Origin of the sequence: Bradyrhizobium sp. AUGA SZCCT0177, from assembly GCF_018130125.1 — a bacterium.
Lineage (GTDB): Bacteria > Pseudomonadota > Alphaproteobacteria > Rhizobiales > Xanthobacteraceae > Bradyrhizobium.
Genome location: NZ_JAFCMA010000048.1, coordinates 1 through 44,762, shown reverse-complemented (window position 1 = coordinate 44,762; position 44,762 = coordinate 1). Strand labels below are relative to the sequence as shown.

At 64.0% G+C, this 44,762-nt stretch carries 35 protein-coding genes, 1 other RNA gene and 1 pseudogene; 30 read left to right on the top strand and 7 right to left on the bottom strand.

The genetic code is table 11. The features are described from left to right. Positions 1–192: 192 nt before the first annotated feature. A complete protein-coding gene (locus tag JQ597_RS34795) occupies positions 193–828 on the bottom strand; it encodes a TetR/AcrR family transcriptional regulator (protein WP_212269922.1) in 636 nt (211 codons plus the stop codon). A gap of 188 nt (positions 829–1,016) precedes the next feature. On the opposite strand from JQ597_RS34795, the gene JQ597_RS34790 reads away from it, so the two are divergent. The 4 genes from JQ597_RS34790 (at position 1,017) to JQ597_RS34775 (ending at position 7,644) form a co-directional block, all read left to right on the top strand. Then, positions 1,017–2,348, top strand: coding sequence for an HlyD family secretion protein (locus JQ597_RS34790; protein ID WP_212269921.1), 1,332 nt, complete (start codon positions 1,017–1,019; stop codon positions 2,346–2,348). A gap of 44 nt (positions 2,349–2,392) precedes the next feature. Then, positions 2,393–3,985, top strand: a complete 1,593-nt coding sequence (locus JQ597_RS34785) for a DHA2 family efflux MFS transporter permease subunit (RefSeq protein WP_212269920.1) — start codon at positions 2,393–2,395, stop codon at positions 3,983–3,985. A gap of 339 nt (positions 3,986–4,324) precedes the next feature. Further along, positions 4,325–6,127: an ABC transporter ATP-binding protein gene (locus tag JQ597_RS34780; protein WP_212269919.1), complete on the top strand. Its 1,803-nt coding sequence runs from the start codon at positions 4,325–4,327 to the stop codon at positions 6,125–6,127. A 155-nt stretch (positions 6,128–6,282) separates the two neighbouring features. After that, the gene (locus JQ597_RS34775) at positions 6,283–7,644 is read left to right on the top strand and encodes an MATE family efflux transporter (protein WP_212269918.1); all 1,362 of its coding nucleotides are present in this window, start codon (positions 6,283–6,285) and stop codon (positions 7,642–7,644) included. Here the strand turns inward: JQ597_RS34775 and JQ597_RS34770 are convergent. Then, complete coding sequence (locus JQ597_RS34770) at positions 7,619–8,563, bottom strand: DMT family transporter (protein ID WP_212269917.1); 945 nt, start codon at positions 8,561–8,563, stop codon at positions 7,619–7,621. The genes JQ597_RS34775 and JQ597_RS34770 overlap by 26 nt on opposite strands. 72 nt (positions 8,564–8,635) lie before the next feature. Then, on the bottom strand, positions 8,636–9,379 hold the full coding sequence (locus JQ597_RS34765; RefSeq protein ID WP_212269916.1) for a sulfite exporter TauE/SafE family protein: 744 nt from the start codon (positions 9,377–9,379) through the stop codon (positions 8,636–8,638). A gap of 188 nt (positions 9,380–9,567) precedes the next feature. On the opposite strand from JQ597_RS34765, the gene JQ597_RS34760 reads away from it, so the two are divergent. The 3 genes from JQ597_RS34760 (at position 9,568) to JQ597_RS34750 (ending at position 12,127) form a co-directional block, all read left to right on the top strand. Continuing rightward, positions 9,568–10,299 (top strand): alpha/beta fold hydrolase, encoded by a 732-nt coding sequence (locus JQ597_RS34760; RefSeq protein WP_212269915.1) that lies wholly within the window; start codon positions 9,568–9,570, stop codon positions 10,297–10,299. 20 nt (positions 10,300–10,319) lie between these two features. Then, on the top strand, positions 10,320–11,285 hold the full coding sequence (locus JQ597_RS34755; protein ID WP_212269914.1) for a helix-turn-helix transcriptional regulator: 966 nt from the start codon (positions 10,320–10,322) through the stop codon (positions 11,283–11,285). Positions 11,286–11,398: 113 nt separating this feature from the next. After that, positions 11,399–12,127: an alpha/beta fold hydrolase gene (locus tag JQ597_RS34750; RefSeq protein ID WP_212269913.1), complete on the top strand. Its 729-nt coding sequence runs from the start codon at positions 11,399–11,401 to the stop codon at positions 12,125–12,127. A gap of 78 nt (positions 12,128–12,205) precedes the next feature. Here JQ597_RS34750 and rnpB read toward each other — a convergent pair. Beyond that, an RNA gene (gene rnpB / locus JQ597_RS34745) (RNase P RNA component class A) lies at positions 12,206–12,623 on the bottom strand. Between the two features lie 137 nt (positions 12,624–12,760). On the opposite strand from rnpB, the gene JQ597_RS34740 reads away from it, so the two are divergent. Next, entirely contained in the window at positions 12,761–13,111 is a 351-nt protein-coding gene (locus JQ597_RS34740) for a YciI family protein (protein ID WP_212269912.1), read from the top strand. Positions 13,112–13,228: 117 nt separating this feature from the next. Beyond that, positions 13,229–14,470, top strand: a complete 1,242-nt coding sequence (locus JQ597_RS34735; RefSeq protein ID WP_212269911.1) for an RNA polymerase sigma factor — start codon at positions 13,229–13,231, stop codon at positions 14,468–14,470. Positions 14,471–14,602: 132 nt separating this feature from the next. On the opposite strand, the gene JQ597_RS34730 is transcribed toward JQ597_RS34735, so the two are convergent. Further along, positions 14,603–15,472 (bottom strand): N-acetylmuramoyl-L-alanine amidase, encoded by an 870-nt coding sequence (locus tag JQ597_RS34730; RefSeq protein WP_212269910.1) that lies wholly within the window; start codon positions 15,470–15,472, stop codon positions 14,603–14,605. Positions 15,473–16,020: 548 nt separating this feature from the next. Here JQ597_RS34730 and rsmH point away from each other — a divergent pair. The 8 genes from rsmH (at position 16,021) to JQ597_RS34690 (ending at position 25,174) form a co-directional block, all read left to right on the top strand. Next, a complete protein-coding gene (rsmH, locus tag JQ597_RS34725) occupies positions 16,021–17,016 on the top strand; it encodes a 16S rRNA (cytosine(1402)-N(4))-methyltransferase RsmH (RefSeq protein WP_212269909.1) in 996 nt (331 codons plus the stop codon). A 2-nt stretch (positions 17,017–17,018) separates the two neighbouring features. Continuing rightward, positions 17,019–17,411, top strand: coding sequence for a cell division protein FtsL (gene ftsL / locus JQ597_RS34720; protein ID WP_212269908.1), 393 nt, complete (start codon positions 17,019–17,021; stop codon positions 17,409–17,411). Next, on the top strand, positions 17,408–19,165 hold the full coding sequence (locus tag JQ597_RS34715; RefSeq protein WP_212269907.1) for a peptidoglycan D,D-transpeptidase FtsI family protein: 1,758 nt from the start codon (positions 17,408–17,410) through the stop codon (positions 19,163–19,165). The genes ftsL and JQ597_RS34715 overlap by 4 nt, the downstream gene beginning before the upstream one ends. A 45-nt stretch (positions 19,166–19,210) precedes the next feature. Beyond that, complete coding sequence (locus JQ597_RS34710; protein ID WP_212269906.1) at positions 19,211–20,665, top strand: UDP-N-acetylmuramoyl-L-alanyl-D-glutamate--2,6-diaminopimelate ligase; 1,455 nt, start codon at positions 19,211–19,213, stop codon at positions 20,663–20,665. Further along, entirely contained in the window at positions 20,662–22,044 is a 1,383-nt protein-coding gene (locus JQ597_RS34705; RefSeq protein WP_212269905.1) for a UDP-N-acetylmuramoyl-tripeptide--D-alanyl-D-alanine ligase, read from the top strand. Before JQ597_RS34710 ends, JQ597_RS34705 begins: the two co-directional genes overlap by 4 nt. Positions 22,045–22,207: 163 nt before the next feature. Then, positions 22,208–23,314 (top strand): phospho-N-acetylmuramoyl-pentapeptide-transferase, encoded by a 1,107-nt coding sequence (gene mraY / locus JQ597_RS34700; RefSeq protein ID WP_192738075.1) that lies wholly within the window; start codon positions 22,208–22,210, stop codon positions 23,312–23,314. A gap of 128 nt (positions 23,315–23,442) precedes the next feature. Continuing rightward, a complete protein-coding gene (gene murD, locus JQ597_RS34695; RefSeq protein WP_212269904.1) occupies positions 23,443–24,843 on the top strand; it encodes a UDP-N-acetylmuramoyl-L-alanine--D-glutamate ligase in 1,401 nt (466 codons plus the stop codon). Between the two features lie 46 nt (positions 24,844–24,889). Next, positions 24,890–25,174: a hypothetical protein gene (locus JQ597_RS34690; protein ID WP_212269903.1), complete on the top strand. Its 285-nt coding sequence runs from the start codon at positions 24,890–24,892 to the stop codon at positions 25,172–25,174. A gap of 33 nt (positions 25,175–25,207) precedes the next feature. Here the strand turns inward: JQ597_RS34690 and JQ597_RS34685 are convergent, their stop codons facing one another. After that, complete coding sequence (locus JQ597_RS34685; RefSeq protein WP_212269902.1) at positions 25,208–26,554, bottom strand: GDSL-type esterase/lipase family protein; 1,347 nt, start codon at positions 26,552–26,554, stop codon at positions 25,208–25,210. A 139-nt stretch (positions 26,555–26,693) separates the two neighbouring features. Between JQ597_RS34685 and ftsW the strand changes: the two genes are divergently transcribed. From ftsW to murC, 3 genes are all read left to right on the top strand, one after another. Next, complete coding sequence (gene ftsW, locus JQ597_RS34680) at positions 26,694–27,845, top strand: putative lipid II flippase FtsW (protein ID WP_212269901.1); 1,152 nt, start codon at positions 26,694–26,696, stop codon at positions 27,843–27,845. 173 nt (positions 27,846–28,018) lie between these two features. After that, on the top strand, positions 28,019–29,128 hold the full coding sequence (gene murG, locus JQ597_RS34675; RefSeq protein ID WP_212269900.1) for an undecaprenyldiphospho-muramoylpentapeptide beta-N-acetylglucosaminyltransferase: 1,110 nt from the start codon (positions 28,019–28,021) through the stop codon (positions 29,126–29,128). Between the two features lie 165 nt (positions 29,129–29,293). After that, entirely contained in the window at positions 29,294–30,697 is a 1,404-nt protein-coding gene (gene murC / locus JQ597_RS34670; protein WP_212269899.1) for a UDP-N-acetylmuramate--L-alanine ligase, read from the top strand. A gap of 56 nt (positions 30,698–30,753) precedes the next feature. Here the strand turns inward: murC and JQ597_RS34665 are convergent, their stop codons facing one another. Beyond that, on the bottom strand, positions 30,754–31,044 hold the full coding sequence (locus tag JQ597_RS34665; protein ID WP_212269898.1) for a GIY-YIG nuclease family protein: 291 nt from the start codon (positions 31,042–31,044) through the stop codon (positions 30,754–30,756). 101 nt (positions 31,045–31,145) lie between these two features. On the opposite strand from JQ597_RS34665, the gene murB reads away from it, so the two are divergent. From murB to ligA, 10 genes and pseudogenes are all read left to right on the top strand, one after another. Continuing rightward, positions 31,146–32,066, top strand: coding sequence for a UDP-N-acetylmuramate dehydrogenase (murB, locus tag JQ597_RS34660; protein WP_212269897.1), 921 nt, complete (start codon positions 31,146–31,148; stop codon positions 32,064–32,066). Positions 32,067–32,187: 121 nt separating this feature from the next. Then, the gene (locus JQ597_RS34655) at positions 32,188–33,180 is read left to right on the top strand and encodes a D-alanine--D-alanine ligase family protein (RefSeq protein ID WP_212269896.1); all 993 of its coding nucleotides are present in this window, start codon (positions 32,188–32,190) and stop codon (positions 33,178–33,180) included. A gap of 77 nt (positions 33,181–33,257) precedes the next feature. After that, positions 33,258–33,592 (top strand): annotated as a pseudogene (locus tag JQ597_RS37940) (D-alanine--D-alanine ligase); the annotation flags it as partial. Next, positions 33,532–34,521, top strand: a complete 990-nt coding sequence (locus tag JQ597_RS34650; protein WP_212269895.1) for a cell division protein FtsQ/DivIB — start codon at positions 33,532–33,534, stop codon at positions 34,519–34,521. The pseudogene JQ597_RS37940 and the gene JQ597_RS34650, both read left to right, overlap by 61 nt. Then, on the top strand, positions 34,518–35,840 hold the full coding sequence (gene ftsA / locus JQ597_RS34645) for a cell division protein FtsA (RefSeq protein ID WP_212269894.1): 1,323 nt from the start codon (positions 34,518–34,520) through the stop codon (positions 35,838–35,840). Before JQ597_RS34650 ends, ftsA begins: the two co-directional genes overlap by 4 nt. Before the next feature lie 114 nt (positions 35,841–35,954). Then, positions 35,955–37,757 (top strand): cell division protein FtsZ, encoded by a 1,803-nt coding sequence (ftsZ, locus tag JQ597_RS34640; RefSeq protein WP_212269893.1) that lies wholly within the window; start codon positions 35,955–35,957, stop codon positions 37,755–37,757. A 353-nt stretch (positions 37,758–38,110) separates the two neighbouring features. Then, positions 38,111–39,064, top strand: a complete 954-nt coding sequence (lpxC, locus tag JQ597_RS34635) for a UDP-3-O-acyl-N-acetylglucosamine deacetylase (RefSeq protein WP_212269892.1) — start codon at positions 38,111–38,113, stop codon at positions 39,062–39,064. Positions 39,065–39,425: 361 nt separating this feature from the next. After that, the gene (locus JQ597_RS34630) at positions 39,426–40,325 is read left to right on the top strand and encodes an outer membrane protein assembly factor BamD (RefSeq protein ID WP_212269891.1); all 900 of its coding nucleotides are present in this window, start codon (positions 39,426–39,428) and stop codon (positions 40,323–40,325) included. A 13-nt stretch (positions 40,326–40,338) separates the two neighbouring features. Next, positions 40,339–42,027 carry a DNA repair protein RecN gene (gene recN, locus JQ597_RS34625; protein ID WP_212269890.1) on the top strand — a complete coding sequence of 563 codons (1,689 nt, stop codon included), beginning with the start codon at positions 40,339–40,341 and terminating at the stop codon, positions 42,025–42,027. Positions 42,028–42,237: 210 nt separating this feature from the next. Next, positions 42,238–44,394 carry an NAD-dependent DNA ligase LigA gene (ligA, locus tag JQ597_RS34620; protein ID WP_212269889.1) on the top strand — a complete coding sequence of 719 codons (2,157 nt, stop codon included), beginning with the start codon at positions 42,238–42,240 and terminating at the stop codon, positions 44,392–44,394. The last annotated feature ends 368 nt before the right edge of the window (positions 44,395–44,762 follow it).

Below are 44,762 nucleotides of genomic sequence, written 5' to 3'. Positions count from 1 at the left end.
CCCATAAACCCCGCAACGCCCGCCTCGATCGCCCCATCTTAATCGAGGCACCGAGACTTACGACCCATAACCACCGAATCCTGATGTTGCACCAAGCTGGAGCTCCAATCACTTTCGCCACTGAAACATGTGGCTATGGGTCCCGGCCTTCGCCGGGACGACGGATTGGAGCGAATGCCGGTTACCTGCGATCTACTTCGCCCGATACGCTGTCAGAAATACCCGCGTCGCGCTGTCGACGACGGTTGCGATCTGCTCTGGCGACGGCGACGGCTTGGCCTGGAAGATGAAAGCCTGAAACAGCGTCGCCTGGCACATCTGCATGAACTGCCAGGCCGCCAGTTCGTAATCGTCGATCAAGAGCTCGCCGAGCCGTCCCCGCGCCTCAAGATAGGCGGCGAAGCGATTGACGGTGCGGGCCAGCACATTGTCATAAAATCTGCGGCCGACTTCCGGCATCCGCTCCGCAATCGACATCACGGTGCGGATCGCCGAGCCGCCGCCGGGACGACAAAGCACCTGGATGTAGGCCCGGCCGAATTCCGGCAGCGTGATGTCTACGTCGCGGTCGGGATCGAAATTGAATGCGGTTTTGCCCTGTTCGATCGATTCTTCCTCGACGATGGCTTCGAACAGGCGGTGCTTGTCGGCGAAATAGACGTAGAGCGTTCCCTTGGAGACGCCGGCGGAGCGCGCGATCTCGCCCATGCTGGCGCCGTCGAAACCGAGATCCAGGAACACTTTCCGCGCGCCATCGAGGATCTGGCGGCGCTTCGAGGAATCCTCGTCGGCGATGACATCTAGCGTATGCGACGTGTCTGCAACCATTGGTTTATCTTCTCGGGAAAGATTTCAACCGGACATATGCACGGGAAGGTGCTTTCGATCTATGGTCCCTTCACGCAAATGTATCTTGACCGAACCGTTCGGTCAATGTTAATTCTGGAAATGACGATGCCTTCACGGCCGGGGTTCGGCTGCGTCTGCACCGTGCATGAGTAATGGGGAGGCCGGGTATGGCCGCAGCGAGAGACCAGGCCGCACGCGTCGTTCGGCAACAGCCGGAGGCGTCGGCTCGTCAGGAGCCGGAGGCGGCAACGGCCGAAGACGAAGCCGCGCGCGACCCCGCCCAGTTGGCGGACCAGCTTCGAGCTCACGTTGCGGAAGAAACCAGGCGCCAGCCGGCAGTTGCTCCAGGCGCGCCGGCAACCGACAGGCCGGCCGCACCGCCCGCCAATGCCGCACAACCCGCGCCGAAATCCGGCAAGCGCAAATTCGTGATGATGGGCGTGTTCGCGTTGCTGGCACTCGCGGCCGTCAGCTACGGCGTCTACTACACATTCATCGGGCGCTTTTACATCTCGACCGACGACGCCTATGTGCGTGCCAACAATACCACGCTGGGTGCGCGGGTCGCGGGCCATATCGCGGCGATCATTCCCGTCGATAATACAATCGTTCGCGCCGGCGACGTGATCTACAAGATCGATGACGGCGATTACCGGATCGCCGTGGAGGCCGCGCGCACCAAGATCGCGACCCAGCAGGCCACCATCGACCGCATCGGCCGTCAGGTGGCGGCGATGGAAAGCGCGGTCGAGCAGGCCAAGGCGCAACTCGTCTCGGCGGAAGCGGCGCTGAAGCGCGCAGGTCTCGACTTCGACCGCCAGCAGGCGCTGAGCACCAAGGGCTTTGCCTCGCGCGCCACGTTCGAGGTTTCCGAAGCCGGCCGCGATCAGGGTGTGGCGCAGGTAAAATCGGCGCAGGCGGCCTTTGATGCCGCGCGCGACAATGTCGAGGTGACCAGGGCGCAGCAGAACGAGGCCCGCGCCCAGCTGGCGGAGTTGCAGACCACGCTGGCAAAGGCCGAGCGCGATCTCGCCTTCACCGCGGTGCGTGCGCCGGTCGACGGCACCTTCTCCAACCGCATCGTCAACACCGGCGATTACATCCAGGCCGGCCAGCGGCTCGGCAACGTGGTGCCGCTCAACGACGTCTTCATCGACGCCAACTATAAAGAAACCCAGCTCAAGCGCATCCGTCCGGGCCAGCCCGTGATGATTTCCGTGGATGCCTACGGCCATCGCAAGTTCGCCGCCGTGGTCGACAGCATTTCGCCGGCAGCGGGCTCGGTGTTCACGCTGCTGCCGCCGGATAATGCCACCGGCAATTTCACCAAGATCGTGCAGCGGCTGCCGGTGCGTATCCGCGTGCCGAAGGATGTCGCGAAGCAAAACCTGCTGCGCGCGGGCATGTCGGTCTACACCACCGTCAACACCCGTGACGGCGCGGCCGATGCGGACAACGAGGCCGACCTCGACGCGTCGCCGATGCTTCATCCGAAGTAATTTTTTCAGCGCAGGGGGAGCCCGGCGCGCGTCCTGAGCAGATCATGGCAGACGCCACCACCGCATCGCCGTCGATGATACCAGCCGCAAGCGTGCCGGACGAGCGCATCCCGCCGCGGCGGCTGTTTGCGTTCCTCATCATGGTGTTCGGGATGTTCATGTCGATCCTGGACATCCAGATCGTCTCGGCATCGCTGTCGGAGATCCAGGCCGGGCTTTCGGCAAGCTCGAGCGAAGTGTCGTGGGTGCAGACCTCGTATCTGATCGCCGAGGTGATCGCGATTCCGCTTTCCGGGTTCCTGTCGCGCGCGTTCGGCACCCGCCTGCTGTTTGCAATCTCCGCCTCCGGCTTCACCATCGCGAGTTTCTTCTGCGGTTTCGCCTCGACGATCGAGCAGATGATCGTATGGCGCGCGCTGCAGGGATTTCTCGGCGCCGGCATGATCCCGACCGTGTTCGCCTCCGCCTATACGGTGTTTCCGCGCTCGAAATTCTACATCGTCGGTCCGATCATTGGCCTCGTCGCGACGCTGGCGCCGACGATTGGTCCCACTGTCGGTGGCTACATCACCGACCTGATGTCGTGGCACTGGCTGTTCTTCATCAACATCATTCCGGGCATCGGCATCACCATCGGCGTGCTGATCCTGGTCGATTTCGACGAGCCGAACTTCAAGCTGCTCGAACATTTCGACTGGTGGGGCCTGCTGTTCATGGCGGGCTTCCTCGGCTCGCTCGAATATGTGCTCGAGGAAGGCCCGCAATATCAGTGGCTGCAGGATACGTCGGTCGCGATCTGCGCCGCCGTCTGTCTGGTGTCGGCGATCGCGTTTTTCTGGCGCGTGCTGACAGCGCATGAGCCGATCGTCGACATCAGGACGTTCGGCGACCGCAATTTTGCCATCGGCTGCCTGATTTCGTTCTGCGTCGGCATCGGGCTGTACGGCCTGACCTACGTTTATCCGCGTTATCTCGCCGAAGTGCGCGGTTACAGCGCGCTGATGATCGGCGAGACCATGTTCGTCTCCGGGATCGCCATGTTCCTCACCGCGCCGATCGTCGGACGGCTGATGACCAAGGTCGACATGCGTTACCTCATCGCCTTCGGGCTTTGCAGCTTCGCGCTCGGCTCCTATTTGATGACCTGGATCACCCGCGAATATGATTTCTATGAACTGCTGGTCCCGCAAATCCTGCGCGGCGTCGGCATGATGTTCGCGATGGTGCCGACCAACACCATCGCGCTCGGCACGCTGGCGCCGGAGCGGGTCAAGAACGCCTCCGGCCTGTTCAACCTGACGCGCAATCTCGGCGGCGCGGTGGGGCTCGCGCTGATCAACCAGGTGCTGAACGAGCGCACCGATCTGCACATCTCGCGGCTGCACGAACGCGTCAATTGGGGCAACGCCACCGCGGTGGAGACGCTCAACATGTTTACCCAGCGCATGCAGGGCATGGGCGACGCCGCGCGGATGGCGATGAAGCAATTATCGCAGATCGTCCACCGCCAGGCGGTGGTGATGGGGTTCGGCGACGCCTTCTTCATGCTGGCCGTGTTCTATGTCGGCCTCAGCCTTCTGGTCGTGCTGCTGAACAAGCCGCCGGCGTGGCAGGCGGGCGGCGGCCCAGGGCACTGAACTTAGCGTTGATTGATTTCGCGCGCTCACGCGGTTGTCATATTGCAAATCACCCGTGATGCATTTATAAGCGTGCGCATTGTCGCTCGAACCGGGGAGGATTTGCATGATTTCGTCTTATTCGCAGACCGCCCGCTCGCGTTCGATGCCTATGCTGGGCGCCGTACCGGGCCTTTGAGGCCCAATTTCGCCAGCGCTGACCGGGCCTGACGTCCCGATCATCCCAAGCTTCCCAACGAGTTACCGATTTTTTCAACGACGCTTGCGTTCGGTCCTGTGCCGTCCCTTGCGTCCTTCAAATGGAGCCGGCGTGCGCAGAACGCGGTGCCGGATGAGGCCATGACCGTTCAAACCAGCAAGCGTCCCGCGGCGATACGCGTGGTGATCCCGTTCGTGTTCCGGCACTGGCTCGAACAGCCCGCCCGCGCCAGCGTTGTTGCCGGCGGTTTGCTGGGCGCGACCGCAGCCGACCTGTTCATGCCGCTGTTCTCCGGCCATCTGGTCGATGCGCTGACCCAAGGCGCGTCTGATCCGGCTGCGCGCCGCGCGGCGATGATCGCCTTTGGCGGCATCGTGGCGCTGGGCGCGCTGTCGATGGTGCTGCGGCTGATCGGCCTGCAGGCGATCGTGCCGTTCACGCTGAAGATCATGTCCGACGTGTCGCGCGACGCCTTCATGCGGGTGCAGCGCTTCTCGACCGATTGGCACGCCAACTCATTTGCCGGCTCGACCGTGCGCAAGATCACGCGCGGCATGTGGGCGCTCGACCTGCTCAACGACACCATCCTGATGGCGCTGGCGCCGTCGCTGACGGTGCTGTTGGGCTCGATGATCCTGCTCGGGCTGCACTGGCCCTCGCTCGGCGCGGTCATCGCGGTCGGCACGGTGATCTATGTCGCGATGACGATCGCGTTTTCGATGAATTACATCGCCCCTGCCGCGCGCGTCTCCAACGCCTGGGACACCAAGGTCGGCGGCACGCTGGCGGATGCCCTGACCTGCAACGCGGTGGTGAAATCCTTTGGCGCGGAAGCGCGCGAGGACGGGCGGCTGGCCGGCGTGATCGGCCGCTGGCGCACGCGGGTGCGGCGGACCTGGATACGCTACAACTACACCTCGACGGCGCAGCTCGCGGTGCTGCTGTGCTTTCGCACGTCCGTGATCGGCGGCGCGATCCTGCTGTGGATCGCGGGCCGCGCCACGCCGGGCGACGTCACCTATGTCTTGACCAGCTACTACATCATCCATGCCTACCTGCGTGATGTCGGCATGCACATCAACAATCTGCAGCGTTCGGTGAACGACATGGAGGAGCTGGTCGCGATCCACGCCGAGCCGATCGGCATAGCGGATGCGCCCGACGCCAGGCCGATCGACATCCAGGGCGGCCGCATCGTGTTCGACGCCGTGACGTTCCATTACGGCGGACATCGCGATCCCTTGTATGACGGCCTGTCGGTGGACATCCGCGCCGGCGAGCGTGTCGGTCTGGTCGGCCGTTCCGGCTCGGGCAAGACGACATTCGTCAAGCTGGTGCAGCGGCTCCACGACATCGGCGGCGGCAGGATCCTGATCGACGGTCAGGACATCGCCAAGGCGACGCAGCATTCGCTGCGCAGCCAGATCGCGATCGTGCAGCAGGAGCCGATCCTGTTTCATCGATCATTGGCCGAGAACATCGCCTATGGCAGGCCCGGCGCCAGCATGGCGGCGGTCGAGCAGGCGGCGCGGCTGGCGAACGCGCATGAGTTCATCCTGCGGCTGCCGAAGGGTTACGGCACGCTGGTCGGTGAACGCGGCGTCAAGCTGTCGGGCGGCGAACGGCAGCGCGTCGCGCTGGCGCGGGCGTTCCTGGCGGATGCGCCGGTGCTGATCCTGGACGAGGCGACTTCCAGCCTCGACTCGGAGTCCGAAGGCCTGATCCAGCAGGCGATGGAGCGGCTGATGAAAGGCCGCACCTCGATTGTGATCGCGCACCGGCTGTCGACGGTGCGCAGCCTCGACCGGATCCTGGTGTTCGATCGCGGCGAGATCGTCGAGCAGGGCACCCACGCGATGCTGACGGCGCGCGCGGGGGGCATCTATCGCGGGCTGTTCGAGCGGCAGGCGACGGAGTTCGGCCGCATTACGGCGGCGGAGTAAAATGGCATTGCGGCGCGCGGTCCTTGGAGACCGCGCGTCAGAGCGTTTCAAGCGAAGGCGATACCGGTTCGCGTAAAGAAAAACGCGTCAATACAAAAAATGGAGCCCCGTTCCGATTCAATCGGAACGGAAAAGGCTCCAGGGGCGGATTTGAAATGAAAGACCTTACGCAGGGCTCCATCGTGAGCCACATCCTGAGCATGGCGCCGCCGATCGTCGCCGGCATGATCACGATCATGATTTGCCAGCTCGTCGATCTGTATTTCGTGGCGGGGCTTGGTGATGCCGCCGTCGCGGGCGTGGCGGCGGCGGGCAATCTGGCATTCCTCATCAACGGGCTGATGCAGGTGCTCGGCGTCGGCACCGGCGCGCTCATTTCGCAGGCCGTCGGCCGCAAGGACCGGGCCGACGCCAATCTGGTGTACAATCAGTCGCTCGGCCTGGCGGTCGTGTGCGGATTGCTGACCTGGGTTGCAGTATCTGTGTTCGCCGGCGGTTACATGCGGACGGTGGCCGCCGACGAGGCCACCGTCGCTGCGGGCACGACATATCTGCTCTGGTTCGTTCCGGCGTTGGTGCTGCAGTTCGTCACGCAGGTGATGGGGGCCGCGCTGCGCGGCACGGGCATCGTGCGGCCGATCATGATCGTGCAAATATCAGTGGTGATGATCAATATCGCGCTGGCGCCGGTCCTCATCTCGGGCTGGGGAACCGGCCGCCCGTTTGGCGTCGCGGGCGCCGGACTTGCGAGCTCGATTGCGATGCTGTTCGCCGTGTTGATGCTGTGGATGTATTTCCGCAGGCTGGAGCGCTATGTCGGCGTCGATCGCGCGCAGCTGCGGCCGCAGGCCCGGCACTGGCAGCGCATCCTCAATGTCGGCCTGCCGGCCGGCGGCGAGTTCGCGATCATCTTCATCTGGATGGGCGTCATCTATTACGCCTTGCGCGATTTCGGGGCGGCGGCGCAGGCCGGCTTCGGCATCGGCACGCGCGTGCTCGGCCTGATCCAGATGCCGGCGCTGGCCATAGCGCTCGCCGCCGGACCGATCGCCGGGCAGAATTTTGGCGCCGGCAACGCCGCACGCGTGAAGGAAACCTTCGCCAAGGCGGCGGTGATCGCCACGATCGTGATGATCGTTTTCACGATCCTGGCGCAATGCTGGCCCGGGCTGCTGCTCGGCGGCTTCGCGAGCGACGCGCAGACGATAGCGGTCGCCGTCGTGTTCCTGCAATTGGTCTCGCTCAATCTCGTCGCACAGGGATTGAACTTCGTGTGCTCCAGCATGTTCCAGGGACTGGGCAACACCAAACCGGTGCTGCTGAGTTCCGGCGTACGTCTGGTCACCTACGCCTTGCCGGTACTCTGGCTGTCTGCAAGGCCGGGGTTTCGCATTGAGTACGCGTGGTACATATCGAACCTGACAACGACGCTGCAAGCCGCATTGAGTTTGTGGTTGCTGCATCTGGAGTTCAGGAAACGCCTGACGCCGCTCAAGTCGGCGTTGCCGGCGGAGTGATCCCCGGAACTGACGCCAGCTCCGAACGATCGGGCGCTTTGCGCCCGCGCGTGCGCGTCGAGATCGCGACGGTTGCGACCACGCCGGCGGTGAACAGCACGATCTGCGGCGTGATGGTCTCGTCGTTGAAAATCGCCGCGAGTGCAAACACGACGAAGGGCTGCAGCAATTGCACCTGCGACACCCGCGCGATGCCGCCCATCGCCATGCCGGCGTTCCAGGCAAAGAAGCCGATCCATTGCGAGAACAGCGCGACATAGAGCAGCCCCAGCCACGGTTTTAGGGGGATGTGGGTGAGATCAGCCGGCATCGTCAGCGCGGCGGCCGGGATCGAGAGCGGCAGTGCGATCACCAGCACCCAGCTGATGACTTCCCAGCCCGGCATCTGCGCGGTGAGCCGGCCGGAGAAGGCGTAGCCGATGCCGGACACGACGACCGCCGCAAGCAGGAACAGGTCGCCGCCCGACAGTTCACCGCCGCCTTGCCGCAGCGCAAAGGCAATCACCAATGCGGCGCCCGCGAACGAGGCGATCCAGAACAGTGGCCGCGGCCGCTCATGGGTGATCATGACCGCGACCAGGGCGGTCGCGATCGGCATGATCCCGAACACCACGCCGCCATGCGAGGCATCGACGGTCTGCACCCCCACCGACATCAGGAACGGGAAGAGGATGGCGACGCAGATCATCGTGATGACGAGTTGCGGCCACAGCGCGCGCGGCGGTAGCGGGCGGCGCAGCACGACCAGCAGGATCAGCGAGCACAGGCCGGCGATCAGGGTGCGCAGCGAGGTCAGAGCAATCGGATCAATTGCCGACACCGCGATCCGCGTCGCCGGCAGCGTGCCGCCGAAGATCAGCACGCCGATAAAACCCAGCAACAGACCGAGACTTGTGCGTGAAAAAGTTGGAGGGGTCATGATGCGACTGGATAACTGTTTTACGGATCAGCGTACAGCAATCTACTCGGAGCACATGGCCGCCATGCGCTGCTAACTCGGAGCAATGCCGCTCCACACCAGTGCGAGTCCGGACACAAACAGCAGGCCGAGTACGATGTCGTAGAAATTGCGATCGCTGAGCGCCTGATAAACGCGCGCGCCGATCCGTGCGCCGATCAGCGTGCCCGGCAGCGCCAGCAGCGCGAGCCAGAACACTTCCGTCTTGACGAAGCCATTGGCGATCTGCAGCAGCAAGGCGGCGCCGAGCACGGTGCCGTTGAATATCTGGAATACGCCGCGGCGCTGATCCTTGGTCCAGCCGCGCACGCTGGCCCACAGGGTCGGCAGCGGGCCGGACAGCCCGGCGAGGCCGCCCAGGATGCCCCCGGCAAATCCAACGGCCGCGTCCGCCGGCTTGCCGCCGAAGGCTAACGCCATCGGCTTGCGAACGAAGAACAGCGCGGCCGGAAACACCAGCAGCATCACGCCCACGCTCAATTTGAATATTTGCGGCTCCGCCTGCGCGACCAGCAGCGCACCGATCGGCATGCCGGCGAGCCCGCCGATGACGAACGGCGCGGCCAGTTTGAAGTCGAGAACCTTCCACATCGTCGGCAGCGTCGAGATCTGCGAGCTGACCGAGCAGATCAGCACCAAGGGGACGGCCAGCGACGGCGGCAGCACATAGAGCCAGATCCCCAGCGCCATCAGCGCCGTTCCGAAACCGGCAAGGCCGGAGACGAAGCCGCCGGCAAGCGCGCCAAAAAGCAACAGCGCGTAGGTGGACGTTTCCAACTATTCATTCCTTCGTCATTCTCCGATGCGCAATAGCGCATCTGAGGGCGCGAAGCGAACCCGGAATCTCGAGATTCCGGGTTTGGTGCTAACGCACCATCCCGGAATGACGTCGTTGAATTGAGCGCGACATTTACACGACGCCGCCAGCGGGTACTATCGCAATTCAAGCCTTCAACAATAACTTCATGGAAACGCCCCCGATGAGCTCAACCTCCGCAAAGACCTTCCTTGTCTGTCACGGCGCGTGGTCGGCGGGCTGGGCGTGGAAGAAGATGCACCCGCTGATGCGCGCCGCCGGGCATCGGCTGGTGACGCCGAGCTATACCGGGCTTGGCGAACGCGCGCATCTGGCAAACCCCTCGATCGATCTCGAAACCCATATCGAGGACATGCTCAACGTCATCAAATATGAGGATCTGCGCGACATCGTTCTGGTCGGCCACAGCTATGGCGGCATGGTCGCGACCGGCGTGGCCGATCGCGCCAGGGATCGCGTTACGCAGCTGATCTACGTCGACGCCTTCGTGCCGGAGGATGGACAGTCGCTGTTCGACATCAACGAACCGGGCCGGCAGCCGATGCTGGATGGCGCGAAGAAGGGGGATGGCTGGCGCATTCCACCGATGACGTCGCCGCCGGACACCGCGGCTGAAGACGTCGAATGGCTGGCTGCGCGCCGCGTTCCAATGCCGGTCAAATGCTTCGAGACCAGGCTCAAGCTGCAAGGCGGCACACTGACGCTGCCACGCAGTTACATCTACGCCACCCGCTTCCCGCCGGCCGACACGTTCGGTCCGTTTGCGAGGCGAACCAGGAACGAGGCGGGCTGGCGCTATTTCGAGATCGATGCCAGCCACGCGCCGAACGTCACCGCGCCGGAAGCGTTGATGGCGCTGTTGGAGAAGATCGTGGCGTGAAATAACGGGAGGTCAGAGCCATGGCAGCCAGGGCGACGGCAGTCATCGAGAAGTGGTCGACCAGTGTGGTCGAACCGGAGCGGCGGCTGGACTACTGGATCGGCGCCGTCTGCGAATGCTTTCTCGAGATGGACGTCACGACGCCGGTCAGGTCGGGCTTCGACTGCTCGGTTCAGCGCGGGCAACTCGACACCATCGGCGTCAATCGCGTCGAGGGCTCGGCGCAGCACGTCTACCGCAGGAAAGCCAGCCTCGCACGCAGTGCGTCGAACTACTACTACCTTCTATGCAAGACCGACAACGACTGGACGGTCATGCAAAATGGCCATCGGTCGATCTTGCAGCCGTACGATCTCGTGCTGCTGGACTCCCGGCGCTGCTATGAATTCAACTTTCCGGTGACTTCCAATACGCTGTCGCTGGAACTGCCGATCCCCTGGGTTGAATCGTGGCTCGTCGATCCCGAACGGCGGGCCGGGCAGCGGATCGACGGGCGCACCGGCTGGGGCGCGGCGCTCAGCGCCTTTGCATGCCAGCTGTCGCCGCATCTGGCGGTCAGTCTGCCGCTGCCCGCGCAGGTTCTCACCGACCAGCTCGGCGGGCTGCTGGCGCTGGCGGCGGGCAGCGAGATTCCAGCCACGCCGTCGGAGCGGCGCGAGGCGGGCAACCTGCTGGATCAGATCGGCCGCGCCATCCGGTTGCTCTACGCCGAACCGGGGTTGACGGCCGCTTCCGTCGCGGAGCATCTGCGTGTTTCGGAGCGGACGGTGCATCGCTGCCTCAACAAGTCAGGCCTGACGTTTAGCGGCATGCTGAACGACTGCAGGATGGCGGTCGCGCGCAGGATGCTGAGTGAAGCGCGGTTCGATCACATCGGTGTCGGCGGGATAGGATTGCGCGTCGGCCTGTCCGATCCGTCCCATTTCATTCGCCAATGCCGCAGATATTTCGGCATGACACCGGCCGCATTCAGGCGACAGCGCTGACCCGTTCTGGCAAAGTCCCTGGCGTAAATCGGCGATGATGGTGGCTTAGTCCGGCCATCCGGCATAATCTGTCGGGCCTATCAAATCCACTTCCATAAACGGGGGAGACGGAAATGGCAGGCCTTTACGTTCTTGTGCACGGCGCGTGGCACACCGGTGCCGAAATGGATGCCGTCGCCGGACACTTGCGCAAGTACGGCCATGCCGTGCATTGCCCGACGGTTGCCGGCAACAACGCGGGCGACGATCGCGACAAGATCGGGCTGGAACAGGCGATCGCGTCGGTTGCCGCCTACATCGAAAAGAACGATCTGCGGGATATCTGGCTGGTGGGCCACAGCTATGGGGGAATGCTGATTTCAGGCGTTGCCGATCGGCTGACGGATCGCATCAAGCGTCTCATCTATGTCAATGCCTTCGTCCCGCTGGACGGGCAGTGTCTCAACGACATGGTGCCGCCGCATTATGTCGGGCTGTTCGATGCGGTGGCCGCCGCCAACAAGAACGCCGTCATGCTGCCGTTTGAAATCTGGCGCGATGCCTTCATCAACGACGCCGACCTCGATCTGGCAAAGTCTGCGTTCGCCAAACTCAACCCGCATCCCTACAAGACATTCACCGATAAGATCGCGCTGAAGCGTCCGCTGGCGGAGCTGCCGGTCGGCAAATCCTACGTCAACTGCCGCCAGGATATCGCCTTGCCGCACAGCCTGCCGTGGCATCCACGGTTGTCGGAGCGCCTCGGCCTGTTTCGCCTCGTCGAGTGCGACGGCAGCCATGAGATGTTCTTCAGCAATCCGGCGCGGCTCGCGCAGGCGATCGAGGAGGCGGCGCGCGACTGAACTTCCCGAGCACGCGCGCGCATCGGTGCGAAAAATGGCGAGGGGTCCGGCGCGTTACGCCGAACCCCTCATTTTAGAAACATCAGCCAGCCTGTAAGCCGGGTTTTGTAGGGCACCACTCACTTTCGCGAGTGATACGTGACGGCCATTCCTCTGGGACCATGTTTGCACATGGCCTCGAGCAACCTACCCGGACGGCGAGCCTGACATCGCCCTGCGGCGTTTTCGCTTTCGCGAACTGCCCGCGTTGCCGTCCCTATTCGGTTTTGCTCCCGGTGTGGTTTGCCATGCCGGTTCCGTTGCCGGACCCGCGGTGCGCTCTTACCGCACCTTTTCACCCTTGCCCTCTCCCAAGGAGAAGGCGGTTCGTTCTCTGTGGCACTTTCCCTGGGGTCGCCCCCGCCGGACGTTATCCGGCACCGTATGTCGATGGAGCCCGGACTTTCCTCTCCCGCAGCCTTTCGACCGTAGCGGGAGCGGCCGTCCGGCCGACTGACCCCTTACGCATGGCGGCTGGGCGGCGTGGCGTCAAGCCACGAAACGGAGCAAAATAAACTATCCTGAAGATGTCGTTTCGCGTCCGGCCCATTCGACTGGGTGTCGGCGATCCAGCCGATCAAGAGGAGTAGAGCGATGCAGTATCTGTTGATGATCTATCGGAGCGAAGCCGAGCTTGGCAAAATGGACGCCGCTGGGCGCCAGCAAATGATGACGGACTACGGCGCGTTCACCCAGTCCATCGTTCAGAGCGGCCATTTCAAGGCCGGCGACGGCCTGCAGCCGTCAACGACCGCAACCACCGTGCGCGTTCGCGACGGCAAGACCCTGACGACCGACGGTCCGTTCGCGGAAACGCGCGAGCAGCTCGGCGGCTATTATCTGGTCGAGGCCAAGGATCTCGACACCGCGCTGGCCATCGCCGCGCGCATTCCCGGCGCCAAGACAGGTTCGATCGAGGTGCGGCCGGTCATGGTTTATGATTGAGCGGCGAAGCCGTCATTCCGGGGCGCGAAGCGAACTACGATGTGCAATTGCACATCGGAGAATCTCGAGATTCCGGGTTCGTCCTTCGGACGCCTCGGAATGACGATGTAGGGCGCCATGACCCCGGTTGAGACCGAAAAAATCTTCCGCGACGAGGCGGGCAGGGTGTTGGCGACCCTGATCCGCCTCGTCGGCGATTTTGATCTCGCCGAGGATGCCCTGCAGGACGCGTTCGCGGTGGCGCTGGAGCGCTGGTCCACCGCCAATCTGCCATCCAATCCGCGCGCATGGCTGGTCAATGTCGGGCGCAACAAAGCGATCGATCGCGTCCGCCGCAACGTCGCGTTTCGCGGCAAGCAGCAGGAGCTGACGCGCGAAATCCTGCTGAATGCGTCGGCGCCTGACGAGGCTGCCGACAACGTGCTCGACGACGACATGCTGCGGCTGATCTTCACCTGCTGCCATCCGTCCTTTGCGGCGGAAGTGCAGGTGGCGCTGACGCTGCGCACCGTGTGCGGACTCTCGACAGCGCAGGTGGCGCGGGCGTTCCTCGCGAGCGAAGACGCGATGGCGCAGCGGCTGGTGCGCGCGAAACAAAAAATCCGACTCGCCGGCATCGCCTACGAAGTACCGGAACGCGAAGCACTGGAGCCGCGCCTGCGCGGCGTGCTCGCGGTGATCTATCTGGTCTTCACCGAAGGCTATGTCGCGACCTCGGGCGACGATCTGATGCGGCCTGATCTGGCGCGCGAAGCGATCCGACTGACGCGGCTGCTCGACGCGCTGATGCCCGGCCGCGGCGAGATCAAGGGATTGCTGGCGCTGATGTTGTTGCATGATTCCCGGCGCGCCGGCCGCGAGACCGCCGGCGGCGACATCGTGCTGCTGGAAGAGCAGGACCGTTCACTGTGGGATCAGGCCCAGATCGCGGAAGGCTTGAAGCTGGTGGAAGAGGCGTTGCGGATGCCGGGGCGGCCGCAATCCTATGCGGTGCAGGCCGCGATCGCAGCGCTGCACGCGCGTGCGCCGAATTATAACGACACCGATTGGCCGCAGATCGCCGGCCTCTATGAGGTGCTGCTGCGGATCAGCCCGTCGCCGGTGATCGAACTCAATCACGCCGCCGCGGTGTCGATGGTCGATGGGCCGGCGCGGGCACTCGACCTGATCGATGCGCTGGAGGCGCGTGGGGGGTTGAAAGGGTATGAGTTGCTGCCGGCCGTCCGCGCCGATCTGCTCCGCCGCCTCGGCCGGCGCGATGCGGCGCGGGAAGCCTATCAGGCAGCCACATCTGCGACGCAACTGGAGCCGTTGCGGCGGCTTTATGCGAGGCGGATGGCGGAGCTCGACGAACTCTAGCCGTCATTGCGAGCGCAGCGAAGCAATCCATAGCTCGCCAAGCCGAAGCATGGATTGCTTCGTCGCTTCGCTCCTTTGCGCAAACGCTTCGCGTTTGTCGCAGGCAATGACGGTCGAATGCTCTCGCTTAATCTACTGCGCCGCGACCTGCGTCGGCGTCGCATCGGCCGGCAAAGTGGCCAGCAGCGCGTGCAGCGTGCTCATGGTCGAATGATCGGCAATGCCGTCGACGCGGGCCGGGCGGAAGTGGCGCTGGAACGCGGTGACCACTTCCATGGTCGGGCCGTCGTACTTGCCGTGGTTCGGCACTTGGTAGCCGTAGCGCGCCAGGGCAGTCTGCAGGCCAGCGACATCGTCGCTGATGCTGCCGAGCTTGAGCGATTCGCCGCGCACGATCGGCGCCGGTTGCACCCAATGGCCGACGCCGGAATTGGCCAGCGAATGCCACGGGAATTTCTCGCCGGGATCCTTTTTGCGCGCAGGCGCGACGTCGGAATGCGCGAGCACGCGATGCGGCGGCACGTTGCGGCGGAGCATGATGCCGCGGCACAGCGCGATCACGGCGGCGACCTGGCGCAGCGGGAAATCCGGATAGCCCCAGTCGTGACCGCGATTGATGATCTCGACCCCGATCGAGCAGGAGTTGATGTCTTCTTCGCCGGCCCAGAACGACACGCCGGCATGCCAGGCGCGCTTGCTCTCGGGCACGGATTGCACGATGCGGCCGTCTTCCAGCACGATGTAATGTGCCGATACGTCGGTTCCGGCCGTGCAGAGCTGGGCGATCGCGCCTTCCACATCCGGCATGCCGGTGTAGTGCAGCAGGATCATGTCGGGCAGGCGGCCCTTGTTGCGGTCGCCATAGTTCGCCGACGGAATCACGTCGGAGGCAATCGAGGAATCCGGGGTAAAAGTCTTCATGTCCGCGTTAGCCCTGGGAACGGGAAGGGCGCGTTGACGCTTCGAATCAATACCAGCGGACGTGAACGAACCAGCAGTCATTATATGAGCTCAAACCGGGCAGGAGAACGACAACCCGCAAATTTTACAAAATATCGATGTTTACTATTCCTTTACCAAGTCATCCGCGCAATCCGGCAGCCGCGCCCGGTTTCGTATTTTGACCGAGTGTGTGCGGCGGGCATCACTGTCTGCGCCAGGTGAGCCGGGCATCACTGCCTTCACGAGGTGAGCCGTTACTGGCTGGGCCAGTGAGCCGGGACATCACCGGCCTGCAGTAGTAAAAAAGCGCGTAAAAGCTGCGGCCGATCATCAACGCTTTCTTAACGCTAAGTGCCGTTACTAAGTGATGAAGAGCCGAACCGGTTTTGGGGACGGCCGAGGCCCTCTTTCACGCTCGAAAAGCCATGGCAGCCCAGCAAATTCCGTCCGGAAAACAGGGGTTGCGGGCTGGGGTTGATGACAGCAGTCGCGCCTCGCAGCGGGTTTTTGGCCGGAACAGCCCGGCAAAGCGCAGGGATTTGAGGCGCAATGGGCCGGTTGGCGTCCAGTTTCAGTTGTGCACGTTGGAATACGCTGAAGGCCGGCGAATGACCCCGGCTGCCTCCCGCCATATCTCCGTTCTCGGCCGCGAGGCGGTCGAGATGCTTGGCCCCCGCGACGGCGGCATCTATGTCGATGCCACCTTCGGCGCCGGCGGCTACAGCCGCATGATCCTGCAAACCGCTGGAACCCGGGTGATCGGTATCGACCGCGACCGGTCGGCGATTACTGGCGGGTTCGATCTGGTCGACCAGGCCGATGGCCGGCTGACCCTGGTCGAGGACCGGTTTTCCAATCTCGCCGAGGTTTGTACCGCGCAGGGCATTGATGCCGTCGACGGCGCCGTGATGGACGTCGGCGTCTCCTCGATGCAGCTCGACCAGGCCGAGCGCGGCTTCTCGTTCCGGCTCGGTGGCCCGCTCGACATGCGGATGGGGCATGATGGCCCGACCGCGGCGGACGTGGTCGCGAAAGCCTCCGAAGCCGATCTCGCCAACATCATCTACATCTTCGGCGAGGAGCGTCACTCCCGCGGCGTCGCGCGCGCCATCGTCGCCGCCCGCAAGGAAGCGCCGATCACGACCACGAAGGCGCTCGCCGACATCGTCGGCAAGGTGGTCCGCTCCAAGCCGAACGAAATTCATCCGGCGACGCGGACGTTCCAGGGCTTACGGATTTTCGTCAACGCGGAACTGGACGAGCTGCATCTGGCGCTGTCGGCGGCGGAACGCGTGTTGAAGCCGGGCGGCCGGCTGGTCGTGGTGTCGTTTCATTCGCTGGAAGACCGCATCGTCAAGGATTTCCTTAACCAGCGCGGCAAGTCCGGCGGCGGATCGCGGCATTTGCCTGAGGTCGCGCAGGCCGTTCCGAGTTTCCAGATTCTGACCAAGCGTCCGGTCACGCCGAATGAGGCGGAGATATCGGCCAATCCGCGTGCACGGTCCGCCAAACTGCGCGCCGCCGAGCGGACCGCGGCGCCGGCGCATGCCGCAGACGCACTGCCGGCGTGGCCGACCATCGACAGCGTCATGAGGGGAGGCTGATCATGCGGATCATCCACCTCCTCGTGATCGGCATGCTGGTGTTCGCCGCCTCCTATGTTTACCGGATCAAGATGGAATCGACCTCGCGCACCGAGCGCGTGCTGCGGCTGAACGCGGAAATCCGCGAGCAGCGCGACGCCATTGCTGGGCTCCGCGCCGAATGGGCCAAGCTCGACGCGCCGCTGCGGCTGCAGGGCCTTGCCGACCGCCACCTTCCGCTGAAGTCGCTGGTCGCGACGCAATATGACCAGTTGAAGAACCTGCCGGAACGGCCGCCCAGCTTTGCGAAGCCGGGCGCGCCCGATCCGATCGGCGCGATGATCAATACCATCGAGGCTGCCACCGATGCGCCGACCGTGACCGGCTCGGTGCCCGCGCCGGGAGATCAGCGATGACCGATCAGGCGCTTGCCACCACCCGACCTGCAAAGCCTGCCGAGCCCTGGCGGCAGCGGTTGATCCGCAGCCTGCTCTACGGGCGCAATGTCGATCGCGCGGCGAAGGCGCGGGCCCGCGTCGGATTTGCGGTGCTGGCGTTCGCATTGGTGTACGCCATCATTGCCGGACGCCTCGTCATGTTTGCGATCGGCGCCGACAGCCACAGCTCGGCCCGCACCGGCTCGCGGGACGCGATCGCGACCGCGCGGCCCGACATCGTCGATCGCAACGGCGAGATATTGGCGACCGACGTCAAGTCGCCGAGCCTGTTCGGCGAACCGCGCCGCATCATCGACAAGGACGAGGCGATCGAGCTTCTGACCGCGACATTGCCCGATCTCGACACGACCGAGGTGCGCGAGCGGTTGTCGTCGCGCAAGGGCTTTGTGTGGCTGAAGCGCGAGATCACGTCGAAGCAGCAGCAGGCGATTCATCGCCTCGGCATTCCCGGCATCGGCTTCCTGCGCGAGAACAAGCGCGTCTATCCGACCGGTGCATCGGTCGCCCATCTGATCGGTCTGGTCAATATCGACAATCAGGGCATCGCCGGGATGGAGAAGTGGCTCGACAATAACGGATTGGCCGATCTGCATCGCGCCGGCTTTGCCACCGATCGGCTGCAGCGGCCGGTGGAGCTGTCGATCGATCTGCGCGTCGAGCACGCGCTGCGCGACGAACTGATGAAAGCGAAAGAGAAGTACAAGGCCAAGGCCGCCTCCGGCCTCGTCTCCAACGTCAGGACCGGCGAGATCGTCGCGCTGGTGTCGTTGCCGGATTTCGACCCGAACAACCCGAAAGAGGCGCACGACCCCGACCGCATCAACCGCCTGACCACCGGCGTGTTCGAGATGGGCTCGACCTTCAAGGCGCTGACGCTGGCGATGGCGCTGGATTCCGGCAAGGCCAACCTCAACACGCTCTACGACGGGCGGGGTGCGATGAAATACGGCAAGTTCACCATCCACGATACGCATCCCGTCGGCCGCTCGATCACGCTGTCGGAAGTATTCACGTTTTCCTCGAACGTCGGCGCGGCCAAGATCGCGCTGGGGCAGGGCGTCGAGGCGCACAAGGCGTTCCTGAAAAAGCTCGGCCAGTTGGACCGGCTGCGCACCGAACTGCCGGAAAGCACGTCGCCGATCGTGCCGAAGCGCTGGGGTGAACTGAACACCATCACCATTGCCTTCGGCCACGGCATGGCGGTGGCGCCGCTGCAGGCCGTGATGGGCATCAACGCGGTCGTCAACGGCGGCTATCTTATCCCGCCGACCTTCCTCAAGCGTTCGGAGGAAGAAGCCAGGGCGATCGGCAAGAAGGTGCTCAAGACCGAAACGTCGGACAAGATGCGGTATCTGATGCGGCTGAACGCCGAGATCGGAACCGCCAAGAAGGCCGACGTGAAGGGCTATTACATCGGCGGCAAGACCGGCACCTCGGAAAAAGTGGTCAATGGCCGCTATTCCAAGAAGCAGGTGCTCAATTCCTTCACCGCAATCTTCCCGGCCGACAACCCGCAATATCAGCTGCTGATCATGCTGGACGAGCCCAAGGCGCTGCCGGAAACCCATGGTTTCATCACCTCGGGCTGGAACACGGTGCCGACCGGCGGCAAGGTGATCGCCCGAATCGGGCCGCTTTTGGGCGTCGAACCGCGCTTCGATCTGCCGACGTCGGATCGCCTCATTCTTGCGGCATCGAAGACAACCCAGTAAGGCGTAAGATCACGCAGCCCCGAGCTAGCGCCGGACTGGAAGACCATGAGACTTCGCGACCTCTTCAGCAGTGATGCCGCGATCGAGCCGCAGGCAGATGCGATCGACGTGAAGGGCCTGGCGCTGGACAGCCGCGCTGTGAAGCCGGGCGATCTGTTCTTCGCGCTCGCCGGCAGCAAGGCCGATGGTTCGCGCTTTGTTGATTCAGCCATCGCCGCAGGCGCGGTCGCGATCGCGGGCGAACACGCCACAAGCGATCGCGTGCCGTTTGTCACCACGCCAAATCCGCGCCGTGCGCTGGCGCTGGCGGCGGCAAGATTCTATCCGAAGCAACCGCAGACGATCGCAGCCGTCACCGGCACGAGTGGAAAAACCTCGGTCGCGGCGTTCACCCGCCAGATCTGGCAGCGGCTCGGCCATGCCTCCGCCAGCATCGGCACCATTGGTCTCGTTTCGCCGAAGCGCACCGTCTACGGCTCGCTGACGACGCCGGACCCGATCGCGCTGCATCGCCAGCTCGACGAGATCGCCGGCGATGGCGTTACCCATCTTGCCTTTGAAGCCTCGTCGCACGGGCTCGACCAATACAGGCTCGACGGCGTGCGCATCGCCGCCGGCGGCTTTACCAATTTGACGCGCGACCACATGGATTATCATCCCGACGTCGCGCATTACCTCGGCGCCAAGCTGCGGCTGTTCCGCGATCTCGTCGTGGCCGATGGAGCCGCTGTGATCTCGGCCGATCATGATTGCTCGCAACAGGTGATCGACGCCGCGCGGGAACGGAAACTGCGGATCATCGCCATCGGCCGCAACGCTGATGGTGCGGGCGAGGGAATCCGTCTGGTCGATGCAATCGTCGATGGCTTTGCGCAGAAGCTGACGCTCGAGCATCGCGGGCGCAGGCATATGATCAAGCTGCCGCTGGTCGGTGAATTCCAGATCGAGAATGCGCTGGTCGCAGCGGGGCTGGCGATCGGTACCGGCAGCGAAGCCGCGGCGGTGCTCGCCGGCCTCGAACATCTCGAAGGCGCCAAGGGCCGGCTGGAACAGGTCGGCGAACATAATGGCGCGCCGATCTTTGTCGACTACGCGCACAAGCCGGACGCGCTGGCGAAAGCGCTGCAGGCGCTGCGGCCTTATGCGAAACGAAAACTGGTCGTGGTGTTCGGTTGCGGCGGCGACCGTGACGCCGGCAAGCGTCCGCTGATGGGCGCGATCGCGGCCGAGAACGCCGACGGCGTGATCGTCACCGACGACAATCCGCGCAGCGAGAATCCCCAAAAAATCCGCGCCGCCATTCTGGACGCTGCCAGGGACGCCGCTGATATCGGCGACCGGGCGGAAGCCATCAAGGCCGGGATTGCGGCGTTGCAGCCGGGCGACGCGCTATTGATCGCGGGCAAGGGCCACGAGACCGGCCAGATCGTCGGCGACAAGACATTACCATTCAGTGATCACGACGCGGTGGCAGCCGCGCTGGCGGAGAGGAATGCATGAGCGCTGCGCCATTGTGGACGATTGCCGGGATTGCAAAGGCGCTGGGCCTTGCGGGTACATTTCCCGACACCGCGATCGATTTTGTCACGCAAGACAGCCGGCTGGTAAAACCCGGATGCCTGTTCGTGGCGCTCAGCGGCACGCCGAGCGGCGGCTTCATTTCGAGTTTCGCCAGCGCGCGCGACGGCTGGGAGTTCGCCGACAAGGCGGAAGCCGCCGGCGCGGTGGCGATGATCGTGCCGCACAGGATCGAAGGTGTGAGTGTTCCGCAGCTGATCGTCAAGGATACGCTGATCGACGGTCTCTGGGGTTTGGCGCGCGCGGCGCGGGCGCGATTCAAGGGCCCGGTGATCGGCCTCACCGGCAGCGCCGGCAAAACCAGCACCAAGGAATATCTCGCCGCTTACCCTGCCGCCTATGCCAGCCCGAGCAGTTTCAACAATTTCTGGGGCGTGCCACTGACGCTGTGCAATGCCAGCCCGAGCGCTTCGCTCTGGGTGGTGGAAATGGGCATGAACCAGACCGGCGAAATCGCACGGCTCAGCGAACTGACACAGCCGACCGTGGCGCTGGTGGTCAACGTCCAGCCGGTGCATCTGGAAAAGCTCGGCAGCCTGGAGGCGATCCGGCGCGAGAAGGTGAGCATCGCGCAGGGCCTCCCGCAAAATGGCGTGCTGGTGCTGCCGACCGGCGTCGAAGCGCCGGAATGGAACGGCAAGCTTGTCCGCTTCGGCAATGGTTCGGAAGTGCATGAGTTGAAACACAGCCCGCACGGCGAAAGCTGGCACGTGTCAGCGCAAGTCGGCGGCAAACAGGTCGCGTTCGACCTGACGCCGGGCGCGCCGCATCGGCTGCAGAACGCGCTGGCCGCGCTGGCATCGATCCATGCCGCCAGCCTCGATGAAGCGGCGCTGGCCAAAGAGCTCGGCAAGGTCGGCATCATGACCGGGCGCGGGGTGGAGCAGACCGCCGCCGGCGTCACCGTGATCGACGACAGTTTCAACGGCAATCCGGCCAGCATGGTCGCGGCGCTCGACAGCCTGAAGGCGCGGCCGGTCAAGTCAGGCCGGCGTATCGCCATCATGGGTGACATGCTGGAACTCGGCCCCGACGCACCCGCCTATCATGTCAAGCTGGCCAGGGATCTGCCCGGCATCGACGGCGTCTATTGTGTCGGCCCGCTGATGCGCCATCTCTACGACCTGCTGCCGGCCAACAGCGCCCTCGGCTGGCACGACGACCCGGCCACGCTGGAGCCGCAGAAAATCGCCGCATTGTTGCAAAGCGGTGACGTCGTGGTGGTCAAGGGCAGCAAAAAGATGTTCTGGGTCAACAAGTTTGTGCCCAAGCTGCTGGCCGCCTTACAGGCAAAAGCGTAAACTGGCCGGGCTGACCCACCCGTGATTTCCGTGGTGATTCGCTGACGTGCCGCCGCGATCGTGACCAGGATTTGCTTGGTTTCTAGGATGAAAACGATTGTCAACGCGCTTGCAATGCGCTTACCCGGCAAGACGGCGCAAGCCGCGCAATAGGGCATATTGAATGTTTTACTGGCTGATCGAGCTTTCCAACACCGTCCCCGCTTTCTCCTTTTTGCGTGGCCTCTTGAACGTCTTTCGCTACATCACCTTCCGCACCGGCGGGGCGATGGTGACGGGCGCGCTGTTCGTGTTCCTGTTCGGTCCATGGATCATCGATCACTTAAGGCTTCGGCAGGGCAAGGGCCAGCCGATCCGCACCGATGGTCCGGCCTCGCACATCATCGCCAAGAAGGGCACGCCGACGATGGGCGGGCTGATGATCCTGTCCGGCCTCGTCGTCTCGACGCTGCTGTGGGCCAACCCGCTCAATCCCTATGTCTGGATCGTGCTCGCGGTGACGCTCGGCTTCGGCTTCGTCGGCTTCTATGACGATTATCTGAAGGTGACGAAACAGACCCATAGCGGTTTTGCCGGCAAGTTTCGTCTCGCCATCGAAGGCGTGATCGCGCTGATCGCCTGTTACGCGCTGGTGCGCCTCGGGCGCGACGTGACCTCGACGTCGCTGGCGATCCCTTTCCTGAAGGACATGGTGTTCAATTTCGGCTGGTTCTTCGTGATCTTCGGCGCCTTCGTCATCGTCGGCGCCGGCAACGCGGTCAACCTGACCGACGGTCTCGACGGTCTTGCGATCGTCCCCGTGATGATCGCCGCCGCCAGTTTCGGCATGATCGCCTATCTGACCGGCAACGCTGTCTTCTCCGACTATCTGCAAATCAGATACGTCGCCGGCACCGGTGAGCTTGCGGTGCTGTGCGGCGCGGTGCTCGGCGCCGGACTGGGATTCCTGTGGTTCAACGCGCCGCCGGCCTCGATCTTCATGGGCGACACCGGCTCGCTCGCGCTCGGCGGCATGCTGGGCGCGACCGCGGTCGCGGTCAAACACGAGATCGTGCTGGCCGTGATCGGCGGCCTGTTCGTGCTGGAAGCGGTTTCCGTGATCGTGCAGGTGGTGTCGTTCAAGCTGACCGGCAAACGCGTGTTCCGGATGGCGCCGCTGCATCATCATTTCGAGCAGAAGGGCTGGACCGAACCGCAGATCGTGATCCGGTTCTGGATCATCTCGGTGATGCTGGCGCTGGCCGGCCTCTCCACGCTGAAGCTGCGGTGATGGTCTTGCAATCCCACCACTGTCGTTCCGGGGCGCGCGAAGCGCGAACTATGATGCGCAATTGCGCATCTGAGAACCTCGAGATTCCGGATAACCGCTGCGCGGTTTCCGGAATGACGGGCTAACCCATGATCCCCGTCACTTCCTTCGCGGGCAAGACGGTCGCCGTGTTCGGGCTCGGCGGCTCCGGCCTCGCGAGCTGCCACGCGCTGAAGGCGGGCGGCGCGGAGGTGATTGCCGGCGACGACAGCGCCGATAACGTCGCCAAGGCGGCTCAAGAAGGTTTCATCACCGCCGATTTGCGCAGCATACCCTGGGATAATTTCGCCGCGCTGATACTGACCCCCGGCGCGCCGCTGACCCATCCGGCGCCGCATTGGTCGGTGCTGATGGCGCGGCAGGCCGGCGTCGAGGTGATCGGCGACGTCGAATTGTTCTGCAGGGAACGAAGGCGTCACGCACCCGATGCGCCGTTCGTCGCCATCACCGGCACCAACGGCAAATCCACCACCACGGCGCTGATCGCGCATCTGATGAAGGTTGCCGGCTACGACACCCAGATGGGCGGTAACATCGGCACCGCGATCCTGTCGCTGGAGCCGCCGCGGATGGGGCGGGTGCATGTGATTGAGATGTCGTCCTATCAGATCGATCTGGCGCCTTCGCTCGATCCGTCCGTCGGCATCTTGCTCAATGTCAGCGAAGATCATATCGATCGCCACGGCACGCTGGAGCACTACGCCGCGGTGAAGGCGCGGCTGGTCGCGGGCGTGCAGCCGCAGGGCACCTCCATCGTCGGCGTCGACGACGGCTGGTGCCGCAACATTGCCGACCGGCTCGATCAGGCCGGCAAGCGCGTGGTGCGCATCTCCGTGAAAAACCCGCTGCCCGACGGCGTCTATGTCGAGCGCGAAACCATCGTTCGTGCTTCCGGCGGCGCGCGGAGCGAAATCGCAAAGCTCGGCGGCATCGGTTCATTGCGCGGCCTGCACAACGCCCAGAATGCGGCGTGCGCCGCGGCCTGCGCGCTGGCGATGGGGATCTCGACCGACATCCTGCAGAACGGCCTGCGCAGCTTTCCCGGGCTCGCCCACCGCATGGAGCAGGTCGGTCGCCGCGGCAATGTGCTGTTCGTCAACGATTCCAAGGGCACCAATGCGGACGCGGCGGCGCATGCGCTGTCGTCCTTTGGCGACATCTTCTGGATCGCCGGCGGCAAGCCGAAACTCGGCGGCATTACCAGCCTCACCGAATATTTCCCGCGCATCCGCAAAGCCTATCTGATCGGAGAAGCGGCGCAGGAGTTTTCCGGCACGCTCGGCACCCGCGTGCCGCACGAGATTTCGCAGACACTCGATGTTGCCGTCGCCAGCGCCGCGCGCGACGCCGAAGCCTCAGGCCTCACTGACCCCGTAGTCCTGCTGTCGCCGGCCTGCGCCTCGTTCGACCAGTACCGCAATTTCGAAATCCGCGGCGCCAGGTTCCGCGATCTCGTCACGGCGATGCCGGGCGTCAAGCCGGTGGTGTGAAGAACATCTTTTGCACAATTGGTCAGAGGCGTGGAGGACGGAAAGAATGGAGTGCATTGGTGTTACCAATGAGTTTGGCATCATTGTACGCCTCGCTTCGCTAGGCGAGCGGGGCGTAACTTTGGCGCAGTTGTTGACGGCGCTCGAAGCCTCAACGCCATTTGACACGAACGATAAAATTGCTTCGTTCGGCCCTCACTTTGGACAAGAGGCAAGTGATTCATTTGTCCGTCGCTTATCCGATCTGGGTCTCCAGTATTTCGAAGATTTCTTCGAATTTTCGGGCGATTTTCCGACATGGTGTGTATTCAAGGCGTGCGCTGCGCGGTGAATGTAGGATGGGTAGCCGCAGCGAAATCCATCATCACTGCTTCGACTTCGCACTCCGGTTGGCGCGCACCGGTTTGAACAAATCCAGGTCGATCGCCTGCCCCATCGCCAGATAACCCGTGCGATTGGGATGCAGCTTGTCGCCGGCGCCTCCCGTCGTGCTGTCGGGCACGAACTCCGGCTTGAGGCCACCCGATTGCGGATCGAGCGTCGCCTTGTCGAAATCGATCACGCCGTCGAATGTGCCTGATGTACGGATGAAGTCGTTCAGCGCCTTTCGCTTGGTGTCCTGTTCGGCGAAACCATGCGCCGCGCTGGAACTTCCCAATGCCGTGGTCACGGTGGCGCCGATCACGCGGACATTCGGCCATTTCGCGCGCAGCCGGGCGACGCCTTCCTTCATGGCGGCGATCACCTTGTCGCTTTCGGCGTTGCCGTTCTTGCCGAAGTCGTTGATGCCTTCCAGCCAGATCAGGCTGGAGATGCCGGAGAGCGTCAGCACGTCGCGGTCGAGCCGCTGGCCCGAGGCGGGGCCGCCGGCGAATGGTTTGCTTGCGCCGTACTCGGCCGGTCCGGCGATCTGGTTACCGCCGATGCCGCCATTCACCACCGCGACCTTGTTGCCATGGATTGCCTTGAGGCGGCGCGAGAGCACGTTGGGCCAGCGGTCGTCGCCGTTCATGGTGGACGCGGTGCCGTCGGTAATGGAATCGCCGAACGCCATGATGGCGAAAGCATCCGTGGGCGCGGTCATCTCGATCGCATCGAGGAAAAACCAGGATGCGGTCGTGTAGGGGAAGGCCGCCTCGTCCTCCAAGGTGCCTTTGGATCCTGCGCCGGGTGCGGTGACGTAAGAGGTCGTCAGCGCTTTGGCGTGCCAGGTCATCGGACCGCTCTCACCGGCGATGTGAAAGCTCACCGCGAGCTTGCGGCCGGCGAGGTTGTCGGGCTGCCCTGCGAACGGCAGCGTGACCGCGTCGCTCCAGACCGAGGTGCCGGGTGGGACGGTGATGGACATCTTGCCGCCAAACGTCACCAGGCGATTGGAGCCGCGGAGCAGCGCCGCACTGCCCAATTGCAGGCCGGCACAAACGCCGTCGAACGTCACGGGCTTGGTGCCGAAGGCGTTGCTGAAACGGAGGCGCGCCTGGCGGCCCCACAAATCGGGCCGCACGATCAGGCGAAAGGTCTGGTCCCGCGCGCCCGCCGCAGGATCGGGGAAGGCGAATTTCTGGTCGGGCTGGGCGGAGGGGTTACCGACGGGATAGGGGCCCTGGACCGAACCCGTCCAGGAAACCACCCAGTTCTCGTCCTTGGCGGATGCGCCCTGAAGCGATGCGACGAGCAGCGATGCTGCGACGAGACAGGTGAGCGACTGCATGGTTTCCCCTTTGATTTTGGGGCCCACCCTATAGCCGCGGGCGCAAATCTTGAAACCGAAAATTTGACGGACCCTATTAACCCCTTGGAAACCATCCTCCGCCACCAATGGACGTTACCTCTGCCATTTGGGGACGCCCATGCTCGCCCGTGACCAACGCACCCCGTTCTCGGAATGGTGGTGGACCGTGGATAGACTGCTGCTCGCGGCGATTATCGCGCTGGTCGTGGGCGGCGTCATCCTGTCGCTGGCGGCGAGCCCGCCGGTGGCGACAAGGATCGGGCTCGATCCCTTCCACTTCTTCAACCGGCACGTGATGTTCCTGCTGCCGTCCTTCATCGTGCTGATCGGGGTATCCTTCATGTCCCCGAAACACATCCGCCGCGGGGCGCTCTTGGTATTTGCGGTCTCGATCGTGCTGATCGTGGCGACGCTGGTGTTCGGCGCCGAGGTCAAGGGTTCGCGGCGCTGGATCACGCTGCTCGGCGTCAACATCCAGGCCTCGGAATCCGCCAAGCCCGCTTTCGTCGTGATCGCTGCGTGGCTGTTTGCGGAATCGACCAAGCGTCCGGAGATGCCGGCGACCTCGATGGCGATGGTGCTGTTGTTGATGCTGGTGTCGCTCTTGGTGATGGAGCCGGATTTCGGCCAGACCATGCTGATCCTGATGGTGTGGGGCGCGCTGTTCTTCATCGCGGGCATGCGGATGATCTGGGTGGCCGGTCTTGCCGGCGCCGCCGCAGCCGGATTGTTCGGCGCGTATCTGTTGGTGCCGCACGTCGCGCACCGCATCAAACGCTTCATGAATCCCGGCTCGGGCGATACGTTCCAGCTCGACATGGCGATGGATGCATTCTGGAACGGCGGCTGGTTCGGGCTCGGGCCCGGCGAAGGCATCGCCAAGCGCAGCCTGCCGGACAGCCACACCGACTTCGTGTTCGCGGTGGCGGCGGAAGAGTTCGGCATCATTCTGTGCCTGGCGCTGGTGGCATTGTTCGCCTTTGTCGTGATCCGCACATTGCTGCGCGCCTATGCCAGCGAGGACATGTTCTCCCGGTTTGCCGCTTCCGGCCTCGCCATCCTGTTCGGCGTGCAGGCCGCCATCAACATGGCGGTCAATTTGCAGCTGATCCCCGCCAAGGGCATGACCCTGCCGTTCATCTCCTATGGCGGCTCCTCGTTCCTCTCGCTGGCTTACGGCGTCGGCATGATGCTGGCGCTGACGCGGCAGCGGCCGCGCACCGAGATCGAGTCGCAGAACAATGCCAACTCGGTGCGGAGTTACGCCTAGGCGCTCGTGTCCCGGACAAGCGAAGCGCAGATCCCCCAGGATGTCGCGCCAATGGGCCCCGGTTCAGCAGCGCACCACGCCGCGAAAGGCGGCGCGCTGCGCTGCGCCCGGGGCAAGAGAACCGCATTCGTCGCCGCTCGCAATGACGGCTTGTTGTCTATAAAAGACCTCCCATGGAAAAAAACGCACGCCTGATTTTACTCGCGGCCGGCGGCACCGGCGGCCATTTGTTTCCGGCCGAAGCGCTCGGCGTCGAGCTGATCAAACGCGGTTTTCGCGTGCGGCTCGCGACCGACGCCCGCGCGCTGCGCTACAGCGGCTTGTTCTCCAGGGCCAATGACAATATCGACGTGGTGCCGAGTGAGACTGTGCGTGGCCGCAATCCGATCTCGCTGGCGCGCACCGCTGTCATGCTCGGCTACGGCGGCCTCATAGCGCTGAACCTGGTGCGGCGGCTGAAGCCATCAGCCGTGATCGGCTTCGGCGGCTATCCGACGCTGCCGCCGCTGATGGCGGCCAGATGGCTCGGCGTGCCCAGCCTCATTCACGACGCCAACGCGGTGCTCGGCCGCGCCAACCGGTTTCTCTCAAGCCGCGTCAACGCGATCGCGACCTCGCTGCCGGGCGTGCTCGACCGCGATCCGGCGCTGGCAAGCAAGGCAACGACGGTGGGCACGCCGATGCGTCCGGCGATCCTGGCCGCCGCCGCTATACCCTTTGCTTCGCCGGAGGCGAACGGACCGCTTCGCCTGCTGGTGGTCGGCGGCAGCCAGGGCGCGCGCGTGATGAGCGACATCGTGCCACCGGCGATCGAACGGCTGGAGCCGGTGCTGTGGAGCCGGCTGATCCTGACGCAACAGGTGCGGGAAGAAGACATGGCGCGGGTGCGCGCGATCTATGACCGGCTCAAGATCAACGCCGAGCTGGCGCCGTTCTTCACGGATTTGCCGGCGCGGCTGGCCTCCAGCCATCTGGTGGTCTCGCGCTCCGGCGCCGGCACGGTGGCCGAGCTCGCCGCGATCGGCCGGCCCTCGATCCTGGTGCCGCTGCCCGGCGCGATCGATCAGGACCAGTTCGCCAATGCCGGCGTGCTGGCCAAGGTCGGCGGCGCGCTGCGCATCGCGCAGGCGGAGTTCACGCCGGACCGCCTGGCTTCCGAAATTTCCGCATTCGCCGCCGAGCCGGCGAAGCTTACCGAGATGGCCGCCGCCTCCCGCACTGTGGGCAGGCTGGACGCTGCCGAGCGGCTGGCCGATCTGGTGCAGAAAGTTGCCGGAATCTAGGCGGAAAAAGCTCTTGTCATGCCCCGCGAAAGCGGGGCATCCAGTACATCGCGCCGCTGATTGGACACACTGGCGGCGCGGAGTACTGGATCGCCCGCTGGAGCCTGTCATCGGGCGGCCATTCGGCCGACCCGTTGGCGGGCGATGACAGCCAAGGATTGACGCATGAGACTGCCGCGCGAGATCGGACCCATCCACTTCGTCGGAATCGGCGGCATTGGCATGAGCGGCATCGCCGAGGTTTTGTGCAATCTCGGCTATACCGTGCAGGGTTCGGACGCCTCTGAAAGCGGCAACGTCACGCGGCTGCGCGACAAGGGCATATCAGTCTCGGTCGGCCACAAGGCCGAGAATGTCGACGGCGCCGACGTGGTGGTGGTCTCGACCGCGATCAAGCGCGACAATCCCGAATTGATGGCGGCGCGCGCCCAGCGCATTCCCGTGGTGCGCCGCGCCGAAATGCTGGCCGAACTGATGCGGCTGAAAAGCTGCGTCGCGATCGCCGGCACCCATGGCAAGACCACGACGACGACGATGGTCGCAACGCTGCTCGACGCCGGCGACCTCGATCCGACCGTGATCAATGGCGGCATCATCAATGCCTATGGCTCCAACGCGCGATTGGGCGCGGGCGACTGGATGGTGGTGGAGGCCGACGAGAGCGACGGCACGTTCCTGAAGCTGCCGTCCGATGTCGTGATCGTCACCAACATCGATCCCGAGCATCTCGATCACTTCAACACTTTCGAGGCGATCCAGGATGCATTCCGCAATTTCGTCGAGAACGTGCCGTTCTACGGCTTTGCCGTGATGTGCACCGATCATCCTGTGGTGCAGACCCTCGTCGGCAAGATCGAGGATCGCCGCATCATCACCTATGGCGAGAACCCGCAGGCCGATGTGCGGCTGTTTGACCTTACGCCGATGGGCGGCGGCTCGAAATTCAAGGTCGTGTTCCGCAACCGCAAGACCGGCGCGACGCACGAGATACCCGACATCATGCTGCCGATGCCGGGACGCCACAACGCATCGAATGCGACGGCGGCGATCGCGGTGGCGCATGAACTCGGCATTTCCGACGAGGTGATCCGCAAGGCGATGGCGGGTTTTGGCGGCGTCAAGCGGCGCTTTACCAAGACCGGCGAATGGAACGGCGTCACCATCATCGACGATTACGGCCATCACCCGGTCGAGATCGCAGCGGTGCTGAAGGCGGCGCGCGAATCCACCAACGGCAAGATCGTCGCCGTGGTGCAGCCGCATCGCTTCACCCGGCTGCAATCGCTGTTCGAGGAGTTTTGTACCTGCTTCAACGACGCCGATGCGGTCGTCGTCGCCGAAGTCTATCCGGCCGGCGAGGCGCCGATCGAGGGAATCGATCGCGACCATTTCGTGCTCGGCCTGCGCGCGCACGGCCATCGCGAGGTGATTCCGCTGCAAAATTCTTCCGAACTGGCCAAGGTGATCAGCGGCATCGCGGACAATGGCGATTACGTGGTCTGCCTCGGCGCCGGCAACATCACGCAATGGGCCTACGCGCTGCCCGGCGAATTGAAGGCGCTGGGGTGATGGGCCAGATGACTTTAGAGCCGTCATGGCCGGGCTTGTCCCGGCCATCCACGTCTTTACTGCGTGATCGTCGGATAGAGGTCGTCCCAATCTGGATTTGCCGCGACGATCGTCCGAACTTTCCAGGCACGCGACCAATGCTTGATGTTGTGTTCGCGCTGGATGGCATCTCGGATGTCGTCAAATTGCTCGAAATAGACCAGCCGCTTCAAGCCGTATCGCTTGGTAAAATCGTCGACGAATCCCGAGCGATGCTCGAATATTCGGCGGACAAGATCGCTTGTCACGCCGACATAGAGGATACCATTCGGACGATTGGTCAGAATGTAAACATAGCCGCCTGCCATGCGGGTAGTCTGCAAGACGTGGATGGCCGGGCACAGGCGAGCGGAAGCGACGCCGTTCTTCGATCGGCTATGCCCGGCCATGACGAGTTGAGAGAGCTTTCGTGACCTTCCCCGACATCACCCCCGATCTCAAAACCGCGATGCCCGACCTGCGCGGGCGGCTGCTGGCGAACCAGTCGCTGGCGGAGCTGACCTGGTTTCGCGTCGGCGGTCCGGCGCAGGTGCTGTTCACGCCGTCGGATGAAGATGATCTCGCGTACTTCCTGAAAAAACTGCCGAACGAATTGCCGGTCTATGTCGTCGGCGTCGGCTCCAATCTGATCGTGCGCGATGGCGGCATTCCCGGCGTCGTGATCCGCTTGTCGCCGCGTGCGTTCGGCGAGACCCGGGCCGATGGCGACGTCGTGATCGCAGGCACGGCCGCGCTCGACAAGCGGGTGGCGGAAACCGCGGCATCCGCCACTATCGGCGGCATGGAATTCTTGTTCGGCATTCCCGGCACGATCGGCGGCGCGCTGCGCATGAATGCCGGCGCCAATGGCAGCGAGACCAAGGACGTCCTGATCGAGGCCACCGGCGTCGGCCGCGACGGCACGAAACATGTCTTCAGCAATGCCGACATGAAGTTCGTCTATCGCAACAGCGGCGTTGATCCTTCCATCATCTTCACCTCCGCGCGTTTCCGCGGCGCCATTGCGGCGCCCGAAACCATCCGGGCGCGGATGGAGGAAGTGCAGAACCATCGCGAGACCGCGCAGCCTATCCGCGAAAAGACCGGCGGGTCGACCTTCAAGAACCCGCCCGGCAACAGCGCCTGGAAGCTGATCGACGCCGCCGGCTGCCGCGGCCTGCGCGTCGGCGGCGCCCAGGTGTCGGAAATGCACTGCAACTTCCTGATCAATACTGGCAACGCGACCGGGCATGACATTGAAACGCTGGGTGAAACGGTGCGTGCGCGGGTTAAGGAAAACTCCGGAATCGAGTTACACTGGGAAATCAAGCGGATCGGAATTCCAACATAGTCGTCATTCCGGGGCGCGCGAAGCGCGAACCCGGAATCTCGAAATGATATAGGCAAGAGAGATTTCGGGTCTGCTCCTTCGGAGCATCCCGGAATGACGAAGCAGCGAGAAAGCAAGGCTGATGCGGATTACCATTCTCTTCGGCGGCACCAACAAGGAGCGGCTGGTTTCAGTGGCGAGCGCGCAGGCGCTGCATCGTGCCTTGCCGGAGGCGGATCTGTGGTTCTGGCACGTCGCCGACACCGTGCACGACGTGAAGTCGGAAACCCTGCTCAATCACCAGCGTCCGTTCGAGGACGAGTTCGACCCCGGCAATCGCGGCATCGCATTTGAAGCGGCGCTCGATAAAGCGAAAGCCGAAGATCGCGTGCTGGTGCTCGGCCTGCACGGCGGCCGGGCGGAGAACGGCGAACTGCAGGCGATGTGCGAGCTGCGCGGCATTCCCTTCACCGGGTCCGGCTCGGCGTCCTCAAATCTGGCCTTCGACAAGACCGCGGCCAAGCGCTTTGCGGCGATTGCGGGCGTGGAGACGCCGGTAGGCATCGCGCTTGATGATATCGATGCCGCGTTCGCCGAATACGGCAAGCTGATTGCGAAACCGGCGCGGGACGGATCGAGCTACGGCCTGATCTTCGTCAACGCCAAGCAGGACCTCGTCGCGGTCCGCAACGCCGCCAAGACAGAGGACTATCTGATCGAGGCATTCGTTTCCGGCACCGAAGCCACCTGTGGCGTGTTGGAGCGATCCGACGGCACCATCATGGCGCTGCCGCCGGTCGAAATCATCCCGGGCGAGGGCGCGTTCGACTACACGGCAAAATACCTGCTCAAATCGACCCAGGAGATCTGCCCTGGCCGGTTTTCGCCCGAGATCACCGCTGCCCTGATGGATCAGGCGCACCGGGCGCACCGGGCACTGTCATGCAGCGGCTATTCGCGGAGCGATTTCATCGTCTCGGCCAAGGGGCTGGTCTATCTCGAGACCAACACCTTGCCGGGGCTGACCGCCGCCTCGCTCTATCCGAAGGCGCTGAAGGCCCAGGGAATCGATTTTTCCGATTTCCTGCGCGACCAGATCGTACTGGCCGAAAAGCGTGTCGACAGGCGGGGGTGATTCGCCGAGTTAATGCGTCAGGTGAGGGAACCCACCCGGCCCAGATGAAATATTACTAAAATCCTAACCAATGCCCGGCAAACTACTCACAAGGCTGCTCAAAACACGCCGCTGACCGGTCAGATTTACCCTTTGTTTACCAGGAAGTCCGAAGGTTAACGCTGGCGGCGCATGTGGCGCTTGGCTGCCGGGGCGTAAGCTGTTGCGGATTTCCGCTTCGACGATCGCATCGAGGGAAAAATGGCCTCCTCACAACCGAGGTCTTGAGCCCAACCCGGCATCACCGAGACATCACGTGCGCCAGAGCCCGCAAGCCTTTTTGCGGGAACAACTTTTTGACGAGCTCGTGCAATGGATGGTGCAGGACGCCTCGCTCGATCGCTGCGATCGCTGGGGCCCCAAGCTGACCTGAAAGCCGCCGCTATCGGAGCGGTCGTGCTGTTGCGCGAGCGGCTGGGCCTGCGCGCCCGCGTGCGGGCGAAGCGGGTAATCGACCGCGAGCCGCCGCATCGCCTGATCCTGTGGCTCGAACGTTACCTCCCCAATCGTGCCGGCGTCGCCCTGACCGTGCTGATGCTGCTCGGCAGCGCCTTGCTCGGTGTCGTCAAGGGCGGCCATGTCGACGAGTTCGTCGGTGCGCTCAGCGATACCCGCAACGCGCTGGCGAATTCGGCCGGTTTCCGCATCACCGAGGTGGCCATCAACGGCCGCAAGCAGTTGAGCCAGGATGAAGTGCTCGCGATCGGCGGCGTCAACGGCCGCTCATCGCTGCTGTTCCTCGATGCCGCCACCGTGCGCGACAAGCTCAAGACCAATCCCTGGATATCGGACGCCGCGATCCTGAAGCTTTATCCCGGCCGGTTGCAGATCGACATCGTCGAGCGTACCGCGTTCGCGCTGTGGCAGCAGGACGGCCGGCTGTCCGTCATCGCCGAGGATGGCGCGGTGCTCGAACCCTATATGTCGCGGCGCTTCATCTCGTTGCCGCTGGTGGTGGGCAAGGGCGCCGCCGACAAGGCGCGGGACTTCCTGGCGCTGCTGGATCGCTATCCGCAGGTCCGCAGCGTGACCAAGGCTGCGATCTATGTCGGCGAACGGCGCTGGAACCTGCGCCTCAAGGACGGTCTCGATATCCGCCTGCCGGAACACGATGTCGGCAATGCGCTGGCGCTGCTGAGCAAGCTCGACAAGGAGGACAGGCTGTTCTCCCGCGACATCGTCGTGGTCGACATGCGCCTGCCGGACCGGCTGACGGTGCTGTTGTCCGAAGACGCGGCGAAGGCCCGCGAGGAACTGTTCAAGGACAAGAAGACCAAGAAAAAAGCCGGTGACGCAGCATGACCGGCCTCGATCGCAACCAGACCCCGAAGACGCGGCCGATGGCGCAGAAGCGCACCGCGCTGGTGGCCTCGCTCGACATCGGCACCAGCAAGATCGCCTGCATGATCGCGCGGCTGAAGCCGTCGCCGCCGAACGAGGCACTGCGCGGCCGCAGCCACGCGGTCGAGCTGATCGGTTACAGCCAGATCCAGTCGCGCGGCGTCAAGGCCGGCGCCGTGGTCGATCTTGCCGAATGCGAACAGGCCGTGCGCCAGGCGGTGGCGCTGGCCGAACGCATGGCCAAGGTCCGCGTCGAATCCGTCTTGCTGTCGGTCTCCGGCGGCCGGCTGCAGGGCCAGCTGGTCGAAGCCGCCGCCGATATCAGAGGCGGCTCGGTCACCTCGGAAGATGTCACCCGCGTGACGTCCACCGGCATGCGCCACGCCACCGGCGAAGGCCGCACTGTGCTGCATGCGCTGCCGGTCGGCTACACGCTGGATGGCGTCAAGGGCATCCGCGATCCCCGCGGCATGGTGGCGCGGCAGTTCGGCGTCGACATGAACGTCGTGACGGCGGATGCGACGGTGGCCAAGAACCTGATGCTGGTGGTCGAGCGCTGCCACCTCAACGTCGAGGCCATGGCCGCAAGTCCTTATGTGGCCGGCCTTTCGGTCCTCACCGACGACGAAGCCGACATCGGCGCCGCCGTGGTCGAGATGGGCGCGGGATCGACCACGATCGCGACCTATTCGGCCGGACGCTTCGTGCACGCCTCGGGGTTTGCGGTCGGCGGGCAACACATGACGATGGATCTTGCACGCGGCGTCGGCGCATGCATTGCGGATGCCGAGCGAATCAAGACCTTATACGGCACCGTGCTGACCGGCGGGTCAGACGCGCGCGAGTTGATGTCCGTACCCACCGCAGGCGATGACGCGCGCGATGCGCCGCAGATCGTCTCGCGCGCCACGATCGCGAACATCGTCCGGCATCGCGCCGAGGAGATCTTTGAAATGGTCCGGGACCGGCTCGCGGATTCCCCCTTTGCGGCAGAGCCGCGGGCGCGGGTTGTCCTGAGCGGCGGCGCGTCCCAGCTCACCGGCACCGTCGAGCTTGCCACCCGCATTCTCAACCGGCCGGTCCGGATCGGCCGTCCGCTCGGCTTCGGCCGGCTGCCCAATGAGGCCAAGAGCGCTTCGTTCGCGGTGCCTGCGGGCCTTCTGGTCTATCCGCAATACGCACACCTTGAACACGTCGAACCGCGGCATACGCGGCAGCTCAGGACAGGGACTGACGGCTATTTCGGAAGGGTCGGACGATGGCTGCGAGAGGGCTTCTGATGACCGGTTTTCATACCAAACGACATTCACAAACTCCTGCACCAACTCCTGCACCCACTCCCGCGGCCGTCGGCCGGGGCGAACCAACGCGCGCGTATTAATCGAGAGGCAACCATGGCACTCAATCTGACACCCCCTGACATCAGCGAGCTGAAACCGCGGATCACCGTCTTCGGCGTCGGTGGAGCAGGCGGCAATGCCGTCAACAACATGATCACTGCCGGGTTGCAGGGCGTCGATTTCGTCGTCGCCAATACCGACGCGCAGGCGCTGACCATGTCCAAGGCTCAGCGCATCGTGCAGATGGGCACGCAAGTGACCCAGGGCTTAGGTGCCGGATCGCAGCCCGATGTCGGTGCGGCCGCGGCCCAGGAGGTCATCGACGAGCTCCGCGATCATCTCACCGGCGCCAACATGGTGTTCGTCACCGCCGGCATGGGCGGCGGCACCGGCACCGGTGCAGCCCCCGTGATCGCCAAGACCGCGCGCGAGATGGGCATCCTCACCGTCGGCGTGGTGACAAAGCCGTTCCACTTCGAAGGCCAGCGCCGCATGCGCACCGCCGAATCAGGCATTGCCGAACTGCACAAGGTGGTCGACACGCTCCTGATCATCCCGAACCAGAACCTGTTCCGGGTCGCCAACGAAAAGACCACCTTCGCCGACGCCTTTGCGATGGCCGACCAGGTGCTCTACTCGGGCGTCGCCTGCATCACCGACCTGATGGTCAAGGAAGGCCTCATCAACCTCGACTTCGCCGACGTCCGCGCCGTGATGCGTGAGATGGGCAAGGCGATGATGGGCACCGGCGAAGCCACCGGCGAGAAGCGCGCGCTGACCGCGGCCGAAGCCGCGATCGCCAACCCGCTGATCGACGATAGCTCGATGAAGGGGGCGCGCGGCCTGTTGATCTCGATCACCGGCGGCAAGGACCTGACCCTGTTCGAAGTCGACGAAGCCGCAACCCGCATCCGCGAGGAAGTCGACCAGGACGCCAACATCATCGTCGGCGCGACCTTCGACGAAAACCTCGACGGCGTGATCCGCGTCTCCGTCGTGGCCACCGGCATCGAACAGGCGCTGATCGCGCGCAACGCGGCAGCGCCTGCCGCTGTCGTGACCAACGCGCCCGCCTCGACGCCGGACACCCGTCTGGCCGATCTGACCGCACGGCTGCGTGCTGACAACCAGCGCCTTGCCGACCGCGCCCAGAAGCTCGAGGCGCCCGTGCAGCAGGCCTCGCCACCCCCGGTTCCCGCCGCCGCCCCGCAGCAGCGCGCGTCCAGCAGCGTCGAGCGTGCCGCGCTCGCCGCCATTGCCGCGGCGGTCGCTCCGGAAGTGCCGCAAGCCCAGGCGCCGTTGCAGCCCGGTTCCTATGGCGACGTCACGGTTCGCCCGATTGCCCAGAAGCCCACGCTGTTCCCGGATCACAACGAGGCAGCCCGCGCCGAGCCGGAACCGCAGGCAGCGTTGCCGGAGACCTTCATCCCGCAGGCGGCCGAACGTCCGCCCGCCCGCAGCCCGCGGATGCCGAAGTTCGAGGACCTTCCGATGACGGCCCAGGCCGAGATCCGGCAGGCCCGCGGCGAGCAGGAAGAAGAGCATCCGCAGAAGGCCCGGCTGTCGCTGCTGCAGCGCCTGGCCAATGTCGGCCTCGGTCGCCGCGACGAAGAGAGCGAGCCGCCGATCGCGGCCCGCGCTTCCGGTCCGGCGATGGCGCCGCTGCCGCCGCTCCCCGAGCGCAAACCGCAGCGTTCCGTCGCCCAGCAGATGGGCAACGAGCCGGTATCGGAGTATGCCCGCCGTCCGGCGCCGCAGGGTCTGGATGTCCATGGCCGCCCCGCACCTGTTGCCGCGCAGCCACAGGGCGACGACCATCTTGATATCCCGGCCTTCCTCCGGCGGCAGTCCAACTGAGGTTTTGTTACAATTCAGGCAACCCAAAAGGCCCCGGCGGTTTCAGCCGGGGCCTTTTTCTTGGGCACGAGAGGCTTCACAGCTTCGTAATCAAGTCACTGATATTAAATGATTAATTATGAGTTCCGTGATCTGATGCGGCGGCCGGAACGAGGCCGGACCGCGCCGGAATTTGGTTAAGCCTTGGCGCGAATGCGGCAGAGATAGGGTAACAATCGGTAAAAAAGCGTGAGTTGTGCGCTTGAGGGCAGTGACTATGGTCTGCCGTGACTTGGGGATACCGGAAGCAGATTCGACGCGAAAGCGGACCTTTTCTGTCTGAAGGTATAAGTCGGGTAGTGGGCGATTATCGAATGAAGTTCAGCCGTCAGACAACGCTTCGGTCGCAAGCCACCGTGACGGGTGTCGGCGTTCATTCTGGTTTACCCGTTAATCTGACTATCGGACCTGCGCCTGTCGACGCAGGTTTTATTTTTGTCCGGACCGGTCTGGACGATGCCGACCGTGAAGTTCCCGCCATCGCTGATTCCGTGATTGCCACCGACTTTGCGACCGTACTCGGCGACCGCCAGGGCCCGCTCGTTTCCACCGCCGAGCACGTGCTTGCTGCGCTGCGGGGCATGGGTGTCGATAACGCCACCATCGAAGTCGATGGCCCGGAAGTTCCGATCATGGACGGCAGCGCGGCTGCCTTCGTCGCCGCCATCGATCAGGCAGGCATCGTGACGCAATCCGCCGCGCGCCGCTTCATCCAGGTGCTGAAGCCGGTGCAGGTCTCGCTCGGTGATTCCTTCGGCGAACTGCGCCCTTATGCCAACGGTTTCCGCGCCGAGGTCGAGATCGACTTCGCCAATCCGGTGATCGGCCGCCAGAGCTATTCGCTCGATCTGAGCCCCGAAAGCTTCCGCCGCGAGATTTCCCGCGCCCGGACCTTCGGCTGCATGAATGACGTGGCGCGGCTCTGGAGCGCCGGTTTCGCGCTCGGCGCGTCCTTTGAGAATTCGGTGGTGTTCGACGAGACCCGTCTGCTCAACACCGAAGGCCTGCGCTACAGCGACGAATGCGCCCGCCACAAGGTACTGGACGTGATCGGCGATCTCGCGCTGGCCGGCCTGCCGCTGCTCGGCGCCTACCGGTCGTCGCGTGGCGGCCACAAGCTCAACCACGCGGTGCTGACGGCCCTGATGGCCGATCGCAGCGCCTGGCGGGTGGTCGAGGCCGAACCGGCACGCCGTCCCCGCGTCGAAGCCGGCGCCGGAATGGTCGGCGGTATGGTCGCCCCGGCCTATGGCCCGGACGTGTCCTGACTTTCGATTTCGAAATGTCCTGACTTTCGTTTTCGAAATGTCCTGAAGCCGACTTTCCGGCCGCCCATTCCAATTTCCGTAGTAACCACAATTAGTAACGATGGTGTCTTGCCGCCTTAATCCGGGCGAAATGCCTGCGTATTCGGTTTGTTAAGGACCATTTTTCGGCTAGATAGGCCCGCGGTTGTAAGCTAGGGCGCCACAAATACTGAGCGCTTGGGAATATGGGGCCGGGGAATATTGGGCTTGGGGAATATTGCGTTCATGACCGCGGTTCATGGATGGACGGGCTCAACCACCAACCGCACCGCTACCAACTGCGTAGCTACAACTGCGTAAAAGGCGTCAGGTCTCACATTTCATGTCGGCACAGCGTATGACGCTCGAACCATGCAAATCATCCGGCCTTTATCGGGTCGGCCGGTCGCTCCGGCTGGCGGCGGGCCTGATCGCGCTGGCCGTCCCCTTGAGCGGATGCGGCACCGGTTCGCTGTGGGACAAGTTCACCGCCAAGGACGACACCTTCATCGAGGAGCCCGCGGACAAGCTCTACAATGAGGGCTTGTACCTGATGAACCAGCGCAAGGATGCGAAGGCGGCGACGAAGAAATTCGAAGAGGTCGACCGGCAGCATCCTTATTCCGACTATGCGCGCAAATCGCTGCTGATGTCGGCGTACTCGTTCTACTCAGCCGGCGACTATGATGGCTGCATTGGCGCGGCGACCCGTTACGTCACGCTGCATCCGGGCAGCCCCGACGCCGCCTACGCGCAATATCTGATCGCGGCTTCCCATTATGACCAGATCCCGGATATTTCGCGCGATCAGGGGCGCACCGAAAAGGCGATCGCCGCGCTCGAAGAGGTGATTCGCAAATATCCGACCTCGGAATACGCCACCAGCGCCAAGGCCAAGCTCGAAGGCGGGCGTGACCAGCTTGCCGGCAAGGAAATGGATGTCGGCCGCTATTACATGAAAAAGCGCGACTACACCGCGGCGATCAACCGCTTCAAGACCGTGGTCACCCGCTACCAGACCACGCGCCATGTCGAGGAGGCGCTGTTCCGCCTCACCGAGGGCTATATTGCGATCGGCATCGTCGGCGAAGCGCAAACCGCCGCCGCCGTCCTTGGGCACAATTTTCCTGACAGCCGCTGGTACAAGGACGCCTATAATCTAGTAAAGTCCGGCGGTCTCGAGCCGAGCGAGAATCAGGGTTCCTATATTTCCAGGGCCTTCAAGAAGATGGGTCTCGGCTAGGAATTTAGTTCGCATGCTGGCCCGTCTGTCGATCCGTGACATCGTCCTGATCGAACGGCTCGATATCGAGTTTTCCCGTGGCCTCGCGGTGCTGACCGGGGAGACCGGCGCGGGCAAATCGATCCTGCTCGATGCCTTCGCGCTGGCGCTCGGCGGCCGCGGCGACGCCGGACTGGTCCGCCATGGCGTGGAGCAGGGACAGGTCACCGCCACCTTCGACGTGCCCAAGGGCCATCCGGCCGCAAAAATCCTTTCCGAAAACGGCCTCGACGACTCGAGTTCTCAAGATTCTTGCGAGCTGATCCTGCGCCGCGTGCAGCTTGCCGACGGCCGCACCCGCGCCTTCATCAACGACCAGTCGATCAGCGTGCAGACCCTGAAAGCCGTCGGAGCTGCGCTGGTCGAGATCCACGGCCAGCACGACGAGCGCGCGCTGGTCGATGCCTCGACCCACCGCCAACTGCTAGACGCATTCGCCGGGCTGGAAAAAGACGTGGCTGCGCTGGAAACGCTGTGGGATATCCGGCGCACCGCCAACGCCGCGCTCGACGCCCACCGCGCCGGCATGGAGCGCGCCGCCCGTGAAGCCGACTACCTCCGCCACGCCTCCGACGAATTGAAAGCGCTGCGGCCCAGGGAGGGCGAGGAGACCCTGCTCGCCGAACGCCGCACCACGATGATGCAGGGCGAAAAGATCGCCAGCGATCTGCGCGAGGCGCAGGAGGCCGTCGGCGGCAACCATTCGCCGGTGCCGGCGCTGGCGGCCGCGGTGCGGCGGCTGGAGCGCCGTGCCGCCAATTCGCCGGCGCTGGTCGAGCCCGCGGTGAAGGCGATCGATATCGCGATCAACGCGCTGGAGGAGGCCGATCAGCATCTGAGCGCCGCGCTGATTGCCGCCGATTTCGATCCGGCCGAGCTGGAGCGGATCGAGGAGCGGCTGTTCGCGCTGCGCGCCGCCTCGCGCAAATATTCGACGCCGGTCGAGGGGCTGGCGGCGCTGGCCGCGAAATATGCCTCCGACGTGGCGCTGATCGATGCCGGCGCGGACCAATTGAAGAAGCTGGAAGCCGCCGCTGATGAAGCCGACAGGCGCTATGCTGCCGCGGCAACCAAACTCTCCGCCGCCCGCACCAAAGCGTCGGAAAAGCTCAACAAGGCCGTCAACGCCGAACTGGCGCCGCTGAAACTGGAACGTGCAAAATTCATGGCGCAGGTCGAGACCGACGCCCAATCGCCGGGCCCGCAGGGTATCGATCGGGTCGAGTTCTGGGTCCAGACCAATCCCGGCACCAAGCCGGGGCCGATGATGAAGGTCGCCTCCGGCGGCGAGCTGTCGCGCTTCTTGCTGGCGCTCAAGGTGGTGCTGTCCGACCGCGGCTCGGCGCCCACGCTGGTGTTCGACGAAATCGATACCGGCGTCGGCGGCGCGGTGGCGGACGCCATCGGCGCCCGGCTGGCGCGGCTTGCCGGCAAGGTCCAGGTCATGGCGGTGACGCACGCGCCGCAGGTCGCCGCTCGCGCCAACCATCATCTCCTGATTTCCAAGGACGCGATGGACAAGGGCAAGCGCGTCGCCACCCGCGTCAACGCACTCGCCGCCGACCACCGCCGCGAGGAAATCGCCCGCATGCTGGCAGGGGCGGAGATTACTGCGGAAGCCCGCGCTGCAGCGGACCGGTTGCTCCGCGCGGCGACGGCGTAACGTTTCTCGTGTCCCGGACGCGGTGCAGCGCTCGTCGCGCTGCTCCCGCAGAGCCGGGACCGACAAAAGACTGTTGTTGTTGACCCCGGATCAGCAGCGCACCGTCGGAGTCGCGCGACGCGCGATCTTGAACGCGCTGCACAGCATCCGGGGAACGCCTGAGTTCCTTCCCATCTTTTCTCCAAACTATCTTCATCGTATTGATCGGTCATGGCCAAGACAGCAAAGACAAAGACCCTTACCGACGTCGCCAAACTCACCAAGGCCCAGGCCAAGGTCGAACTGATGCGACTGGCGCTGGAGATCGAGGCGCATAACGAGCGCTACTACCAGAAAGACGCGCCGACCGTCTCGGATGCCGCTTATGACGCATTGCGTCAGCGGCTGGAGGCGATCGAGGCAAAGTTTCCCGATCTGGTCACCACAGATTCGCCGACGCAAAAAGTCGGCGCGGCGCCGGCGCGCGGGTTCGCAAAAGTGCAGCACGCCGTTGCCATGCTGTCGCTCGGCAACGCCTTCAGCGACGAGGACGTCACCGAATTCGTCGATCGCGTCAGGCGCTTCCTCAAGCTCGATGCCGATCATATTCCGGCGCTGGTCGCGGAACCGAAGATCGACGGCCTGTCGCTGTCGCTGCGCTACGAGAACGGCGAACTGGTCCGCGCAGCTACCCGCGGCGACGGCTTTACCGGCGAGGACGTCACCGCCAATGTCCGCACCATCAAGGATATTCCGCACACGTTGAAGGGCCGCAGCATTCCGGCGGCCTGCGAAATGCGCGGCGAAGTTTACATGCTCAAGAAGGATTTTCTCGAGCTGAACAAGAAGCAGGCGGAAGCTGACGATACGGTGTTTGCTAATCCGCGCAATTCGGCGGCGGGCTCGCTGCGCCAGAAGGATGTTTCGATCACCGCGTCGCGGCCGCTGAAATTCTTTGCCTATACCTGGGGTGAGATGAGCGAGCGGCCGGCCGATACGCAGCACGGCATGCTGGAGTGGATGGACAAAGCCGGCTTTGTCGTCAACCCGCGGACCGAGCTTTGCAAGAACGTCGATGACGTTCTCAAATTCTACAGCAAGATCGGCGAGGAGCGCGCCACGCTCGGATATGACATCGACGGCGTGGTCTACAAGGTCGACCGGCTCGACTGGCAGGATCGCCTCGGTTTTGTGTCGCGCAGCCCACGCTGGGCGATCGCGCACAAATTCGCGGCCGAGCAGGCCACCACGATCCTCAACGGCATCGACATCCAGGTCGGCCGCACCGGCGCGCTGACGCCGGTGGCGCGGCTCGAGCCGGTCACGGTCGGCGGCGTCGTCGTCTCCAACGCGACGCTGCACAATGAGGATTACATCAAGGGCATCGGCAACGACGGCAACTCGATCCGCGACGGCGTCGACCTGCGCATTGGCGACACCGTGGTCGTTCAGCGCGCCGGCGACGTGATCCCGCAGGTCGTCGGCGTCGTCATGGACAAGCGGCCGAAGAACGCAAAGCCGTACAAATTTCCGGAAGTTTGTCCGGTGTGCGGCAGCCATGCGGTGCGCGAGGAAGACGAGGCGGTGCGGCGCTGCACCGGCGCCCTGATCTGCCCGGCGCAGGCGACAGAGCGGCTGAAGCATTTCGTCTCGCGGCTGGCGTTCGATATCGACGGCCTCGGCGACAAGCAGATCCAGGAGTTCTACGAAGACGGCCTCGTGATGTCGCCGGTCGACATCTTCACGCTGCAGAAGCGTGACGCCCGCTCCACCAGCAAGCTGATGCAACGCGAGGGCTATGGCGAGACCTCGGTGCGCAACCTGTTCAACGCGATCGACGCCCGCCGCAGCATCGAGCTGCACCGTTTGATCTACGGGCTCGGTATCCGTCACGTCGGCGAGGGCAATGCCAAGTTGTTGGCGCGGCATTACCACACGATCGATAATTTTCGCGAGGCGATGCTGGCGGCCGCCAAGGGCACGAAGGATGACGAGAACACCACCGAGGCCTATCAGGACCTCAACAATATCGGCGGTATCGGCGAGATCGTGGCCGAAGCCGTTGTCGAGTTCTTTGCCGAACCGCGCAATGTGAAGGCGCTCGGCGAACTCCTGCGCGAGATCGAGGTGAAGGCGGCCGAACGGCCGCGCAAGAGCTCGCCGGTCTCGGACAAGACCGTGGTGTTCACGGGGTCGCTGACCAAATTCACCCGCGACGAAGCCAAGGCGGTGGCGGAACGTCTCGGCGCCAAGGTCGCGGGCTCGGTGTCGAAAAAGACGGACTATGTCGTTGCCGGCGAGGATGCCGGCTCCAAGCTCACGAAGGCGCGCGAGCTTGGGGTGGCCGTGCTGACCGAGGATGAGTGGCTGACGCTGATCGGGGAGTGATGGCTCTTTCTCGTCATTCCGGGGCGCGCGTAGCGCGAACCCGGAATCTCGAGATTCCGGGTTCGATGCTGTCGCATCGCCCCGGAATGACGGAGAGAGATGCGACAAAACGACCCGACGGGCAAATCAGTTCCGATTTACGGAATTCGTGTCAAGCCCCAAGATAAAAAATATTTCTGTTTACCAGAATGGCAAATCAGTTTATATGAGAGCCATCCCGTCCTACTCAGAAGGGCGTCGGCCGTCGTCACGGACGTTGGGCGGGTTGCGGTGGACGCTGGTTTGCGCTGAGACGACGGCGTGGATAAGCGTACGGCAAAACCGTGTGGTCCTGGCGCCCGTTGCAGGCGTCAAGCTGTTGGAGAAGC

Coding starts and splice junctions, on each gene's coding strand:
- JQ597_RS34715 (WP_212269907.1), top strand. CDS start 17,408: ATGACCGATCAGGCGCTTGCCACCACCCGACCTGCAAAGCCTGCCGAG.
- JQ597_RS34775 (WP_212269918.1), top strand. CDS start 6,283: ATGAAAGACCTTACGCAGGGCTCCATCGTGAGCCACATCCTGAGCATG.
- murD (WP_212269904.1), top strand. CDS start 23,443: ATGATCCCCGTCACTTCCTTCGCGGGCAAGACGGTCGCCGTGTTCGGG.
- lpxC (WP_212269892.1), top strand. CDS start 38,111: ATGAAGTTCAGCCGTCAGACAACGCTTCGGTCGCAAGCCACCGTGACG.
- JQ597_RS34650 (WP_212269895.1), top strand. CDS start 33,532: ATGGATGGTGCAGGACGCCTCGCTCGATCGCTGCGATCGCTGGGGCCC.
- JQ597_RS34685 (WP_212269902.1), bottom strand. CDS start 26,554: ATGCAGTCGCTCACCTGTCTCGTCGCAGCATCGCTGCTCGTCGCATCG.
- JQ597_RS34690 (WP_212269903.1), top strand. CDS start 24,890: ATGGAGTGCATTGGTGTTACCAATGAGTTTGGCATCATTGTACGCCTC.
- JQ597_RS34785 (WP_212269920.1), top strand. CDS start 2,393: ATGGCAGACGCCACCACCGCATCGCCGTCGATGATACCAGCCGCAAGC.
- mraY (WP_192738075.1), top strand. CDS start 22,208: ATGTTTTACTGGCTGATCGAGCTTTCCAACACCGTCCCCGCTTTCTCC.
- recN (WP_212269890.1), top strand. CDS start 40,339: ATGCTGGCCCGTCTGTCGATCCGTGACATCGTCCTGATCGAACGGCTC.
- ftsL (WP_212269908.1), top strand. CDS start 17,019: ATGCGGATCATCCACCTCCTCGTGATCGGCATGCTGGTGTTCGCCGCC.
- ligA (WP_212269889.1), top strand. CDS start 42,238: ATGGCCAAGACAGCAAAGACAAAGACCCTTACCGACGTCGCCAAACTC.
- JQ597_RS34760 (WP_212269915.1), top strand. CDS start 9,568: ATGGAAACGCCCCCGATGAGCTCAACCTCCGCAAAGACCTTCCTTGTC.
- JQ597_RS34795 (WP_212269922.1), bottom strand. CDS start 828: ATGGTTGCAGACACGTCGCATACGCTAGATGTCATCGCCGACGAGGAT.
- JQ597_RS34730 (WP_212269910.1), bottom strand. CDS start 15,472: ATGACTGCTGGTTCGTTCACGTCCGCTGGTATTGATTCGAAGCGTCAA.
- JQ597_RS34655 (WP_212269896.1), top strand. CDS start 32,188: ATGCGGATTACCATTCTCTTCGGCGGCACCAACAAGGAGCGGCTGGTT.
- ftsW (WP_212269901.1), top strand. CDS start 26,694: ATGCTCGCCCGTGACCAACGCACCCCGTTCTCGGAATGGTGGTGGACC.
- JQ597_RS34710 (WP_212269906.1), top strand. CDS start 19,211: ATGAGACTTCGCGACCTCTTCAGCAGTGATGCCGCGATCGAGCCGCAG.
- murG (WP_212269900.1), top strand. CDS start 28,019: ATGGAAAAAAACGCACGCCTGATTTTACTCGCGGCCGGCGGCACCGGC.
- JQ597_RS34665 (WP_212269898.1), bottom strand. CDS start 31,044: ATGGCAGGCGGCTATGTTTACATTCTGACCAATCGTCCGAATGGTATC.
- murC (WP_212269899.1), top strand. CDS start 29,294: ATGAGACTGCCGCGCGAGATCGGACCCATCCACTTCGTCGGAATCGGC.
- ftsZ (WP_212269893.1), top strand. CDS start 35,955: ATGGCACTCAATCTGACACCCCCTGACATCAGCGAGCTGAAACCGCGG.
- JQ597_RS34705 (WP_212269905.1), top strand. CDS start 20,662: ATGAGCGCTGCGCCATTGTGGACGATTGCCGGGATTGCAAAGGCGCTG.
- JQ597_RS34770 (WP_212269917.1), bottom strand. CDS start 8,563: ATGACCCCTCCAACTTTTTCACGCACAAGTCTCGGTCTGTTGCTGGGT.
- JQ597_RS34750 (WP_212269913.1), top strand. CDS start 11,399: ATGGCAGGCCTTTACGTTCTTGTGCACGGCGCGTGGCACACCGGTGCC.
- JQ597_RS34780 (WP_212269919.1), top strand. CDS start 4,325: ATGACCGTTCAAACCAGCAAGCGTCCCGCGGCGATACGCGTGGTGATC.
- JQ597_RS34735 (WP_212269911.1), top strand. CDS start 13,229: ATGACCCCGGTTGAGACCGAAAAAATCTTCCGCGACGAGGCGGGCAGG.
- JQ597_RS34755 (WP_212269914.1), top strand. CDS start 10,320: ATGGCAGCCAGGGCGACGGCAGTCATCGAGAAGTGGTCGACCAGTGTG.
- rsmH (WP_212269909.1), top strand. CDS start 16,021: ATGACCCCGGCTGCCTCCCGCCATATCTCCGTTCTCGGCCGCGAGGCG.
- JQ597_RS34740 (WP_212269912.1), top strand. CDS start 12,761: ATGCAGTATCTGTTGATGATCTATCGGAGCGAAGCCGAGCTTGGCAAA.
- JQ597_RS34790 (WP_212269921.1), top strand. CDS start 1,017: ATGGCCGCAGCGAGAGACCAGGCCGCACGCGTCGTTCGGCAACAGCCG.
- ftsA (WP_212269894.1), top strand. CDS start 34,518: ATGACCGGCCTCGATCGCAACCAGACCCCGAAGACGCGGCCGATGGCG.
- JQ597_RS34630 (WP_212269891.1), top strand. CDS start 39,426: ATGTCGGCACAGCGTATGACGCTCGAACCATGCAAATCATCCGGCCTT.